We start from the raw sequence: 43838 nt of genomic DNA on the forward strand, positions 1-43838 counted from the left end.
GTCGGTCAGATAGCGGGCGAGGCGTTCGGCGTTGAGTCCCCGCATCGCGTCCTCCACGGCTTCCGGGTCGGAGAGATCGATACCACGGGCCGTCAGCTCCGCGGCGATCTGCTTGGCCGGACCCCACGCCGCCGTGTCGTCGAACGCCTCCTCGAACGCGGGAAGGAACGTGTCGACAGCCTCGACCACCGGACCGATCCACTCCGGGCCGACCGCACGGCTTCCCAGGGCGTACCGGATCCAGCGCCGCAATACCTCCGGCAGCGCGGCACGCTGCTCGGCGTCCAGCGCCGCCTTGCGCGGCAGCCAGTCGGCCAGGAACAAGCCGACCTGTCCCGGACTCCAGCACAATGGGCCGCTGGTCATGTAGCCGTCCCCGTAATCCAGGAACAGATCAGCCAGCGATCTGGCGACCGTATCGTCCGCCGGCGCGAACCCATCCAGCAGGCGCTCCCGTTCCTCATCGCCCATCGGCGACCAATCACGGAAGTTCGGCAGGTACGGCAGGCAACGTGACCAAGCCAGCGCCCGCAACTCCAGGAAGTCCTCGTCATCGTGACGGGGCCAGGTCATGTCCGTCGTCCGCAACGCATCCGCCAGCTCCGCCAGCGCAACCTCGACCGGGCACTCGACAGCCGGCATCGGCACCTCGCCCGGCTCACGCAGCTGATCCCAGGTCTCCGCAGCCCCGGGCTGGAGCACCGCCAGCTTGTCCACCAGCACACCCCCGGCGAGGGAGATCTGCGCCATCAACGTGTGCGGAGTCTGCCCGGCGAACTCGACGAACAGCACATGCTCGCTATCCCAGACATCCACCGCCCGCCACGCCCGAACCGGCTCAAAGACAGGCGCCGCGAACCACGGTGGCGCAGGCTGACTCTCCGACAAGATCTCCAGCGTGCCATCCAGCATCGACCACTCGCCAGGGGCGGCGACACGGCGCAACGCCGCCACCGCGGCCAGCCCGTGCGGTGACGGCCGGGTCGATGCCCGGCCCACCACCTCTAGGTGGAACATCTTTTCCGGCTCCTGCTCGCCGAGCCCGGCGTCCGACCACGCCGCGCCGAGCCACTCACTGGCCCACCGCTCCACCTCGAGCACACTGTCCTCTGAAACGATCGTCACCGCGTCACGCATCAACCGGTCCGACAACCGCAACTCACGCACCGGGCGCTGCGGACGCCTCGGCTTGCCTCGTCCCGCGGGACGACCACGACTCTTGGGCATGAACCCGTCTACCACATCCTGCTCGGGGCGACGCCCGAGCGACCCGCGGTTCGCGCAATGCCACATTTGACCTGCTCGAACACGCAGGTCAGGCGTGAAGTGGGCCGGACGATGCACTATGCGAACCGCCCGATCATCGCCACCGGCGACCCACTACCGGGACGTTTGGCCAGCTCACGCCGAATCCGAGCAGCGTCAGGAGGGACTCTGTGTCGGTAACAGCGCCACGGTCAGGCGCGCGCGGCGCCCCAGGGCTCAGCTCACGCTGAGATCGAATGGAGGAATAGCGGTCTCAGTGGCCAAGCCCTGGGGTTCGAACATTGACTTGAGCCGGATTCCTCAGGTCCAGTTCCCACGCCTTGCCGCCACCTCAACTCATAGATGCATGCTGGTGTTCAAGCGCTCACGCCGGGTAGTGTCTCGGCGAGTGGTCTGGAGGCGATGGGGGTCGGCTCTTGCCGGACTGGCGTGACTTTGTGTGTAGTGCGCTTGACTTCTGGATCAACGCGGAGGGTGGACCGAACCGCATAGGTAGACCGCTGCGGATCGGCCGGGCGCACCCCTTGGAGCCAGGTTGGTTCTCAGTCGATATACGGGGCTTGCGGTTCAGCGGTATCGATCAAGTCGAGTCGCTGCGGCTGGCCGGGCCGGGTGGCTTGGAGACCGGGCCGTCGTATGCGGTGCTGGAGGCCGCGCAGGAAGGAGAAACGGTACGGTTTCGGGTTCCTGAATTCATCGATCTCGCCGAGCCGCAGCTTTGGCAGAGTAAACAGCCGCCCACCCGGCTACTCGTGAAGCTGAAGGAGGGCATCGCCGGACTGAGTGAGGCTGGCCTGGCACATGATCTCGCAGCGGGACGACTCACCGCGGCGCCGAGCCATCCGCCCCATGTCAACGGGTTCACTCCGGCCCAAGACGCCGCACGCGCAGCATGCCTGGGGCGCGGGGTCCATCTCGTATGGGGTCCTCCCGGGACGGGAAAGACTCGCGTGCTCACCGAGGCGATAGACGCTCTGGTCCGGGGCGGCAAACGGGTCTTGTTGGTTTCCTCAACCAACATCGCCGTGGACAACGCTCTACTCGGCGCGGTACGGAGCAAACGACACCAGCATGGCCATCTCTTGCGTGTCGGCCCGCCTCACCATCCGGAAGTTCTGGAACATCCGGATGTCTGTTTGCCGGTCCTGGTCGAGCAGCGGCTGGCGACGGTCAGCCGTGAACGATCTAGAATCGAGCAACGTCTGGTGCAGATCCGCAAGGAACGCGGTGAACTAGCCCGACTGGAAAACGAGCTTACCGACTTTGACGCGGACACCTACCACCGTGCGAGAAGCGCTGTGGCGGCCGCTGCCTCGGTGCCTCAATTGGCAGCCAACCTGGCCGTGGAGCAGGAAGCTGCGCGCGTCGCGCGGGCCCGGTTAGCAGACGCGACGGAAGCGCGCGATGCCGCAGAGAGCCGATGGCGTGATCTTGAAGCGGCTCGTCAGGCCTATTCTGAAGTCGACCGGCTCGATCACGAGAGCACCGAGCTCATTGCGGCTGCCGACGGCCAGGCCGCACACGCCCTGCAGGCGAGCCATGCGGCGGACCTGATCGAAGCCGAGATCCGCGACCTCACTGGTGAGCGACGTTTTCCCCGCTTACGTGATCGCAGCCGGGTGAAGAAACTGGCTGCCGATCAGGAACAGGCCAGGGCACAGGCACACGAAGCCGGCCTGAGGGCACGCGAAGCGAAAGACCTTGTCGGCCGCCAACAACACCGGATTCGGGGTCGGATCGAACAGCTGACCACCACGGCCGGCTGCAGCCGTTCGGACATCCGAGAGGCGCAGGCTTCCTTACTGGGCGCACGTCAGGAACTGAAGAAGGCGGCCACGATCGCCGATGAGACCACGGCTCGTATCGACGCCGCCCAGCAACGTCTGCTCGCCGCAGAGGCCGCATCACCGACCGAAGCACAGCGCAGTTTGCTCGCCGAGGCGGAGCGTCGTGATTTGGTGACCCTCGATGCGCAGATGCGAGTCTTGCGTACCCGGCTCAACGCTTCCGAAGGTGATTGGGGCCGCCTGGAAGCCGAGTACACCAAGGTGCAGGAGCAATACACCCGGTTGAGCCGAGACGCCGAGGGCGAGATCATCCGCGGCGCCCGCCTCGTCGCGACCACCCTCGCCCGATTGCGCACCAGTAAGCCGCTGATGGAGGGGCCCTACGACGTCGTGCTGGTCGACGAGGTCGGCGCCGCGAATCTTCCCGAGGTGCTGCTCGCAGTATCCCGTGCCGCCCAGGCGGCCGTCATGTTCGGTGACTTTATGCAGCTCGGCGCCATCATCGACAACGCGGAGGTCGGCAAGGCCGACCGGGCGGACGTGAAGAAGTGGCTGATCCCAGATGTGTTCGCGCACTGCGGAATCGCCTCGGCGGAAGACGCCGAACGTCATCCCGGCTGCACCATGCTTGACGTCCAACACCGCTTCGGGCCGCAGATCATGGGTCTGGCCAATGCGATCGCCTACGACGGCCGTCTCAAGCCCGGCGACTCCATCCGTCCGCACGTCGAGAGCGATCCGGAAATCTTGGTCGTGGACGTCGACAACCTCGGTGAGATCGGCCGCGTACGAAGTGATGGGCGTTTCAAAGGATGGTGGCCAGCCGGTGCATTGCTCGCTCGCGTCCTGTCCGACTTTCATCAGACCCGTGGAGAGCGCACGGGCATCGTGACCCCCTACGGCCGGCAGGTCGAGGCGACATTGGAAGCGCTCCGTGACCACGAGACCGGAACGACCCTGGTGACCGAAGTCGGCACCGCCCACCGTTTCCAGGGACGCGAGTTCCCGATCGTCGTCTTCGACACGGTCGAGGACGAGTACGACAGCCGCTGGATGGCCGAGGCCAACCGCGCCAAGAGTGCCTTCCTGCGTGACGGTATCCGGCTGTTCAACGTCGCGATCACCCGTACTCAGCACCGTCTCTACCTGATCGCTAGCCTGAGACGGATCGAGGCCGCCGCAGCAGATACGCCCTTCGGCCACCTCGCCGAACTCGTCAGGCAGAAACAGGCCCGGGTCATCCGCGCCAACTGTCTGGTCACCCCAACGACTACCCCGGAGGACGATCTGGCGTACCTCACCGGAAGTTTCACGGGGGAGTTGGCCGAATTGCTGGCGCAGCATGTCCGCGTCGAGGACATCCACGACGAGCGGACGTTCTACGACGTCTTCGCCGATCACATCGCATCGGCGAAGACGTCGATCTGGCTGTGGGCACCATGGACCACTACCCGTGTGAAGTCTGTTCTGCCACTGCTGCGCGCGGCCGTCGATCGCGGCGTTCGTATCACCCTTTTCGTCCGCGACCCGGGCGACAAGGTGCAACGCGAACCTGAGCACCAAGGGTTCTTGACCGACCTGCGAGCAATACTTCACACAGTCGTGGAGGTCAACGTCATGCACCAGAAGATCGTTGTCATCGACGAACGGACAACGCTGCTCGGTAGCCTCAACGTCCTGTCACAGCGGTGGACCCGCGAGGTGATGGTGGCGATGCGTGGCTCACATTTCGCGCGAAAAATGCTCGAACATGAACATGCTGCCGCCTTCTCTCGCCAGCCACCCTGCGGTGTCTGCGGCAGCCATCAAGTCGATCTTCGCCGACGGCAAAACGGAATCTGGTACTGGCGCTGCTATGCGGACACCTGCCCGAAATGGACCCCTACGGGGCGAGGCCAATGGACACAGGACATCGACCTCGGCTCGAAGTCGGTGCCCAAGAAAATCCCTTCTCAGGGCGCTGGCAAGCGCAGCTGACCCCAACCTGATCGGGGCACCGGCTGCTCGAACTTCGCCCGTTACGTGTGCACAAACCGTACGGATTCGCGGAGAACGTCGTCGGCGCCGTCAAGGTCGGCAAGTCGAGCGGCCAGCGTGGCCAGTGCGAGCCGTTCCGGCAAGGCCTGGCTGAACTTGAGTCCGTCGAGAGCCTTCTTGTTGACCTCGGGGAGGCAGAGTCGCTGGCCGGCATCGGCGATGAGGGCCCGCCATTCGGCGGGGGTGACGTTCTCCCGGAGCCTGATATGCCGGTCGTCGAAGCGCTGGATCGGATCGACGACTTCGGTCAGGGTGGCGGCGAGTGTGGCGTTCGCGCGGAAACCTGCCCAGGTCCACCAGCGCAGGTCGCCGCCGCGGTGCTCACGCAAGATGACGGTGCCACCCGGGTGTACCAGCGATGACGTGTCCTCACGCACCTGAGCGAGGCGGTCGACAGCGCGCCGGGTCAGCTTCACTGGAGGGTCCGCGCCGAGGAGCACCTCGCGCATGGCACGGCTGAGCTCGAACCCGAGTCCGGACCAACCGCCTGCCCCTGTGGACCAGCGGGCCTTGCCGCCGCCGTCGGCAGGTTCGACGAAGCAGCGCCGACGCCGCCAGTCGATGTAGGTGACTCGCCAATTGCGCCCGTTGAGCAGCAGACGACGGTCGCCTTTGACCTCTTCGGTGAGCAGCGCCGGGTCGACGCGGCCCAACTCCTCGCGGCCTACCAGCACGGTGAATTCGGGTGCACCGGTGAAGACGGCGGTCATGCTCATGAAGTGCCGGTGACCGAAACGCCGTTCAGCTTCGGGCCCGATGAAGAGCATGCCGCCGTCGCTGTCGAGGTAACCCTGGTCGATCAGGTGGCGCAGGATCGGATCGGCGCTGCGGTCGAACGGTGCAAGCCCATTCCACCACCGTGACCAGTTCTGATCTCCCGCTCGGTGTTCCTGCAGGCAGAGCGCGAGTATCTGCTGGGCGGCGATGTGCCGGGGTTCGGGCGGCGCGATGACGGGCTCCACCCATCCACGCCCCCAGAGCAGCAGCAGTGCGGCGGCTTCGATCAGGGCGTCGCCGTCGCGGGTGAGGAAGAGGCAGTTCCGGGTGCTGCCGGGCCGCCGTCCGGTGCGGCCGAGGCGCTGGAGGAACGATGCCACGGTCGCGGGTGTGTCGATCTGAATGACGCGGTCGAGGTCGCCGACGTCGATGCCGAGTTCCAGGGTGCTGGTGGAGACGATCACGCAGTCGCGAGCTTCGGCGAAGGCCTCCTCCGAGCGGCGCCGTTCATCCGCGGAGAGCGAGGCATGTGACAGGAACGTGGTGATGCCTTTGCTTCGCAGGAGGCTGCCGAGTTCTTCGACGGCTTGCCTGGACTCGCAGAAGACCAAGCGCTTCTCCCCCGCGTGTAGCGCAGCAAGGACCTTGGCAGCGTTCTGGAGGGAGCCGACGTAGTCGAGTTCGATCTCTCCGGGTGGAGTCGAGGAACTAGCGACGACGGGCAGGTCCGGTGCGACGACACGCGCCGGGCGGCTGCCCGCGCCGGCGCCTTGCAGCCAGGTCAGGAGTCGGCTGGGATTGCCGACTGTCGCGGACAGCCCGACTCGCTGAACCGGCCGGCCGATCAGGTGGGTGAGCCGTTCGAGTACGGCCAGGAGGTGCCAGCCGCGGTCGTCGCCGGCGAAGGCGTGGACCTCGTCGACCACCACTGCTTGTAACCCGGAGAAGAATGCACGATGGTCGACGTTCTGGCTGACCAACATCGCCTCCAGGGACTCCGGCGTGGTCAGCAGCACGTCGGGCCGGGCGGCCAGAATTGCCTTACGGCGGGAGGCGGTTACGTCACCGTGCCACAGCGCGGCTTTCCGGCCGAGCCATCCGGCGTACCGGTCCAGTCGGGGTTGAAGGTTGTTGAGAAGGGCCTTCAGCGGACAGAGGTAGAGCACCGACGTACCGGACCAACTCTCTGCGGCCATCCGGGACAGCAGTGGGAAGGCCGCCGCTTCGGTCTTGCCGCCGGCAGTCGGTGCCAGCAGCAGAGCATCCTCACCGGTCAGCAGCGGCTCGACCGCGGCCTCCTGCAGAGGCCGCAGGCCAGGCCACTGCAGGGAGTTGACGATGTGGTGCAGCAGGACCGGGTGCAGCAGGTCGGCAGGGGTGCTCACAGGTCGAGGGCGATCTCGTCAGCGCTGGCGGCATTGCGTTCGACGTCGGTCATCTCAGCGGTGGACATGGTGGGTGCGTAGTGCTGCCGCGGGTCGAAGTCGGGGAACTGGTCGACCCGGTCGAGAACGTCGCCGACCAGCTTCTTCAGGTAGAGGCGGGGCACGATGCCGACCTTGCCACCCAGTCCGCCGGCGACCGCGCGGGCCAGTTGGTCGAGGTAGGTGTCGTCGACGAGGTCTCGGACCCGGCTGGCGGCAGATGATCCATCGGCGTACAGGTCACGGACTCGGCCGCCCAGTTCGACCAGAGAGTCGGTGGTGAAGCCGGCTAGCCGGATCTGCACGGCACGCGGATTGTCGAATCGTGGATCCGTGGCGAAGTCGACGGCGAGACGCTGTGCCAGTGGCGCCAGACGCTGTACGCCCTGCTGTCCGTCGTAGAAGGCGGGCGTCCCGGTGATGATCAGATACAGCCCCGGGAAGCGGCCGGAGTAGACCTCGTCGATCAGTTGCCGCAGCGCGTTCAGGGCCTTGTCCCGGGCGTCGGAGCGGACCCGCTGCAGCGTCTCCACCTCGTCGAGCACGAGCAGGAGGCCGGGATGGCCGCTGTCGCGCAGCACGGCGAGCATTCCCTGGAGGAAGCTGAGCGCGGCGAAATGGTCTAGGTTGCCTTTGACGCCCGCCACCCGTCGCGCCGAGGCTGCCACGTGCGGCTGGCCACCGAGCCAGGCCAGGACCGCGTCGGCGGTGGCGGCGTCGCCGGCCAGGCTGGCGGTTCGGTACCCACGAAGCGCGGCGGCGAAGGCGGGCGCCCTTCGGCTCACCTCGGCGAGGCGTTGATCCAGCAGGACGCTCACCGCACGGTCGAGGGCCGCCGCGTCACTGGGATCGACCTCACAGGCGGCCAGCACGTCCTCTTCCAGGGCGTAGAACCAGCCGTCAACGACCGGGCGCAGGGCACTGGGCGGGAAGGTCGTGGTGGTGAGCCGTTCGGTGAGCCTGCGGTAGACAGTCTCCAGCCGGTGCAGTGGTGTCTCGTTCTCCGAGATCTGCACTTCGGCTGTGGCCAGGTTGGCGCGTTTGGCCCGTTCAGCGATCCAGCGCACGAAGAACGTCTTGCCGGAGCCGTACTCACCGCGGACGGCTTTGAAGACCGAGCCATTGGCGGCGACCGCTTCGATGTCGTCGTCGATGGCACGGTGGAACCGGTCAAGACCAACCGCGAGCAGGTCAAGACCGGTCGAGGGTACGGCCCCGCGGCGCAGCGCGTCGATGACCTCCCGCCGCCGTAACGGGCTGACGCCACTCACGACGGTTCCCCGGAGAGCCGGAACTGCTCGCGCAACAGCCGAAGATCCAGCCGTACGGTGCGCCCGTCGTCGATCAGGGTGAGCACCGGGTAGTTGTCGACGTTGAAGATGCGCTGCAGGGTGCTGACGAAGCCGGTCGCCCGGGCGGGGATCTCCCCGGCACGTTCGGCGAGCACGGCAGCCGGCAACACGCCTTTGGCCTCCACCAGTGCACGCAGTGCCGCCTCCACCTTCTTGACGTCGAGGCGGCGGGGCGTCAGCGCATGCTGGGCAGCGAACAGTTCGCTGGCCTTCAGTTCGTCGACGAGATCGGTGCGTTCGGCCTGCACAGCGGTTGCAGCGGAGGGCTCCGGAATGTCGAACAGCGCATCGCCGGCAGCAGCCGCCGGCCGCCGCCGCGCCTTGGGAGCCGTAGGCGGCACCTCTGGCGCCGTTGTAGTCCCGGTGACCGTCGGCTGCCACCACTGCGGTTGGCGCACCTCGACAGCAGACCACCCGGCCGGTACGTCGGTCACGTGAGGCAGGAGGAAAGCCAGCAGCGGAATGGTGACCTCCGCTAGCGACGCCCCACCGTGGTAACCGGCTTTGCTGGCACGGTAGCGGAGTAGCGGATCCCACAGGGCGATGATCCGGTTGTCAGGGGCGACAACTCGGGGGCCGGTCAGCTCCACCTCCCCCGGCCCGGCCGGGCCGGAGCCGGTCCGATGCCGCGCGGAGGCGGCGTCGGCAGCACGGACGTGGTCGCCGCCGTGTTCCAGGACGTGCCCGTGGTCGCTGGTGATGATGACGGCCCGGCCCGACGAGCGGGCCAGGTCGAGCAGGCTGCGCAGGAAACCGACATCGCCCAGCTGCCACCCGGCCTCGCTGCCTTCGCGGCCGTGGGCGAGCGACTCGTCCACCGTATTGATCACGACAGCGACAAGGTGACCAGAGTCAGCCACCGCCGCGGCGAGCTCACCGGCGTACACCTCACCGGCCCCACCGCGTGCAGGCCCCTTGTGGAAGATCTTGGCGTCCTTACCCCATCGCCCCTGGGCGAAGAAACGCTTTTCATTGTTCTGGTCACCGCTGCGCAGAGCACCGGCGAACAGCGATGTCCGGGAGACGGCGGTCAGCGTGGGCAGGGCGGCCACCACGCCGCGCCGCTGCCCCGGTTTCACGCCGGCGAGCGGGTCGTACTCGATCCAGTGGTGTGACAATTCGTCGGCCAACTGGATGGCCACGGCCGCGCTCATGCCGTCGAGCACGACAAGCAGCACCCGCCGATCGGTACGCAGAAGCGGCTCGACGACCCGCGGCAGCAGGTTCTCAACGGTGAGCAAACCGCCATCACTCGCCGGGCCCGCGGTGGCCCAGGCCTGTAGTCGGCCCGCGAATGCCTCATCCAGCTTCCGCCGCCGCTGCTGTGCCCGCTCGTAAATCTCCCGGAAGGCCGCCTGCAGTTCAGGATGTGCGTCGTCACCGGCCCAGACGTGGTCGATCGCCACATCCACCCAGCCCCAGTCGGCGATGTGCCGCTCCACGCCGTCGGCAACGCTGGACGGCGGTTGGACCTCTTCGCTGAGCCAGCGGACCAGCCGCTGGGCCATCTGGATCCGGCGGACCCGCTCCGTTTCGGCGGCGGCCAGTTCATGGTCGGCCAGGCTGCTGACCGCCGCGTCGAGCGCCGCGTCACCCGGCTTGTGCAGGGCAGCCAGCAGCGCGCCGGCCGCGATGCCGATCCGGCGGGTGAAGCCGGTACGGAGGATCGGACTGTCGGCCGCGGCGGCTACCGCACCGAACTGAACCAGCAGCTCTTCGGCCCGGTCCAGCACCGCATGCCCTTGCCGTCTCGCCGCCGGTTCGGACAGCATTCCACGAACCACCTGTACGACGGCGTCGGCGAAACCGGTGACGGTCGCGTCGTCGTCCAGTTTGCCGAAGTACTGGTCGATACGTCCCCGAGCCCGGATGGCCTCGTTGTCACCGGCACGCCAGACCGCGTGGCAGACAAGCCCGAGTGGCAGGGCGTCGTCGCCGTGACCGGCGTTGACGAGCGCGAACAGCGCCCGCGCGGGGCTTCCGTACTGGCCGGTCAGCCAGTGCTTCAGGCCGTCCTGCTCGGCGGGCCTAAGCAGCCCGAATGCCTCGACGGTTCCGGGTTCGGCGCTCCAGCGCAGCAGAGCGTCGACGTCGAGGTCATCCGGCCCGGCGCCGCGACGGTCGAGCCCGAAACGTACGGCGGCGAGGTGCCGCAACGCGACGTCGCGAGTCAGCACCGGCGTGGTCAGCTTCGGCCAGCCCGCCGGCGGCATCGCGTCGACCAGCGCTTCCCCGGCCCATGCCTCCTGTTCCAGGGCACTGTCGGGCTGGCGGGCGCCGAATGCCTCGACCACGAGGTCCCACGGTTCCATGGTGATGACCCTGTGACGGAACACGCGGCTGCGGACACCGTCGCCCAGGGCGGATTCGGCCAGGTCGGTGAGGAGAACCAGGACCTCATCCGGTCGATCGGCAACCAGTTGATCCCAAATCGCCAGCGGGGAGGCACAGGGCACGACTCGGGCGTTCCGCCCGTCGGGCAGAAGGATCGTCGGATCGTGCGGCCAGGCCGGCTCAGCCCGAAGAAGGATCACCGGGTACGGGCTGCCGTTGCGGTGCCGTTCGAGCTGCTGCGCAACCTTATGCCGCAGAGCGACCGGGTTGACTCGCAGAGCCCGAGCCGGCGCGGATGCCTGAGTCACGGCACGATTCTCCAGGTCACCTCGATATTGCCACTGCTGTGCTCACTGGCGAATGCACGCACCTGCTCAACTGCCTGGTCTACGTCGGAGGCGGTCACAGTGACTTGCCCGGCAGGTGAAATCCCCTCGCTGCCGCCCTTCGGGGGGTGAACGATCGGCGGCTCGATGATCGGCGGAGGCGGTTTGCGAGTGGCGCGGCGTAGCAGTTCGGTGGCGGCACTGCGAGCGCGCTGGAGAACCGGTGCCAGCGGGGTGGTTAGCTCATCCGCCTGCGCTGCGGTCCGTACCTCCGAAATGATCACTGCCGCTTCGATGGAGTACGGGTCGGGCAGGCCGGCGATGATCTCAAAGGTTTCCCAAGGCGCACCGGACAGCGCGGCAGCCACCTGAGAAGCGCTCTTGACGCTGCGGCCGGTACGGTCGGCCGGCCCGCCGAGGTCGGCGCGGGCCAACCGCTCGATGACCTCCACAGCGGGCAACCGATCCTCCAGCGCCGCGAGCAGCTCGGAGGCGGCGCGGGCTGTCGCCAGTCGTCCGGGACCGGACTCCAGGTCGATCTCCAGCCACTTCGCGTGCTGTTCCAGACGCGCGACAAGGTCGTCGGCGGCGGCGCGATGCTGGATCGCCTGCCGGGCCAGGTCCCGCCCGAAGATCGTCATGAGACGGCCCCGCCGCAACGCCACCGACCGGAATCCGAAGATCGCGACCGCTCTGCTCTGGGCTTCTTCCCAATCCTGCGGGCTGGGCAACCGCTGTTCCCGCAGGGTGAAATCGGCGTTGATCCGTCCGGGCTCCGGTGGCGGGCTCACCTCGCCACCGTGCAGGAAAAACGCCCGGTCTGACTGCTCGGCGAACGTCGCCACCACGAGCTGGGCCACGACCGGGTCGAGACCGCGCGGTTTCGGGTCGTCGAGCCAGCGCAGCAGGTCGGCAACCCGGATCTCGCCATCGATGCCCTCGCTGGCGGCCTTCTGCTGGAAATGCTGTGCCCAGTTGTTCTCGACGACGAACGCCGCCTCGTGCATGGTGCCCAGGCCGAGGGGGTTGGCGATGCGGCGCATGATCTGCCGGTGCGGCCGGTCCACCTCGACGCGACTCTCGGTCGATTCGACCGCCCGGCGGACGTAGTCGAGGACGGTCTTGACGTCGGCCGCCTTGACCAAATCACCCTTGCGATCCGGGTCGAAGTCGGGGTGGGCCGGATACTGCTGGGTGAGTATCTGGTCGCCGAGGCTACGCAGCGCGTCGGCGAACGCCGCCCCGATCGGCAGCTTCGGCTCCAAAACACGGGTGAGCGGCTGCAGATGATCGTCGAAACCGACCTTGACGTCCGTCGGCAGCTTGGCGGCCAGACCGTACGCCTGGCGCAGCACGTTCTGCATCTTGGTGAGCAGGGCACTGCGCTGGTTGGTGAGGGCGGCGTGGGCGCGGCGCCGATCATCGGGGTTGAGGTGCTCGGCGTGGCTGTCGAAGCGCTGGCCTTCGAGCAGCTTGTCGATGATCACGAGCTTGCCCAGCTCGTTGAGGCGTTCCACCGAGAGGGCGGCAGGGATCCAGCACACGGTGCGTGCCGTCGTCCGGCTGAGCAGCTCCTGTACCCGCTGCCGGTCGTCGGCCGGGCCATGGCTGCCGTCGTCAAACGGGTAGTCGATGATGATCCGCCAGTTGGACGGGTTGTCGGGGTGGAACGACTCGTCCCGGATGTCGTTCGGGTCGCGCACGTTGCCGTAGACCAGTTCGATGGTCCGGCGGCTGCCGCGCCAGGTGAGGCCCGCTTCGGTGAAGAAGGAGTCGTTCCATGTCACGCCGAGCTGCTGCCACAGCATCCGCTGGACAATGTGCTTGCGAGCGCCCTCGTTGTCGTAGTGCTTGGCAGTGGACAGCACGCTGCCCACGTCGACGCCGACCAGCTCCAGCGAGACGACCGGGTCGTCGCCCTCGCTGATCCGGATCTCGGGGAACTCGCCGGCCCAGTCACCCAGCTTGCGGGAGACCTGAGCAACCTCACCGCCCGGAATTGGGCTGGTGATGCTGCCGTGGTTCAGCGCCGACAGTCGCCTGGCGGTCAGGTTCCGCAGCGCCGGCACACTCGGCGCCAGAGAGGCCAGCAGCAGCGTCTTGATGAGCCGGTCGTCACCGGTGAACGCGCGCACCCGCCCGGCCGTCTCGGGTGGCAGGGTGGCACCTCGGCGGGCCGCGTCCAGGTCGTCGTCGGTCAAGCCGTACTGGCCGAGCAGGTACGGGCGCATCTTGAGCGCGTACAGCTTCTGGGCCATCTCGAACTCGGCCTTGAGCTTCTCGGTGAACGGCTGGTCACCACCGCTGCTGATCACGTCATAGAGGTCACCGAGCGGCACGAGCTGACCGAGACGCAGCGTGTCCCGGCGGTCGACCAGCAGCTGCCGCATCAGCTTCAAGGCGGTGCGGGAGCGCTGCAACGCGCTGGAGACGTGCACGAGCGTGGAGAGAAAGGCCGGGCTGAAGGGGTACGTCGACCGAAAGGCGTCGATGTCGGCGCCGCTGGCCGCGTCGGTGCCCAGCAGGGTGTCGAAGACTTCCCGGCGAACCTTGGTGGTCGCGTCGAAAGCGCGCGAGATCGCGGCACCGGCCTCGTCGTTGCGGGGCTTGAGGATCCGGCGGCGGGCGATCTCCGGGAGGTTGCGGTCCTCCAACTGGATCACGTCGAACCGGCCGCTGGCCAGGTTGAGGGTGTCCTGGTAACTCAGCTCGTTCGCGCCGGTCACCTCCTCACCGACGAGTTCGCGCAGGTCACGCTGCCGGGCGATGAAGCTGATAATTGGGATCGGCCGGCGGGTGTTGCCACCCTCGACAAAGTTGGTGATCTTCTGGATCTCACGGGAGACGAACTGCTGGTCACCGATCGAGTTGGCCAGCCACAGGATCAGCTCGTCCAGGAAGAGGATCAACCCGTCGTACTCGAGCTCTTCCTTGGCATGCCGGCTGATCTCGGTCAGGCCGCGGTCCAGGGAAACGAACGCCTCGGCGTCCTCCCGGGCGTTGCTGAAGAAGCCCTTGTTCCACGTGGTCAGCAGGTCGTTGACCAGCTTGCGGCGCAGCTCGTCGGAGTATGAGCCGGCGAACGCTTGGTCCAGCAGCTCGCTGGACCAGAACTTCTCGGTCTCGCCCCACTCGTCCTCGGTGTCGCCACCCGGCAGACCGTCGATGAACTGTGCGTCGCCGATCCGCCGGCGCAGGTCGGCGGCCTGCTCCAGCAGCGCGTCGGTGCGGTGCACCGCCGGGATCGGCTTGTCCGGGTGCAGCGCCCGCACCGTGTCGACATAGCCACCGAGGACCCGCTGTTCCAGCGAACGAGCATCGAGCAGGTGGTACGGGATGAGCAGGAACTTGCGCCCGTCGAGCCAGACGCTGTGCTTGTTCAGCAGCGGCGCGAACTCATCGCGTCCCCGGGCGACCTGGTCGCCACGCAGCAGCGCGTGCAGCACTGCCATGAAGTGCGACTTACCGGAACCGAACGAACCGTGCAGGTAGGCGGCCTTGGAGGCGTGCCCCTCGATCGCCGACCGGATCAGCCCGAGCGCCTCGTCGAAGTTGCCCACCAGCCGGTCGGTGACCACATACTCCTTGAGCGTGGCATCGGCGTCAGCGACGCTGGCGGCGAGGTGGAGCACGAAGTCGCTGGTGCTCGTCCGCTCCGGGATATCGATGACTTCACGGAGCAGCGGCATGGCGCTGGGCTGTGACATGCCGCTTACCGTATAACTCCAGCGCTGAAGCCGACACGACGCTCCGCCGGGTGACCGACAGAACGATCAGCCCACCTCACCGAACGGCGGAGCCGGGCCGACTGTCGCCGACCCGGCTCATCACCATTCTGCCGATCTGCGGCTTACGCCTTCGCCCGGCGACCGCGGGTCACCTTCGGCGGACGCCAGGAAGTCATGGCCTCGTCGGTCACATGCAGCCGCCCAGCGGTCTCGGACAGGAACCCGGTGTAGGTGTCAGCCGGGGACTCGCCCCAGACCGGATCGAACTCGCCGTGCCACTGACGCACCCACGGCAGCACCTCGCGCAGACCCGCAAGCAACGGCAGCAGCCGGGCCGCATCCCAGCCGTCCTCCTGCTCGCGAGCCACGATCAGGGTGGACAGGGCCTGCGCCTGCTCCCGGTGATCCCAGCCGGCCCACCCGACGAGCAGCGACGGGTCACCGTCACGACTGGCCCCCGGATAAGAGATAAACCGCTCCTTGGGCACGTCAAGCTTGCCGCGGTGCCGCCAATAGCTGGTCTTGAGGAAGTCCGCCGAGGCGTACTTCGGCGGCACCGGAACCTTCTTACGGAACTCCCGCTTCGCAGCCTCGTCGGGTAGTGCGTCCTCCTGCCGCTGCAGATTCCATACGTGCTCCCATTCGGCTCGTTTGGCCAAACCCGAGTCCTTATAGCGCAGCCCTGCCAGGTACGGCACATGCTCCTCGGCGACGAGGTCAGCTATCACCTTGCCAAGATCTTTACCGGGCGCGTAGAGCTCTGCCACTTCGAGCACCTCAGCGTCGCGGCGCAGTTCGTCGGCGAGCTGGGCGGTTGTCAACGGCCGCGGCTGTTCCACCCCGTCGACGTAGTCAAACCACAGCCCACGCGCCTCGCACCGAGTGAGAAGCCAATCCTGTAGGGCCTTCGCCAACATCGTGTCCCAGCCTTCGGCGGCCCAGCGCCGCTTGCATTCGGGTCGCTCGATCAGCGCGATGTTGCGATTATCCTCAATAATCGAGATCCGCCGCTCGACCATCGCCCGATAATCCGCGGTCCAGTGCTCCGGCAGCTCAGTGATCGGCGTCGACCCATGCCGCGCGAACCACTGCGTCTCCAGAGCCTCGTCGCGCATCTTGCGGGCCAACACAATCTCGAACGCCCGCTCGCCCAGCCTCAAGCCCGGCACCTCATCCGCCGAGGCAGTCAGCTCTTCATCCAGCAGTCCGTAGAGCGAGTAGACCTGCCAGTCCAACTCCTCCTGGAGTGCAAGCATTTGGGCCCGAACCGAGTGCCACTCACGCTCAGCAGCAAAGAGGCGTTCGCGACTCGGCACGCCAGAGGCCGTAATCGCCGCCGGGGTCACCGTTGCAAGCTGCTGCGCCAGCCTATCAATCTTCCTGCCAAACTCCAGGGGATACACAGACGGCAGCGGAAATTCCTGCAGCTTAGTAGCGGTGAAGTCGTAGAATCGCTCCCACTCCTCACTAGCGATACCACCACCGATTCCACCGCTACCCTTATCGTGGCAAACCTGCTTCAACCAAAAGCACGAAGTGGAACTATTTAGCACCGCCAGTAGAGAGACATATTCATCTTCCGATAACCCTAAAGGCAGCTTTATAGCCGGGGCGGAATGGTGAAATACCTTTCCTCCACGATCCAAAACGAAGTGATTATGCGTCGCAACAAAGGCGAAGGCGATCGAGAGGGGAGATCTGTACCTCCTCGCAAAAAACATGGAATACTCAAACCATGCCAATCCGCGTGCGAGCTGGGTGCGACCGAAAGCGACCCTCTCACTTAAGATTCGCCTTGCAGGCCAAAGTATCTGAGATACTGCGGAATTTTGTTTCGCCTCGAGCGAGGTTGCATCGTATGGCCAGATTGATTCGGTTGGCTGGAGAATCCGCCAGTCGCGGGTTGAGTCACCTTCGACCATTGGCTTCCGGAACTCTTGCGGAATGTTCCGGCGATTCAGTGCACCCCTGCCCACCATAAACGCTCCGTCTTCGCGCGTAACAGCACCAGCGCCGATTTCCTCAACAAGACTACTGAGACGCGCGCCGGATGATTCGTTGAGGAATTTATGCAGATCTGCGGCGCCACCACCTCCCAGGCTCCACGGGTGACGCTCTAGCCGAGATCTGTCGAGGTCATCAACGCTAACCCAGTCACTCTCCGAACCCGGCTGACCAATTTGGTCGACAATCGCTCGCCATACCAAACCTAGCCTCGGATTCGCCGGTGTACTTGGTTCGCCCCGAATACCCATGACCGCACGAACCGTCTGCCCGCGATGCCGTTTGCGTTGGCGGCCGACTAGGATAACCGTTGGAGTCCCATGCCCAGGGATGTGTGACCCAGAAGTGTCAACAACGTGGGTTAGGTCCACCTCATGCGCGAAAAAGACTTCAATGAGCTTCTTTCCAAACTCTCGCTTCGCAAAGGAGTTCGCCGTTATCTGGCCGACAAATCCAGCCCCTCGACCGCTTCCGTCCACTGACTTTGCCAGTTGAAAAAAACGTTGAGCGAATGGGACCGAAAGGGCATATGTTCCAGCGCAAGAACTATAAATATCCCGGTAAAGATCGTTCAGAGCCCTATCCTTCACCGTAATGTAAGGAGGATTTCCGACCACTACGTGGTACCGCCCGTCCTGAAGGATATCGGGATGGTCCTGGATATCTTCGACGCTGTACTGCAAGCTGGCTAGTTCATCACCCTCATCAAAGAGTAGTAGTTGACGCGTCTTGATCAGCGAGTCGCCTACGGCAAGGTGAATTGGGAAGACATAACCAGCCGACTCAGCGAGGGTCTTAAGGTTGCAGGCGCGCAGCGCCGCCACCAGTAGGCGAAAGCGGGCGATAGCAATCGCGAACGGGTTGATGTCGACACCATGCACCGCGTCCAGGGCCAACTGGACCCGCTCCTGTGCGTCCCGGTTGGGAGCACGCCGCTCCCACTCCTTGAGTAACCGGTCGAACGCTCCCAGGACGAAGTGGCCAGATCCGCAGGTAGGATCGATCATCTTCACCTGGTCGTGGCCGAACTCGTCGATCGCCGGAGTGAGCGTCAGGTCGAGGATGAACTCCTCGACGAACTCGGGGGTCTGCAGCAGGGCATACGTCTTCTTGGCGTACTCGGAAAGGTCCTGATAAAGGTCGCCGAGGAAGCGGGTGTCCCACAGTTCGTCGCGGAAGCTATGCATCAGGCTGCCCTGCTCGCCGCGACGGCGCCAGAAGCCGATCAGCTCCTTGGCCGCATCGTGTGACATCGGGATCTGGTAGAGCGGGTTGTGTCGCTTGTCGAAGAGTGACTTGCCGGCCTGGGTGCCGCCGATCGCGTCAAAGCCTTGGTGCAGCCAGTCACGCAGCGTCTTGTCCGGGTGGTCGCGGAAGAACTGAGCCTCCGCTTCCTCGGCGAGCACCAGCCGGTCACCCGGCCCGGCCAGGAACGGCTCCGGCAGCAGGCCGTTGTCCTCACAGAACCGGACGAAGACGGTGCCGAGCACCCACGCCACCGCAGCCTGGGTGACCCGCTCGTCGCGCCAGACCGTCCAGGTGGCAGAGGTGCGCCCGACCTTGAACGCGCGGTCGTACTCGCCGCGTAGCCGGAGGCGTACCTCCTCGACCGACTCGGCCTGCTCTCGCAGGTCCTTTTCCAGGTTCTTGACCTGCTTCTGCAGGTCGCTCAAGAGCAGTTTCCGGTCGATCACCCGATGACTCTAGCCGCCGGAAAGGCCGTCGATGAGGACCATCTTGGCGGCTATATCCGCCGTTCGGGGGACGATCGCGCCTCTATCCTCGTCCGCGTGACAACCAACGTGACTACGAAGCAGCTGTCGACGGCTCGGGGCTGCGTTCTCGGGCTTGTGCTCGGCGATGCGATCGGTGCGGCCGGCGCCGAGGTGCCGCCCGACGGTTCGCTGCGTGCCACCACCGGCGCTCAGCTCGCCTGTTTCACGATGGAAGGGGTGATCCGCGCGCACGTCCGCGCCACCCACAGGGGCATCTGCCATCCGCCGAGCGTCGTCTGGCATGCCTACACGCGTTGGGCCGCCATGCAGGGGATCCTCGATGTCAAGCCACTGCAGGAGGAGAACTGGCCGGACGGCTGGCTCGCTCAGGTGCCGGTGCTGGCCGCTCGGCGTGGTTCGGCGCCGGCCACTGTCACAGCGTTGCAGAACGGGACGATGGGCGAGATCGGCAAGCCGGTCGGTGGCAGCGTCGGCGCGCACGGCCTGACCCGCGTCCTTCCTGTCGGGCTCACCGCCGAGTGGGTTCCTGAGCCGGCCCGTTTCGCCGCGGAGATCGCTGCGACCACGCACGCCGGGAAGGCGGTGCACGCGGCTGCCCTCGGCGCGACGATCATCGCTGGCATCGCCAAGGGGCAGGGCCTCGAAGAGGCCGTACAGCAGTCGCAGTGGGAGAGCCTTAACTTCCTGGAACAGCCGGTCGAGTCGCCTGTCGCCTCTGCTGTGGAGGCCGCCCGATCTCAGCCACGGCAGACCACGAAGCTGGCTCGACTCGTGCCCGATGCCCGAGCTGCGGCCGCGCTGGCCGGAGGTGTCTATGTGGCGCTCTGCTTTCCCGGACGCGACCAGATCCGCGACGCCCTGCTCTTCGCCGCGTCGTGCGGCAACGGAAGCCACGTCGCTGCGGTGGCCGGCGCTCTGCTGGGCGCCGCCCACGGAGCTGATGCGTTGTCGGTCGACTGGGTTTCCCGGCTGGAGCTGGCGTGGGTCGCCGACGTCCTGGCGCGGGATCTCATCGCGGAGTTCGCCGACGAACCGTCCGGCACCGAGTACGCCCAGGGCGGTGATCCGTACTGGTCGGATCGCTATCCGGGCTGGTGAGAAGCCGCGCTGAGGTCCGCGGACACCGGTTCGGATGGCGGCGCAACAGCTGCCGCGAGCCATCGGAGTCGCCCGTTGATTCCGTCGAGGTTAGAGTAGTCACGCCAGGTGATCGGGTAGCTGCCGGACAGAGTCCGCTCGCTGCCGGCGTGATAGCTGCCGTCCGTGCCCCAGCGCAGCAGACCCGACAGGTTCTTCCGCCCTTCGTGGATCCGGAACGCCTGGTCGCGGGTGAGTTTGGCGGTCGCGGGCGGCCGCCAAAGCCGCTGATCGTTGCTCAGCATGATCGCGAAGCCGTTCGACGCACGGCCAGCAGCGCAGAACTTCTCCAGCCGAGCGATGTCGAAGACGAAGCCCTGCCGGCCGAGATCGGTGGCCTCGTGGTTGCGCAGATGGAACGACTCCCCAGTGAGTGGGTCCGTGCCGGCCCAGGTCCTGGTGAAGTACTTGAACTCGACGGCTGTTCGTCCCTGCGGCCCGAAGCAGAGCAGGTCGACGTACTCACGGGTGTCCTGCCGTACCTCCAGCCGGATTTGAACCGAAGGCTCGATCTCGCGCAGCACCCAGGCGAAGGCGTGCTGGAAGTCGGCCTCGGAGTGGAACACCGGCCGCACGGCGCTCAGCTTTTCCATGACGGTGCTGACGTCGACGGCTCCTGCGATGAGCGGCATCGGGCCATCGTGCCGGATCATGCGGTAGCCGCGCTACGGTGCGTGTTCTCCACCCATGCGTCCGGGAGGGAGATCCATTCGTTGTCACCGACCCGGACCACGGTGCCGTCGATCTTTGGCAGCAGATCCGGGTCCTCGGCCGGGCAGAGCAACCACAGGTCGCCACTCCCGCTGCGGGCCGCGTCCGCCAGTTCGTACAGTCGCTCCATCGCCCGGTAGCGGGCCAGGACCGCCGCGTCGTGCAGCAGGAGCGGGCCGCCGGCCGCCCGCAGCTCGTCAAGCAGGTCCGGGGCGACCGATGCCCACGCCTGCTCCACGTACTCGCCCAGTTTGATCGCCGAGCGGGTGCCGGGTTCTGCGATATCGGCGCCGAGCACGGTTTCCCAGGTCGGTTTCGGACGAGCATCGACCAGGTCGTGCAGCTTCGCCAGGAACCGGAAGGCGACGTTGAGTGGCTGGGCGGAGAAGCGGCGGACGAGTTCTTCGCGGGCTAGCGCGTACCGGGAAAGCCGTACGGTCAAGGCCCGGAAGCCTCCGGCGGAGGCCGCACCGGTCAGGCGCTCTTCGGCGCGCAGCGCCGACGCGAGGATCGGAGAGTCCGCGGTCCACGCGGTGGGCGCCGTCGATGCCGATGACCGGCGTCGCACGATGGTCATGGACGAGGAAGCCGCGGGCCGCGTGGGTGCGGCGTAGTGGTCGCGGTTCCAGATCAGTTCGAATCCGGCCTCGGTCAGCAGGCGGTCGAGGCGGGGGTGCCCGGGTATCGGCGGCAGGTCCGGGAAACGCGCGGCGACCCGGTCGGCGATCTGCGCGGGCGTGAGACCGCGCGGTTGGCCGGGCAGCCCTGCCGGGGGCAGCACGCCGGCCTGGGCCAGGCGCAGCGCCCGTACCGGATCGAGGTCGCGCGGGTAGATCTCCAGGCGGGCGGTGGCGGCGGCATTCTCCGACGCCACGGCGGCCAGTAGGACCCGCCGACGTTCGTCGATGGCGTCCGCGGCGCCGCCCGGTGCGGTCACCGTGGCGAGGGTACGCAGCACGGTGGCCGGGCTGGGCAGCACCTCGTTACCGGCGAGGCGGTCAGCGGCCTTGCCGAGCGCATCGGCGTAGGCGAGCAGGGCTGGTGCGGCCGGGGTGTCCGGGGCGTCGTCCTCGCCCGCTTCGAGCGCCACCAGCAGACGGTCGCCGTGGCGCCGCGACAGCAGGCGGGGCTCCTCGGCGAGCGCGTCGATCTCGACGGCGGCGCGGACCGCGGCGAGCGCGACGGTGTGGCGCAGCTCATCGCCGGTACGCATGGATCCGCGGCTGGTGAGCAGGGCGGTGGCGAGTTCGTTGACGCTCATCACACGACCGCCGTCGCGCAGCAGCTCGATCAGCTCGGTGCGGACGCTGGACACCACGGAGATGTCGTTCCAGCGTTTGCGCTGTTTGCCGAGGATCTGCGCGACCCGGCCGGGGGTGACGTTCAGTGCGGCGGCGACCTGGGGCTGTTGGGGCCACGGTGTCAGGCCGGGCAGTGTGCCGGTCTCGTCCGGCAGGCGCAGCAGCAACCGGGTGCCGTCGACCTCGGTGGCGTTGCGGCCGTTCTTCGCCGGGATGAGCAGCGTGGCGATCGCGTCCAGACCGACCCGGAGAAGCTCGGCGTCGGCGGGTCCGCCGGAGGATTCGGTGGATGCCTCGGCAGCGGCGCTGCGGCGGGCGTTCGGCGAGGTGGGCAGGGTTTCCCGCTCGCCGAGCCGGGCACGCCAGTCCTTGACCCGGCGCTGCAGCTCCTGCCGGGTCTTCGCGCCGAGGCCGGGCAGGTGTGCCAGCTTGTTCGCCACGGTGAGCAGGTCGCCGACCGTGGTGGCGTCCAGGCGGTGGGCGGCGGAGACGGCCCGGGGTGTCAGGCCGGCTGCTTCGAGCGCGGTGGCCCGGGTCGCCTTGGCGGCGGCTTCGTCGCGGGCGGCTTCCGCGCCCTCGACATCCGGTTCCTCCTGCGGTTCGGGGTGGTTGGTGCCGACCGGGGCGCTGGCGTCGGAGCGTCGGAATACCTGCTGCCAGGCGTCGCGCATGTCTTTGAGCGAGGGGTACCGGGTGCGGCTGTCACGGTGCAGGGCTAGTTCGAAGAAGTCGACGAGGCCATCACGGATGGCGGGGTCGAACGCTTCGGCGGCAAGAACCGGCGGGCCTTCGGTGTGCTGTGCAGCGGCGGTGCCGTCGCCCCAGTCCGGCAGTTCGCCGGAGGCCATCTCGTGAAGGGTGACGGCGAGGGCGTACCACTCGGCATGTTTGTCGTAGACGGGACGGTTGACAGCGCCCAGGAACGGATCCAGATACCGCGGTGTGCCCGCGGTGATCTCCTTGACCGATACCCCGGCCAGCGAGAAGTCGAACAGCACCAGCTGGCGGGTGCGATTGGGGCGGATCCGGATCGCGATGTTGTCCGGCTTGATGTCGCGGTGGTAGACGCCCTCACCCTCCAGGTAGTCGAGGGCACCGAACAGGTAGTCGCTGTACGTCTCCAGCTCGTCGACGGTGAGCCGGCCGTCGTCACGCAGTTTGCGGGCCAGCGTCAGGTCGCCGGCGTGTTCCAGCACGACGATGGTGCGGTCAGCGATCCGCAACGTGTCCGGCCGGGCCAGCCGGATCACCCGCGAGTCGGTCAGCGGGCCCAGGACGCGCGCCTCATGTGTGAGGCGGCTGGCCTTCTCGTCGGAGAGACCGACCTTGAGCACTTCGGCGCGGCCGGTGCGATCGTTGTCGGCGAGGAAGGCCCGGCAGGTCGATCCGGTGCCGAGCCGCTTGCGTACGGTCCATTCGCCGACCTTGTCGCCGGGGCGGGCCTCGAGCGGATCTGTCGGTTCGGGTTCCGTTTGCGTGGGATGCACGGACGGCGGCGACGAAGGTGCGGTGAGCTCCTCCTCGACCAGCTCGAGCATCTCGAGGAACTCGGCGACGGTGGTCAGTCGCTGAGCCGGCACAGGTGCCGTTGCCGCCTGCACGAGTTCGTCGGCGAACTCGGAGATGGCGTCGGCGACGGAGGACGCCCGCAGGCCGTTGTCGCGGGCGAGGCGCGCCAGCAATTCGGGCCGCTTCGCGGCTGGTGGCTGTCCGGTGAGGATCAGATAGGCCAGGGAACCCATGCCGAAGACGTCCATCGCGACCGGGTCCGGCCGGGGAGCGGTCATCTCGGGTGCCAAGTACGCCTCCGCCGAACGCTCGAGGTGGGACGCCGCGTGCGACGACAGCACCACCGAGCCGCCGCTGCCATCGCTTCCGGCGGAGTCGGATCCTCGGGTTGCGGCCTGCCAGTCGCTGATCTGCAGCTGCGGGAACAGCCACGCCTCTTCCTCGGAGCCGCCCCGCCGCTTCGGGCCGGGAGTGACGATGATGCTGCGTGCTGACAGTGCCCGGTGGTGAAGATGACGGCGATGCGCGTACGCCACCGTCTCGGCCAACTGCCGGATCATGGTGAGCCGAGCGGGCGCGTCCAGGCGATCTTGATACTGGGCCATGTAGTGGTCCAGCCGCATGGAACGCGGGTCGTACCGGAAGATCAGCGCGGGGCCGGCTTCGTGTGACTCCATCGAGTCGACCTGGACGATGCCGGGGTGGTTGATGCCGTGCAGGACCAGCATCTCCCGTTTGGCCGCACGCTCGATACTCGCCCGCTCGGTCTGCACCGCGTTGCGCTCGACCAGGTAGATCCGCACACGGCGGCGTTCGCGTTCCAAGTCACGGTGCTTGGCAAGGTGGTCCTGCCAAGTGGGGCCGACATCGAACGGCCGGGTCTCCAACTCCCACGACCCGATTTGGTAGTGCCGCCGGCTCCGCGCGATACCGATCTCGGCAAGCAAGTCGGGAAGCGCCCGAGATGTCTCGACGGTGAGCCGCTGCCGTTCGTCCTGCGGTGGGCGCTGCAGCAGCGCACCGATGGTCGGGAGCCTATTCGCCGGATTGGGGCCTACTGGCTCGGGGCCATAGACACCGTGCAGGTGGTGGTCCGAGAGCTCAACCTGCAGGCCAGGCTTCGACAGGAATACTGCAGCCTGCACGAACGGGATCCGGACAGGTGCCCCCCGTCGGCGGGAGGCCGCGGTTTGCAGAAGCGACTTGAGCTTCTTCGCCTTGGCATCAGCCAGGTGGAGCGGGTTGTCGAAGGTGCGGGTGTGGCTGGGTCCGTGCTGGATCCAGTTCGAGCCGCTGGAGACGAGCCGTCCGTTCAGGCTCTTGATCTCGATGAGGTAGAGCCCGCTCGGCGCGGCGACCAGTAGATCGACCTCGTACGGGTGGCCAGTCTGTGCGGTGAACGTGAAGTTTGACCATGCGCGATACGGCTCGGTGTCCGGAAGTAGTTGCTGGACGTACGCCAGAGCCTCGCGCTCGTGCGCGAACTGCGACGGCGTGATCGTGGTCCACCGGCCTTCTTGCATGACCGGATCCTATGGGCTGCGAGCACGATCCCGTCCGACAGGACGGGATGCAGCGACCGAGTTCGAATTCGTCGATCTGTCGCAGAGGGTGGAAGGGCCTCGAGTCCGGAGGTTTGGCGATTCTGATCATCAAGTCGCCCAGACACTTGAACCACCGTTGAGCCGCATACACGAAGATCACGCATCGAGATCAAGGAATGACACCACGTGCATGCCTCCGATAGGGTGACGCCCGGTTGATGCCGCATCGCTACGGGGAGGGCTGCGGTGGGTTCGATTGCGCAGTTTCTTGGGCGAGCGGTGGACTTGCATCGGCAGGCTGCGTCACTGCTGCTGGATGCGGAGTCGGCGGTCGCTGGGCTGGAGGATGACCAGTTCGCGGGTGCTACGGCCGATGGTGCGCTGCGACGGCTGGTAGCTCAGTTGCAGGTCGTAGCCCAGGCCGGTCTGCCGGGCTGGCTCGGTATGCCGCTCGACGGGCGGATCGTCAGCCGGCCGCTCGGGCAGGACGCGCGGTCGGGTGGTCCGCTGTTTCTGCGGGTGGGCGACGCCGAACCGATTCGAGGCAGTGTGTTCTGGGCGGCAGCGCCGTTCGTCGGCGCCGGCCATCTGGCGATCGACACCGACGCCCGAGACAGGTCCGTGGCGGCATGGCTGCGCGGCGTCCTGGTACGCACGATCGCGGCGCTGCCGGAGGGCAGCGTGCGGGTGCTGCCGGTGGACGGGGCGATGCTCGGCTCAGCGTTCACCGCGTTCCGGCCGCTCATCGACGCCGAGGCGTGGGCCACCCCTGCCACTAATCTTGCCGGGCTACGCACCGCCCTGGATGAGGCGGAGCAGCAGATCACCGCGGTACAGGCCGGTGATTTGCAGGCACCGCCGGTGCTGCTGATCGCCGTCGCGGCGCTGCCGTCGGGGCATGGGCGTGCCGAGTGGGCGCGGCTGGCAGCCATCGCCCATGCCGGGCCGGCAGCGCGGGTGCATCTGCTGCTGGCGGGCTGGCCGCCCACGCTCCTGCACGGCGACGGGCCACCACGGCTGGACCACACGACGACGCTGAGTACGGCCGGGGACGGCTGGTGGACGATGTCGGAACCGCCAGGACCGTACCGGCTGTCGACCGACGGCAGCGGCCTCGCCGCACCGATCCGGCTGGATCCCGGTGCCAGCGAGGACGTGGCAGCCGAGGTCAGCCGACGGATGGCAGCGACCGCCGCGGTGGCCCGACGCACCGACTTCGCGTCGCTCATGCCGCACCAGATCTGGCAGCAGTCCTCCGCGACAGGGCTGCGGGCGGTGGTCGGCCGGGACGGGCGAATCCCGTACGACCTGGTTTTGGATGATGCGACACCGCACATGCTGCTCGCCGGCAGGTCCGGTGCGGGCAAGACGAACCTGCTGCTGATCCTGCTGTACGCCCTCGCGTCCCGGTATTCCCCGGACGAGCTGGGCCTGTACCTGCTCGATTTTAAGGAGGGCGTGTCGTTCGTCGAGTTCACGCCCACCGTGAAGGACCCGTCCTGGATTCCGCACGCCCGGACGGTCGGTATCGAGTCCGACCGTGAGTACGGGCTCGCCGTCCTACAAGCTCTTGCTCGGGAGATGAACCGCCGCGCCGCCGCGCTCAAGGCCGCCGGGGTGACCAAGCTGGCCGACTTGCGCGCCAACTCTGATGTCGCGCTGCCGCGGCTGGTGGTCGTGATCGATGAGTTCCAGGTGCTGTTCGGCGCCAACGACGCCCTCGCCCGCGACGCGGTCGCAGCCCTGGAGGACCTCGCCCGTAAAGGCCGCTCCTACGGCATCCACCTGATCCTCGCCTCGCAAACCCTGGCCGGTATCGAGGCGCTGTACACGAAGAAGGACTCGATCTTCGGGCAGTTCCCGCTGCGGATCGCGCTGCCCGGTGGTTCCGGCATCCTCGAACCCGGCAACACCGCCGCCGACGGCCTCCCGGTCGGTTCCGCCGTGGTCAACAACGCTGGCGGTGTCGAACAGGCCAACCGGATCGTCCGGTTCCCCGAAGCCGACCCCGCCTCACTCGCCGCACAACGCCACATCGTGTGGCAGGCCCGGTCGCCGGTCAACGAGCCGCCCGCGGTGTTCGCCGGCTACGCCGAGCACCACATCGACGACGACCCGCTCTACCGTGCGCTCACCCCGCAGGTCCGCCGCCGGCAAGCCCTTGTCGGCCGCGCCATCGACGTCGGCCTGCCCACCGTCGGCTTCGCCATGGACGCCGTCCCCGGCCGGCACCTGGCCGTCCTCGGCACCTCCGCCATCGGCGCGGACATCCTGCACGCCGCTGCGGCCAGTCTCGCCGCGCAGCACGAGCCAGGCACCGCCCGCTTCGTGATCGCCAGCTTCGCCGCCGTAGCCGACCAGGTCGTCGACGACCTCGTCGCCTCCCTCACCGCCGCCGGGCACGACTGCACCGAAGCCGACGGCGGCACCGTCCGCGCGATCCTCGCCGACCTCGCCACCTCCGCGCCCGAAAAGCCGACGTACCTGTTGGCGTTCGCCGCCGACGTCATCGTGCCGCTGCTCAACGAACGCGGCCCGGAACGCCGCACCGGCCTCGACGACCTGCGCACCGTGCTCCGGCAAGGTCCCGGTCACGGCGTCCATCTGCTGAGCTGGTGGCGCGTCGCTCGCCGCTTCTCCGACGCCATCGGCGGCTCCGCCGGCCGCGAAGACGTCGCCTGCCTGGTCGCGCTCAACGTCCCCGGCAGCGAACTGTCCTCACTGCTCGGCGACCACACCCTGTCGTGGCAGCCGCGATCCAACCGGGCGCTGCTGCTCGACCGGCACGACCAACGCCAACGGCTCATCGTGCCGTTCGTACGCCCCGGCCGCCACGACGACATCACCGAACCGGGATGAGCTCACGGCTGTAGACCTCTACGCCACTACTGCGTTTCGAGAAGGGGGACACTGCGATGTCCGCGATCGATGAGGTGATCGCCGCCTTGCAAGGGGTGATCGACGAACTCAACGACACCAGCAACGCCGCCAACGCCGCCGCCTCGAAGACTGACGAAGCCGTCAACCAGGCTGTCGCCCTCGGCGCCACCGCCACCGTCGCCGGCCTCACCACGGTCAAGGAGAGCATCGAGAAGCTCTCCCAACAGGTGCACGGCACGATCGACATCGCCAACGACACCATCAGCCAGGCCCGAGCCGTCGCCGAGAACACTTGAAGAGTCGGTGGCAGCTCCGGGAAGAGCCCACCCGCGACGGCTGAGGTGCCAACGGTCAGGAGTGCGGTGCCACCGGTTCCCGCGGTCCATAGTCCGCCGCGGAAGCCGCAGATCCAGCGGTCGAGTCGTGAAGATCAGGCGCGTGGTGCGCCCGCGCCACAACCAAGGGCGAAAATCCCATCGGAGAAGATCGGCTGGTGGGCGTCCGCGGCAACGGCTGGATATGCGACATTCCAGGAGTTCCTGCCCGCTATACCGAAGACGATTGCCGGCACGGTCCTCGCCACCGCTGCCGCAATCGGGGCGTACAAGGCATGGATCGGGAAGAAGAAGGAACAACGAGGGAGCAGCGATGATCGTTGACGATCGGGTCGAGCCACTAGTACGCGAAATCTTCGGTGCGGTGGTGAAGCGCGACGAGGACAAGCTCGACGTGGCTCTCAACTCCTTCCCGGACGATGACTCACGCTTGAAAGGGCTGCATCTGGCACTGGCGGTTTGTGGCTTCGTCGTCCACGACGCATACGACGGCAAGCCGACTGCCGATGAGATTCGCCTGCTCGCAGCTGAGATCTCCGCCATGGAGCAGTGGTCCGCTCTTTCCGGTGACCAGGTCACGGAGTTCCTCGATGCGGTACTGCACGGCAAGTCGCTGACACCTCTCTTCGATCCGATCAGCGCCACAGTGCTGACCTATGTGGTGACGGGAAGCCTCCTCGCCTCATCCACCAAGATCCGTAAGGGCGAATGGTGGTTCAACTACCTCGATCGAGTTGAAGCTGCGATCGAAGCGGCACCGGAGCGGTGATGCGGACCAGGACGACCTTGCGATGAGATGGGCCGAGTACGCCGAACTGGCCCGCCGCCTCGCCGATGCCCGTAACCAGGAAGCGGCCCGTTCCGCCCAAGTCCAGCAGCGCGCTGCCGCTGGCCGCGCTGCGGTAGAGAAGCTGAAGCGTCGACTGAGCATTCAGGGTGATCACCTTCTCGGCCTGTCTCAGCGGCTGCGGGAGCCGCATCCTTCCTTCGGCGGTGTCGCACGGACCGGGCTGTCCGACCCCGACGAGGCCCTCCGGCTAGCGTGGGAGGCGGTCGATCAAGCCGACGTCGAGGCTCGGCACGCCGAAGAGCGCGGCATGCGCCCGACCCTGTTCCCGACGATGTCCCCCACCGGCCGAAACGTGCTGGTCTATTCAGCGGCCGCGCTGTGCACGTGGCTGCTCTCCTGCGGCCTCTTCGTACTCAGTCCGGATAGCGGCGCATCGGTCGGAACGTTGCTGTGGTCGATGTGCGGCCTGCCGGCCATCGCGTACTTCGCGGCCTACATCCTCATCTCCGTGCTTGGCCGACCTCGCACGCAGACGATGGGAGAGGTCGACCGCTCCGCACAGCTGGGTGGGGTGATCTGCTTCGGCGGCAGCTTCCTGGCTTGGATCCTTCTACTCGCCGTGACATCGCTGGTGTAGCGCGCAGATCAGATCGCCGCCGACCCGACGGGTTCCGCCTCCCCCGCGACATTGAGTGGGATCCCCGCTGCCTGCAGGAAGGCTCGTAGCGTCGCGGCCAGCGGCTCGACCTTGTCGTCTTCGACGAAGGCGTAGCCCCGGTGCGACAGGCTGTCGGCGACCTGCTCGGCCACGTCGCGGATCGGGTCGTCGGTCTGGGCGATCATCACGTACTCCCCTCGGGGTTGCCCGCGCGAGCCCGCGTTCGTGCGGGCCCGGCAGATACGGAATCACCTGTATGCCTGTCGACGATGCCATAGGGTTGTCTAGTAGACAACCCCCCGATTGTCAGGTAGTCAACATCTGCAGTCAGAGGGTCGGCGTCCATGGAAGAGGTCATGGCAGCCGCAGAGATCGCCGATTATCTCGGCGTGACACGCCAGCGCGTCGCCGTGCTCGTCGAGCGCCCTGACTTCCCCGCACCGGTTGCCCACCTGTCTGTTGGACGGATCTGGCGGACCTCCGACGTGCGGCAGTGGGCCGCGAACCGACCTAACCGGGTTCACGAGGACGAGAAGGAATAGCTCCGGTCAGCGGTTCCGCCACCAGGCCGGACGCCCACGCATGCCGTGGTGCCAGGTGTCCTCTGCCAGGTATGACGTATCGGCTTTCCGCTCGTCGAGTTCATATCGGTACTCTCGCCGGGGTTGATGAGGACTCCAGTCACCGATGAACGGCCGCAGGCTGTCCGGGCGGGGCTTGATCTCGAACGCAGTTTCCGCGAGGCCGATCTCGCCATGAGTCGGATCGATGCGATCAGCTTCGGCCCTCCCCCAGGCCACCCATCGAGCCCGATTCCCAGCCGAGACAGAGTCTTCGTCCGTGTTGTCGCCGGTGCTCTCGAGGGCGTCGCAGAATGCACGAATCTCGGAGGCTGCTGCCCAGTCGTCGAAGGCACTCCGGAATAGTTTCCGTCTCAGCGCCTCCACGGCTTGCGGCCTGGCCTGATCAAGGGCTTCCTGCCACTGACAGTGCTGTTCTTCCTCGCGGCGACGCTGCTCGGCCAGGTACTCCTGGTGTGCGCGCTCGCGGGCTCTACGAGCCTCATCGTCAGCTTCGATCCCGGCTTCAATCTCGCGGATGATTCGCGGTAGGCGCTTCTCCAGCGTGGCCCGCTTGTCGGTCTGGCCGTGGCCTGCGCGGTTGATCTCCAGGCGCAGCTGGCCGGACGGCACCCGCTCGGTCTCGGGTATACGATGCCAGGGCGACCGACGGAGTTCTCGGAGTTCCTTCTGAGTGGGCACGTGCTTGACCTCGTCGCACTCCTCGCGAAGGGTGACTGAGCGGCGGGCTTGCCCGAGCTAGAGATAGAGCTTGTTCCGCGGTGGGCGGTACGCCTCTACTCGTCGGGCTCTTCGATCGTGAGGGTTCCGGCCCTCCCGCTGGAGTTGGGTGCGTTCATTTTGGGGTGAACTACGCCTCGGTGGTCATGGCGGCTATTTCGCAGTCTCCGCCGGCTACGCTCCGCGAGCCAAATGCGCGGGCTACTCAGGCTGCGGCGGCCGATGTCTGACCCTGTCGCTGCTGTTCAGGGCCTCATTAGCGCTCTCCTTCCAAACGAACCCACCCGGTCAGGTTGGCCGGGCTTCGCTGCTACAGCGGCTGGTATCAGCGCCGTCCAGTCAGCCAACGGAAGAATCGGACGATCGGTGCCGGCTCAAGGGGCACCACACCCATAAAAAAGATCGGAGACTCGACAACTTCAAAGCGAATAATATCAAAATATGACATACCTCCATCGACGAGGAAAATGGTGTCACCGGGCAGGAGTGAACAGGTCGATGGGACCTGCCAGGCAGAGACGGCATACCCCTGGTCGATTGGATGTAGGTGCAGAAGGGTTCGCCCGTCTAATGTCCATCGCCCTGCCACCGTCCAGGGCATGGTCAGCGAGCTGAAATGGGGAGCGCTTGCGGGGACGTGGGGGCGAGGCGGCGTCGCGATCCTCGGGGATTCCGTCCAACGGTTCGGCGTCGGGGACGCTTTCGTTCCTGGGACTGCCCGCGCCGGTCCTGGTGTACTGGCGCGCGCGATGTCAAGACATGGATGTTTAGGCCACGGTGGACCCAGCGCGTCGAAGTAGACCTTGCTGCCGTGTTCGTTGGCGTAGAAGTAGGTAAGAGCGCCGCAAACCGGGCACCGTGCGTTCGGCGCGATCACGCTACGGCCTGTCGACGAACGCGAGGCCTTTTGAGTGAATGACGGCAGAGTTCGCCGCGTGAAGGACGGCAGGGAGATCGAACCTCTCCGGCCGCTGCGCCTGACGTTGTGGGTCGAGACCCAATGCTTCGTGCCGTTGCGCCCGCGGCGGTAGTGGCCGCGCCGTCGGTAACTGCCCACTGATCTCCTCCGTGACTCCGGGCTTCAGGATAGATAGCACCGAGCGAGCCACCCGAGCCGCTGACCTCGTATGTCGAGGCGCTCCGCGCCGACGAAAGGCCGACTCCCGAGAAGCCGTCAGGTTCTGTTAAGCATTGTCCGATCGTGTTCAGCCGGGCGGCCCGGCGGCGGTGCGTTCGCTTGGAGAGAGATCACCGATAATGACCTGGCCGGCGACAGGGTCAGACGTCGGCCGCCGCAGTGAGTAGCCCCCGGCGCATTTGGCTTGCGGCGCGTAGCCAGAGGAGACTGCGAAATAGTCGCCATGATCGCCGAGGCGTAGCTCACTCCAAAACGAACGGATCCACTGGAGTTTCTGGATGAGCACCTTCGCCGTCTCGGCCATGGACGTGACGGCGGATCGACCGTCTCTGCGTACGGAAGGCGATCTCTTGGCCGTCGGCCGCGGTGACGGCTCGTCGCTTTGCCGGCTACCGCATCCATATCTCGGACCGACGCCACCTTGATCGGCCGCGGAGGGACGGTGTCCGTGCTCGAGATGGAAGGGGCCGGTCTCAGTGATCTGCGCACGCCATACCTTGTCGCGCCGGCTGATCTTCACCAGCTGCCGGCTCTGGAGACTTCGTGCGGATGTCCGTTGGCTGACCCCATCCGGTCCGCTGAGATCGTCGCCGCTGGCGATTCGCTGCAGCAGGAGCAACTGTCGTTCGCTGAGCTGGCCCCAACTCCATGTGCGGACTCTGGCGTCGATGTCGTTATCCGTGCAAGAGAACCATGGATTGGCTGATCGAGGCAGGCTTCCCGCCGAGGGAAGATGGTGGCAGGCTTGGTCACTGTGAGGGGGACAGCTGACCAGGCCGACAGCGGCACGCCTGACCTGGAGACGTTGGCCAATGCGCTGGCCGCGGAGCTGCGGGACATGCCCTCTTCGGTGTGGCCGAGTCGCTCGCATGGTGCGACTTCGTCGTACATCGCGTTCATCGAGGATGAGCCGGTGCTGGCCGACATCGTGGTCGCGTTGTGGGACATCGCGCGGTCGAGGTCATCGCCGCCCGAGGTGACGGTTCAGGCTGGTGTTGCGGGCGCCGTGGTGCTGGTTCAAGGACTCGGCTTCAGCGTGGTGGCGCGCTCGGGTGGTCCGGTTCTGGTGCTGTCGGATCAGATTCGAGGTGTGTTGCGTGTCGATCGTGATCCGAGCTGGCAGGCGGAATTGTCGATCCTGGTCTCCGAGCTGATCGCGGTGGGGCAGGGCTCGGAGCCGTTCGACGAGTCGGCGGTGCCGCCGCCTCCGCGGATGCCGTGGCACCGCGACCGGTAGCCGAGCCTCCGGCGGCGGGGACCTCCCCAGACGCTTGATGAGCAGCGGCGAGATGGTCGCGCAGGCGCGCTCCCGCGCGTTGCCGCCGCTTGTAGGCGACCTGAACGTCGAGTCCGAGGTTCTTCGCCGCGTCCTTCACGCTGAAGCCGTCGACGATGGTCAAGGTGAGCAGCTTGACGTCCTGATCTGCAAGGGGCTTCCCGGCCTTGGCGAGCTCGGTGATCGACTCGTTGAGCAGGGCACTGACGTCGTCCTCGGGATCACCTGCGGTAGCGGAGATGGGCTGTAGTTCGACGCTGACTGGCCGAGGCTGGCTCTGACGGGTCCGGGCGTAAGTGATTCCGCTGTCGATGAGCTTCATGCCGAGATTGCTGGTGCGGACATCGATGGTGCCCAGGCGGCGAAGAAACCCGAGGACCAAGTCGTGGTCGACGTCGGCGTACTCGTCGAGGGAGAGCCCGGTTCGGCTGATGCGGAACCCGCGGAGGCCGCGGGCTGCCAATCCGATCGCGAGGACGCGGTACGGCTCGGCAGTGGCAGGCTCGCGGGCGCCGGCGATGACGGCGGCCCAGATCCGGTCGCGTTGGGCGTAGTCGGCGTCTTCGAGGAGGAAGCGTTCGAGTTGGCGTGGCCGCATGTCTGTGGGCGGTAGGCCGGACAGACTTCCGGCCGGGATGGTCCAGTCGAGGTAGGCGAAGCGGTCGAGGAACCAGTCGAACAGGGGCCCGTGCCGAGTGATTGTTCCGTCTCGGCTGCCCGGCAGCGTGAGCGATCCCGTACGCCAAAAGACCAGGTCAGCGCTGCCTACCGCCAGTGTTGATCTGCTCGGCCGCACCACCAACCCCCGTCGCCGGTGTGATCGCTCGAAAAAATCTTGCCGGTGTCGTGTCCAGAACGGCGCGCGGCCGTCCCTTTCCTTCTGTAGCAAGCCGCGGTCTCTGCCACGGCTCGTCTTCGCCGCCGTAGTCCTCCCGGACTGCGGCGGCTGCTTCGTTCGCTCGCTTCGCGGCTGCGGTGCGGGCTCGTCGTCTTTGGAGGGTGCCGCCATGATTATCGATCACTGTCACGCTGTTTGGGGAGGGCAAGATACCCGCCGGGTCTGTCACCACGGCCGATTCGGACTCGTTCGCTGTCTGTCACGGTCTGTCAGCCCGAACGGTTCCCTCCTCACCGCCCGGCGCGGCCGGGCCTCACCACCGTTGCGGTGGCGCCGGTGAATCAAGCCCGTCCACCGGTTTCGACGCGAGCGGACCGTGCCGCCCGCGTCGAAGGTGTCGTCCAGGTCGTCATCATGCTGGCGATCGGGGCCGCTGCGGCGGCGGCCTCATTCACGCACGTGCACGACGTCGCTGAAGCGCATGGCCAGCCGGGATGGCTGGCGTGGGCCGACGCGGTGGTGCTGGAGCTGATGTCCGTAGCCGGCGGTCTGGAACTGCGGCGCCGGAAACGCCTCGGCGCCCGGCTGTGGTTCCCGGCCGTCGTGCTCGTGGTCGCCGTCGTGCTGTCGCTCGGCGCGCAGGTCGTGGAGGCGGAGCCGTCGGTCATCGGCTGGATCGCGGCGGCGCTCCCAGCGGTCGGGTTCCTCGCCATGGTGAAAATCGCGCTCGGCCGGGCCGGTCCCGAGCCAACCGATCACCACCATCCGGCGGCGGCCGTCCCGGACGGTCCCGGACGTCCGCAACACCCCGCCACGCCAGCGGACGACGCTTCATCACCCGATGAGGACGTCCGCGAGCTACTTCCGGTTGCCCGTAAGGCTGCGGCTGACCTGACCCGCGAAAGGCGTCCGCTGTCGCGGGAGTCGATGGCAGAGGTGCTGCGCCGACAGGGGCACGCCATGTCGAACGCTCGGGCCTCCGCGCTCGTCAAGTTGATCCGCGACCAGCCCGCCGACACCGAAGCCAGCGGCGACCAGAAGTCCGCATCGGCAGGACCACCCGTCCTGCCCGTCGCGGCCGTCACCCGCTCGCCACCCTGACCGCACACCGCGGCCGGCTCGTCCGTCGTTCCTACAAATCTGCCGCTCCACCGATCAAAGGAGAAACCGTGCCTCACTTGGCATTCCACCGATTACCGAAAGGACAGCGGAAGTTACCTCCGCTCGCCTGCCGGAGTCCAGGCCCGTACCACGCAGTCGATCTGTCAGAACCTGTCACACCCGGGTTCACCGTTCGACCGCCACACCCCATCGCGCCGCGCAGCCGAGCGACTGGCGGCATCAACGCAGAGCCCGAGCATCGGACCCGGCCGGCAACCCAAGGCCGACCCGGTCAAGCGGAAAGGCTTCAAGAGAGAGGCATCGAACTTCGCCGACCTTCCAATCCGGCTGGCTCCGGTCCGCATGTCGGTGCCGGGGTGCGTTCGGGCGTCGGTGTAGGGGTCGGTCTTGGCACCAACCCCTACACCGACCTCACTGTCCGCCTGTCAGCACAGGTCAGCTGGTATCCGGCGGCGACCGTCATGTGCTGCGACAGACCCTCGTCTGGGGTCTCCCCGGGGGGTGATGCCTATCCGTACCAACTATGACCAGCGCCTGCTGCGGGCGCAATCGTCTCTCACCGGCCGTGATCTGCGGCTGCTCAGCTGGCTCTACGACCACGGCGTCCTGACCACCGACCAGATCAACACCGCCCTGTACGGGTCGCTGACGTTCTGTCAGCGGCGGCTGCTCAAGCTCCTCGCGCTGGGTGTGCTGGCCCGGTTCCGGCCGCAACGCTGGGAGGGCGGCTCGTATCCGTACCACTACCTGCTCGACCAACTCGGCACCGAGATCGTCGCCGCCCAACGCCGCGACCCGTTCCCGCGCCGGGACCAGGCCCGGCAGCGCCGCCAGCACCTGACCTCCCGGGCGAACCTGCCGCACCTGCTGGCCACCAACCAGTTCTTCGTCGACCTGGCCGCCCACGAACGCACCCAACCCGGCAGCCGCCTCATCCAATGGCGGCCTGCCTCCGCCCTACAAGAGAGAGGAGCATTCTTCCGCACCGGCGACGACCCGAGCCTGATGCTGCTCACCAGCCTGCCTCGCCCGGACGCCCACGGCGTCTGGGCCGAACACGACCGGCAGGTGCCGTTCCTGCTCGAGATGGATCTCGGCACCGAAGCCCTACCCGTCCTGATCGACAAGATCTCCAACTACGCGCGGCTCGCGGACATGACCCGCTGGCGGTGGCCGGTGCTGTTCTGGCTGCCCTCCGCCCGCCGCGAACTCAACCTGCACCAACAACTGGCCGGCACCGACGTCACCGACCTGGTGGCCACCGCCGCCGGCGAGCACGCCACCGCCACCGGACAGTCGCCCGCCGAGAACGTGTGGTGGCTACACGGCCACCACGGCCCCCGGCTACGCCTGGCCGACCTTCCGCACCACGACCACGAGATCACGGAGCACACCTGATGAACGCCCACGAAGGCGAATCGATCGAACTCGTCGAGAACACCGACCACAGTGACGGCCGTGCAGACGAGCCCGGCTTGGCCGCACCCCACGAAGACAGCCCTGGGGAAAGCCGGTCCCTCGCCGAACTCCTCGGCGAACCTGAACCGATCCCTCTACCGCAAGACGTGCAGTGGTTCGCCACGGCACTGCTGCGCGAGCCCAGCAGGGCCGCTCAGACCGCCCCGGTGATCGCCATGGTCGCCGAACTCCTCGACATCCTGCGCGATGAGCACACCCCCGACCAGCAAGCCCACCGCGCCCTACGCCGCGCCGTCCGGTGGCTGCGCGTCTTCGCCACAGAATCATCCCGCCCCACGACCCGGAACTCCTCAACAACCGACCACCACGTCCTCGCGATCTCCGCGAAGGATCTCGCCGACGCGGCCGCGTCCCGGCAACTCGCCACGACCTGGCTACGCGGCACCCCACAGGCGGCAATCCGCACCGAACCGGTCATCGGTGTCGTCGCCCAACTGCACTACGACCTGCAGTGCTCCTCCAAAGGACAGGAGGCCCAATCCCGGCTCCGGCACGCCGTCCGGCTGCTCGAAGTCTTCGTCGCCGACGAGGAAGCGGCACCGCAGCCGCGTTGATCCCGCGTATTCCGCTGCTCGGCGGGGCCGGATGGCCCCGCCGAGCAACACCGCTGCGACTCAATTTCATAACTAAGGAAAGGAATACAGCCCATGATTCGTCGCCGACAAAGCTCCGAGTTGCGAATTCCTCATGGAGGAGAATGTCGCACCACCCCGATCATTCAGAAACAAAAATCGGGTATCGTCGAACTGATCCGCCGAACGAATCCGGCACGTCGAATATCCGACGGCGAAAATCACGGACAGCATCCACCCGGAAACAGGCCGCCATAACCGACATCCGAATCCACCACATCGAAACGGTCCCCATGACCGCCGCCCAATACGCCAGAGCGGTGGAAGCACTCGCCGTCCTCATCGCCCGCTACGAACGCGAACACCCCGACGACCTGACCGCATGACGCACGACGAGGCGGGGTGGTGCGACAAGTGCCACCCCGCCCACCACCCCTCGGAAGGAAACGCCCGTGGCAGCCACCACCGCCCGCTCCCGACGCCGCCGCCCCCGTACCGGCTTCGGCGACACCCCCACCGGCACCCGCCGCGTCGCCCTCTACGTGCGCCGCTCCACCGACGACGAGCACCAGCCGTTCTCCATCGACGCCCAGCTCGCCGCTCTCACCTCGTACGTCAACTCCCAGCCCGGATGGATCATCGCCGGAGAACCCTTCACCGACGACGCCTCCGGAGCCACCACCGAACGCCCCGGCCTGCAACGCGCCCTGCGCGCCGCCGCAGCCAGCCGATACGACGTGCTGCTCGTGTACCGCGTCGACCGGTTCTCCCGCCGCCTGTCCGACCTGCTGGACCTACTCGGACAACTCGAAGACGCGGGCGTCGCGTTCACCTCGGCCACCGAACCGTTCGACACCTCCACCTCCATCGGGCGCATGCTCGTCCAACTCCTCGGCGTCTTTGCCGAATTCGAACGCGAAACCATCATCGACCGCGTCATCAACGGAATGAACGCCAAAGCCGCCAAAGGAAAATGGCCCGGCGGCAACCGCCCCTACGGCTACCTCATCGACCGAACAACCCAGAAACTCGTACCACACGAGCACGAGGCCGCGATCCTCCGCGAAATCGTCCGCATGTACGTGAAGAAACGCCTCGGCACCCGCGCCATAGCCGACGAACTCAACCGGCGCGGCATCACCAACCGCACCGGCAAGAAATGGTCCGGCATGACCATCGGCCGCCTCCTGGAGAACCCCGCCTACACCGGCGACATCGTCTACGGCGACACCCACGTCCCCGACGCCCACCCCGCGCTCATCGACCGCCCCACCTGGGACCACATCCGCGAGATCGCCGACACCCGCTCCGACGCCCACAACCAGCGCGCCATGAACGGATCCGACTACCACCTCACCGGCCTGATCACCTGCCCACGCTGCAAGAACAAGTACATCGGCACGTCAGCGAAAGGCCGCACCCGCAGCTACCACTACTACACCTGCTACTCCCGCAGCCGATACGGCGCCCACGGCTGCACCAGTCCCCGCCTGGACGCCCCCGCCATGGACGAAGCCGTCCTCCAAGCCCTGCACGACTTCTACCGCGACGCCGACACCCTCATCGCCACCGCGATCAACAAGGCGCGAGCCCACCACCACGACACCAACGCCGACCGGCACGCCGAACTCGACGCCATCGAAGCCGCCATCACCGCCAAAACCACGGCACGCGACAAATACCGGACAGCGTTCGAGAACGGCACCATGGACGAGGAAGACACCGGCCCACGCCTGCGCGAACTCCGCACCCAGATCGAAGCCCTCAAGATCCGCCGCGACGAGATCACCGACCTGATCAGCGACGAACCCGTCGCACCGTCACCCAGTACCCTCGCGAAGACCCGAGCCCGCCTCGAACACGTGATCACCAACGGCGACTCAGCCGAGCGCAAAGCCATCATCGAGGAACTGATCGCCGAGATCCGCATCATCGGCGACGAGATCATCCCGGTGTTCCGGCTGCCGCACGAAGAGGCCGTCGCGGTGGACGCGGCGACACCCGCTACGTCCCCCGGCGACGGCAACGAACCGGATCCGGTTCGCGCAATGCCAAACCTGGTGGGGCGGGCGGGACTCGAACCCGCGACCGAGGGATTATGAGTCCCCTGCTCTAACCCACTGAGCTACCGCCCCGTACCGGCGGCGATACTATCCCGTGCCCCGCTCCCAAGCCTAGCGATCTATCACCGCACCAGGGATTTCGGCAGAAGAACGATCTGTCGCCGCGGATCTTCCACCATGTCCGGTGGCTGGAGATCCTCCACCCGGGGCAGTCCCTCGTCGCAACAACTGGGACATTCCGGGCCGTCCTGGGTGGTGAACTCAGCGTAGTTCTCCGGGCTGATGTCGCTCATTGAAACCCCCTAAAACGGGCGTTAAACCCCGACCCGGGCGCCGAGTGACGCCAGGACTGCTCCTGCGGTACGCCAGCCGCCGGCCATCGCACCCTGGATGGACGGGCTGTCGCGGTGGTCGCCGGCGACGAACAGGCCGTCGCCCAGGTCGACGGGGCTGCGCAGCCGGGACTGGGGTGGCCGGGCCGCGGGCAGCGCCTGCGGGACGGTGACCACGTTGAGCAGTTCCCAGTCCTCGGTCGGCACCCCGTACATGCGGGACAATTCGACCCGGATCACGGCTTCGGAGGCGCTGGACGGCGCGGAGATCCCGACGACGGTGGCCGCGATGAGGCTCTTGCCGCCGGGGGCGTACTCGGGTGCGGCGTTGCTCATCACCACCGTGTTGGCGATGATCTCGCGCCGGTCCCCGTCGAGCAGCAGGGTCGGCTCGTCGATGGGTGCCCGGTCGGCCCCGAAGTAGAAGGTGGTCAGGCTGTGCACGTCGGGCCGGGGCAGGCGGCCGGGCAGCAGGGCGGCGGCGCCGTGCGGATCGGTGGCGACGATCACAGCGCGGCAGCGGAGCTCGCCACCCTCGGTGACGACCATGCGCGGGCCGATCGACAGGGTGCGGGCGCCGATCAGCAACTGCGGGAAGGGCAGCGGCCCGGCGATGGCGGCGGGCAGCGCGGCCATCCCGGCGGCCGGCACACCGATCCGGCCGCGGGTGAACGAGCGCAGCACCATCGCGGCCACGTGGCTGGACGTCTCCAGGGAACGGTCGGCGAACACCCCGGAGAAGAACGGCCGCAGCGCCTCCTCGATGATCCGGTGCGACAGGCCGGCGGCGCGCAGCATCTCCTGCGTGGTGGTCTCCGGCGCGTCGAGCAGCCGGGACACCGGCAGGGTGGCACAGCGGGTCGCGAGCGCGGCGAACTTGAGCCGGTCACCGAGAGTGCCGATCCCGGAGAGCAGGGTCTGCGGGGTGGCGAGCGGCTCGCGCAGCGGGTTCTCCAGGCGGTGCAGGCCACCGCAGCGCCGTACCAGCACACCGGATGTGAAGTAGCGCATGTCGAGCGCGTCCACGTCGACGAGCGCGGGCAACCGCGGGTAGGCGGTGTTGATCGTCTGGAATCCACGGTCCATGTGCCAGCCGTCGATCACGTCGGTGGCGACCCGTCCGCCGATCCGGTCGGACCCCTCCACCAGGAGCCATTCGACTCCGGCACGGTCGAGACGGCGGGCGGCGGTCAGCCCGGCGAGCCCGCCGCCGATGATGACGACGTCCACCTCTACCGGCTGCGACATGTCCACCTCACTGGCTGCAATCAACGCGGAGCCCAGCGTAACCAGACATGCGTGTCCGGGGAGGCGAAAGAGCCAGGCATGAAAAACCCCAAGATCAAGATCTTTCGCGGGTACGCTCCTCGCCCGGCCCGCTCGATCAGGACAACGGCACACCGCACCGAAACCTCCGCCAGAGCCCACATCCCGACCCGCCGAAACCCCGGCCACCCGCTCAGTGGGGCCGCCCCTCCCGACCGGCCGCACCTCCGGCCCCCGCCGGAACCGCCTCGCGGGCCGCACGACAGTCCCGCGAGCCACCGCCACAGCCCGCAGCCCGCGTATCGGCCGCAACCCGCCGCCCACATCGCGCGGTAGCCCGGGACGGCCCACGCTGGGACGGGACGGCTCCGGGCGTACAACAAAAGTTCTTGAAGTCCGGGAGGTTCTGATCTCGGGGCGTCTCTTGCTATACAGAGGAGCGCACACAACAGAAAACCCCAGGCCGTGAAGCCTGGGGTTGAAGTCTGCTCCCCGAATTGGACTCGAACCAATAACCTGCCGGTTAACAGCCGGCTGCTCTGCCAATTGAGCTATCGGGGATTGCTCTGTTGCTCACCGCCCGGTTTCCCTGGCGACGGAGAACAGACTACATGACCACCCGGACCGTCCGCGAACGGGATACCCCCCTGTTCGCGCGGCGGCCCGACACCGGGCAGGAAACCCGCATGCGGGGAGTATCGCCCGGGCAGGATGGGTATGCACCCCGACAGACGCACGCGCGTCGAACAACGGAAGGAGCCGCCATCATGCGCGGAAAGCTGATGTTCCTGACCGGTCTCGCGGCGGGCTTCGTCATGGGCAGTCGTGCCGGCCGGGAGAAGTACGAGGAGATCCGGGCCAACGCTCAGAAGGTGTGGCAGCACCCGACGGTCCAGGAGGCCGCCGGTGTCGCCCAGGCGCAGGCCAACAAGCTCTACACCGAGGGCAAGGACAAGATCCAGTCGTCCAAGCTCGGCGAGAAGCTGAACACCGGTACCAGCAGCACGACCACCACGGACGAGCTGACGGCGCCGAGTGACTCCTTCTCCGGTTCCAAGAGCACCACCTCCAGCAGCACCAGCAGCACCGGCACCACTTACTGACACCGGTTCCGCCGTTCGGCGCCGCTCCCGGCACGGGGGCGGCGCCGAGGCATGTCCAGGGGTCGCGATCCGCGCCACGGCGGCCAGCTCTGCGCCACAGCGGCCAGCTCTGCGCCACGGCGGCCCGCTCTGCGGCGCGGTGAGTCAGGGGGCGGTGAGTCAGGGGCGGCGAGTCAGAGGGCGGCGAGTCAGGGGGCGGTGCAGGGCTGCTGTTCGGCGACGAGACCCAGGGCGGTCAGTTCCTCCAGCACGTACGCCAGGGCTGCACCCCGCTCCTCGTCGGTGCCGGGGATGTCGATGTCCACGTACTCCGTGCGGGCCGTGTCCGCGGCCAGCAGATGCCGCAGGACCGGCTGCCAGGCGATCGACGGGTCGGTGATCCGGGCGGTGATGACCGAGAGCCCGGCGTCGGTGAGCCGGTCGATGCCGGCCAGGGGCGCGGCCCAGTCCCGGACCACGGCGCTCAGGTCGAGGCAGAGGCCCAGCCGGTCCTTGTCGATCCGGCTGAGCGCGGCCACGGTCTGCTCCGGACTGTCCAGAACCCCGCCGGGACCCGGCTCGAACCCGACCCGCACCGCACGGCCGACCCGCCACGCCAGATCGGCCAGACCGCCGGAGAGGCGCGACAGGTGCCGGGCGCCGGCCCGCTGGTGAGCCTCGTCCCATTCCTCCGCCCGGCCCAGCCCGCAGGTCATGAGAGCGCCGCGGACCTCCTCGAACGGCAGCAGGTCGACGAGCACCCGGGCCAGCGCGAGGGTGTGCCGCAGCCGGGCGGGCTCGCTCCAGTCGAGGTCCGGCTCGTCGGTGTCCTGGCCGGGCGCGCCGCCCAGGGTGAGCACCTCCAGCCCGCGGGCGTCGATTTCGGCGCGCAGCCAGCTCCGGGCCCGGCCGTCGTCGGCGAGGCGGGCGGCCAGCCGTGCCGGCAGCCGGAGCGAGACGGTTCGGACACCGGTCCCGCAGTGCGCGCGCAGCGCGGCGTTGGCGATGTCGAGACGGGCGACGGCGGCGGTCACGTCGTCGGCGTGGTCACCGTCGCCGTGATCTAGACTGAGCCCGCAGCTGAGGTGCACAAGCCGGCCGGAGGGATGTCGCAACCGCATCAATGTCCTCCCCGGACGAGGTCACCCGTGCAGGTGCACGTGCATTCGCACGAGCTGGCGACTCCAGTATGGACCATGCCGCAGCGGCCCCCTGAACGGCCGATCTCGCGCATCCGGGTCACCATCGTCGCCTCCATCCGTGGAACGCATGCCCTCGGGTACGAGCCTGCGCCGCGCCCCGGATCAGCGACACACCTTCCGTGCGACGCGGTCACCTGCACGAACATGATCAAAAACGGCCGCCGCCATCGAGACATACAGATGCTCCCGCCCGGGGTGACCAGCGAGTAGCCCTCGCGGCTCGGTCACGGAGAGCCATTGTCGGTCAGTCCGGTTTTTCAAATGGCGCATCAACGGACGTGCAATCCACGACTGCCCGTGCGTACGCACACCGCCTTCGACCGCCGACCGCCTCCCACCCGTGGCGGCGCCCAGGTCGCCACACACCGTCTCACCCCCGGCAACCAGGTCTTACCGTCCAAACCGTCCCATCCACGGCCGGCACACTGATCGACGACCGCCTCAGCGTCACCGCCCCCGCCCACACCGACCCGCCTCACCGCACGGTGACTCACGGTTCACCCCTCCCGATCACTACGCCCCTACCCCGCAGCAGCACGCGCAGAACCGTCCACACAGCGGCGGATCTTGCCCGGCTGGTCGCCAGTGCTG

29 protein-coding genes, 2 tRNA genes and 1 pseudogene are annotated in these 43838 nt (G+C 67.2%); 16 read left to right on the forward strand and 16 right to left on the reverse strand.

Annotated elements, in window-relative coordinates; translation table 11 throughout:
* Positions 1 to 1137: hypothetical protein (locus Aut01nite_RS42100; RefSeq protein ID WP_204037943.1), on the reverse strand; the 1137-nt coding region annotated here is incomplete at its 3' end.
* A 689-nt stretch (positions 1138 to 1826) separates the two neighbouring features.
* On the opposite strand from Aut01nite_RS42100, the gene Aut01nite_RS42105 reads away from it, so the two are divergent.
* Positions 1827 to 5030, forward strand: coding sequence for an AAA domain-containing protein (locus Aut01nite_RS42105; RefSeq protein ID WP_161790653.1), 3204 nt, complete (start codon positions 1827 to 1829; stop codon positions 5028 to 5030).
* A 41-nt stretch (positions 5031 to 5071) separates the two neighbouring features.
* Here the strand turns inward: Aut01nite_RS42105 and Aut01nite_RS42110 are convergent, their stop codons facing one another.
* The 5 genes from Aut01nite_RS42110 to pglX all read right to left on the reverse strand — a co-directional run bounded on the left by Aut01nite_RS42110 (position 5072) and on the right by pglX (position 18669).
* Complete coding sequence (locus tag Aut01nite_RS42110) at positions 5072 to 7192, reverse strand: DEAD/DEAH box helicase (protein ID WP_043526147.1); 2121 nt, start codon at positions 7190 to 7192, stop codon at positions 5072 to 5074.
* Positions 7189 to 8502, reverse strand: a complete 1314-nt coding sequence (brxD, locus tag Aut01nite_RS42115) for a BREX system ATP-binding protein BrxD (RefSeq protein WP_043526149.1) — start codon at positions 8500 to 8502, stop codon at positions 7189 to 7191. The genes Aut01nite_RS42110 and brxD overlap by 4 nt, the downstream gene beginning before the upstream one ends.
* On the reverse strand, positions 8499 to 11225 hold the full coding sequence (gene pglZ / locus Aut01nite_RS42120; RefSeq protein ID WP_161790654.1) for a BREX-2 system phosphatase PglZ: 2727 nt from the start codon (positions 11223 to 11225) through the stop codon (positions 8499 to 8501). The genes brxD and pglZ overlap by 4 nt, the downstream gene beginning before the upstream one ends.
* Positions 11222 to 14950, reverse strand: a complete 3729-nt coding sequence (pglY, locus tag Aut01nite_RS42125; RefSeq protein WP_043526153.1) for a BREX-2 system ATPase PglY — start codon at positions 14948 to 14950, stop codon at positions 11222 to 11224. Before pglY ends, pglZ begins: the two co-directional genes overlap by 4 nt.
* Positions 14951 to 15093: 143 nt before the next feature.
* The gene (pglX, locus tag Aut01nite_RS42130) at positions 15094 to 18669 is read right to left on the reverse strand and encodes a BREX-2 system adenine-specific DNA-methyltransferase PglX (RefSeq protein WP_043526154.1); all 3576 of its coding nucleotides are present in this window, start codon (positions 18667 to 18669) and stop codon (positions 15094 to 15096) included.
* A 3-nt stretch (positions 18670 to 18672) separates the two neighbouring features.
* Here pglX and Aut01nite_RS42135 point away from each other — a divergent pair, with 3 nt between their 5' ends.
* Positions 18673 to 19809, forward strand: a complete 1137-nt coding sequence (locus Aut01nite_RS42135; RefSeq protein ID WP_083999137.1) for an ADP-ribosylglycohydrolase family protein — start codon at positions 18673 to 18675, stop codon at positions 19807 to 19809.
* Here the strand turns inward: Aut01nite_RS42135 and Aut01nite_RS42140 are convergent.
* Complete coding sequence (locus tag Aut01nite_RS42140) at positions 19794 to 20480, reverse strand: hypothetical protein (RefSeq protein WP_052163860.1); 687 nt, start codon at positions 20478 to 20480, stop codon at positions 19794 to 19796. The genes Aut01nite_RS42135 and Aut01nite_RS42140 overlap by 16 nt on opposite strands.
* 17 nt (positions 20481 to 20497) lie before the next feature.
* Complete coding sequence (gene pglW, locus Aut01nite_RS42145; RefSeq protein WP_043526156.1) at positions 20498 to 24892, reverse strand: BREX system serine/threonine kinase PglW; 4395 nt, start codon at positions 24890 to 24892, stop codon at positions 20498 to 20500.
* Positions 24893 to 25315: 423 nt separating this feature from the next.
* On the opposite strand from pglW, the gene Aut01nite_RS42150 reads away from it, so the two are divergent.
* The 4 genes from Aut01nite_RS42150 (at position 25316) to Aut01nite_RS42165 (ending at position 29555) form a co-directional block, all read left to right on the forward strand.
* Positions 25316 to 27772 carry an FtsK/SpoIIIE domain-containing protein gene (locus Aut01nite_RS42150; protein ID WP_043526327.1) on the forward strand — a complete coding sequence of 819 codons (2457 nt, stop codon included), beginning with the start codon at positions 25316 to 25318 and terminating at the stop codon, positions 27770 to 27772.
* 56 nt (positions 27773 to 27828) lie between these two features.
* Entirely contained in the window at positions 27829 to 28089 is a 261-nt protein-coding gene (locus Aut01nite_RS42155) for a hypothetical protein (protein ID WP_043526158.1), read from the forward strand.
* A 352-nt stretch (positions 28090 to 28441) separates the two neighbouring features.
* Positions 28442 to 28897 (forward strand): hypothetical protein, encoded by a 456-nt coding sequence (locus Aut01nite_RS42160; RefSeq protein ID WP_043526160.1) that lies wholly within the window; start codon positions 28442 to 28444, stop codon positions 28895 to 28897.
* A gap of 22 nt (positions 28898 to 28919) precedes the next feature.
* Positions 28920 to 29555 (forward strand): hypothetical protein, encoded by a 636-nt coding sequence (locus Aut01nite_RS42165; protein WP_052163862.1) that lies wholly within the window; start codon positions 28920 to 28922, stop codon positions 29553 to 29555.
* A gap of 8 nt (positions 29556 to 29563) precedes the next feature.
* Here Aut01nite_RS42165 and Aut01nite_RS42170 read toward each other — a convergent pair whose 3' ends face one another.
* A complete protein-coding gene (locus Aut01nite_RS42170; protein WP_152628762.1) occupies positions 29564 to 29761 on the reverse strand; it encodes a hypothetical protein in 198 nt (65 codons plus the stop codon).
* A gap of 159 nt (positions 29762 to 29920) precedes the next feature.
* Between Aut01nite_RS42170 and Aut01nite_RS42175 the strand changes: the two genes are divergently transcribed.
* Positions 29921 to 30118 (forward strand): helix-turn-helix transcriptional regulator, encoded by a 198-nt coding sequence (locus Aut01nite_RS42175; protein ID WP_083999141.1) that lies wholly within the window; start codon positions 29921 to 29923, stop codon positions 30116 to 30118.
* Positions 30119 to 30124: 6 nt separating this feature from the next.
* Here the strand turns inward: Aut01nite_RS42175 and Aut01nite_RS42180 are convergent, their stop codons facing one another.
* Together Aut01nite_RS42180 and Aut01nite_RS42185 are read right to left on the reverse strand one after the other, a co-directional pair.
* Positions 30125 to 30838: a hypothetical protein gene (locus Aut01nite_RS42180; protein ID WP_152628763.1), complete on the reverse strand. Its 714-nt coding sequence runs from the start codon at positions 30836 to 30838 to the stop codon at positions 30125 to 30127.
* A 1244-nt stretch (positions 30839 to 32082) separates the two neighbouring features.
* The gene (locus Aut01nite_RS42185; protein WP_152628764.1) at positions 32083 to 32319 is read right to left on the reverse strand and encodes a hypothetical protein; all 237 of its coding nucleotides are present in this window, start codon (positions 32317 to 32319) and stop codon (positions 32083 to 32085) included.
* 501 nt (positions 32320 to 32820) lie between these two features.
* Between Aut01nite_RS42185 and Aut01nite_RS42190 the strand changes: the two genes are divergently transcribed.
* The 8 genes and pseudogenes from Aut01nite_RS42190 to Aut01nite_RS44140 all read left to right on the forward strand — a co-directional run.
* Positions 32821 to 33252 carry a hypothetical protein gene (locus Aut01nite_RS42190; RefSeq protein WP_152628765.1) on the forward strand — a complete coding sequence of 144 codons (432 nt, stop codon included), beginning with the start codon at positions 32821 to 32823 and terminating at the stop codon, positions 33250 to 33252.
* A gap of 37 nt (positions 33253 to 33289) precedes the next feature.
* A complete protein-coding gene (locus Aut01nite_RS42195) occupies positions 33290 to 33541 on the forward strand; it encodes a hypothetical protein (protein ID WP_043526163.1) in 252 nt (83 codons plus the stop codon).
* 135 nt (positions 33542 to 33676) lie between these two features.
* Positions 33677 to 33904 (forward strand): hypothetical protein, encoded by a 228-nt coding sequence (locus Aut01nite_RS42200; protein WP_043526165.1) that lies wholly within the window; start codon positions 33677 to 33679, stop codon positions 33902 to 33904.
* Between the two features lie 552 nt (positions 33905 to 34456).
* Positions 34457 to 35230 carry a DUF2637 domain-containing protein gene (locus tag Aut01nite_RS42205; RefSeq protein WP_239124643.1) on the forward strand — a complete coding sequence of 258 codons (774 nt, stop codon included), beginning with the start codon at positions 34457 to 34459 and terminating at the stop codon, positions 35228 to 35230.
* A 525-nt stretch (positions 35231 to 35755) separates the two neighbouring features.
* A complete protein-coding gene (locus Aut01nite_RS42210) occupies positions 35756 to 36649 on the forward strand; it encodes a replication-relaxation family protein (RefSeq protein ID WP_043526167.1) in 894 nt (297 codons plus the stop codon).
* Positions 36649 to 37284 carry a hypothetical protein gene (locus Aut01nite_RS42215; RefSeq protein ID WP_043526169.1) on the forward strand — a complete coding sequence of 212 codons (636 nt, stop codon included), beginning with the start codon at positions 36649 to 36651 and terminating at the stop codon, positions 37282 to 37284. The genes Aut01nite_RS42210 and Aut01nite_RS42215 overlap by 1 nt, the downstream gene beginning before the upstream one ends.
* A 143-nt stretch (positions 37285 to 37427) precedes the next feature.
* Positions 37428 to 37688, forward strand: coding sequence for a hypothetical protein (locus Aut01nite_RS42220; protein ID WP_152628766.1), 261 nt, complete (start codon positions 37428 to 37430; stop codon positions 37686 to 37688).
* Positions 37689 to 37844: 156 nt separating this feature from the next.
* Positions 37845 to 38822 (forward strand): annotated as a pseudogene (locus Aut01nite_RS44140) (recombinase family protein); the annotation flags it as partial.
* A gap of 538 nt (positions 38823 to 39360) precedes the next feature.
* On the opposite strand, the gene Aut01nite_RS42230 reads toward Aut01nite_RS44140, so the two are convergent.
* The 4 genes from Aut01nite_RS42230 to Aut01nite_RS42245 form a co-directional block, all read right to left on the reverse strand.
* Positions 39361 to 39437 (reverse strand) — tRNA-Ile (locus Aut01nite_RS42230).
* A 50-nt stretch (positions 39438 to 39487) separates the two neighbouring features.
* Positions 39488 to 39658: a hypothetical protein gene (locus tag Aut01nite_RS42235; RefSeq protein WP_173476693.1), complete on the reverse strand. Its 171-nt coding sequence runs from the start codon at positions 39656 to 39658 to the stop codon at positions 39488 to 39490.
* 21 nt (positions 39659 to 39679) lie between these two features.
* On the reverse strand, positions 39680 to 40945 hold the full coding sequence (locus Aut01nite_RS42240) for an NAD(P)/FAD-dependent oxidoreductase (protein WP_043526334.1): 1266 nt from the start codon (positions 40943 to 40945) through the stop codon (positions 39680 to 39682).
* A gap of 506 nt (positions 40946 to 41451) precedes the next feature.
* A tRNA-Asn gene (locus Aut01nite_RS42245) sits at positions 41452 to 41524 on the reverse strand.
* Between the two features lie 206 nt (positions 41525 to 41730).
* Here Aut01nite_RS42245 and Aut01nite_RS42250 point away from each other — a divergent pair.
* Positions 41731 to 42066 carry a hypothetical protein gene (locus Aut01nite_RS42250; protein WP_043526174.1) on the forward strand — a complete coding sequence of 112 codons (336 nt, stop codon included), beginning with the start codon at positions 41731 to 41733 and terminating at the stop codon, positions 42064 to 42066.
* Between the two features lie 188 nt (positions 42067 to 42254).
* On the opposite strand, the gene Aut01nite_RS42255 is transcribed toward Aut01nite_RS42250, so the two are convergent.
* Positions 42255 to 43166, reverse strand: a complete 912-nt coding sequence (locus Aut01nite_RS42255) for a sugar phosphate isomerase/epimerase family protein (RefSeq protein ID WP_043526176.1) — start codon at positions 43164 to 43166, stop codon at positions 42255 to 42257.
* Positions 43167 to 43838: the final 672 nt, after the last annotated feature.

It is taken from the genome of Actinoplanes utahensis, assembly GCF_016862455.1.
Taxonomy (GTDB): domain Bacteria; phylum Actinomycetota; class Actinomycetes; order Mycobacteriales; family Micromonosporaceae; genus Actinoplanes; species Actinoplanes utahensis.

Excerpts from the sequence above, each read along its gene's own strand:
- pglY (WP_043526153.1), bottom strand. The coding sequence starts at position 14,950 with ATGTCACAGCCCAGCGCCATGCCGCTGCTCCGTGAAGTCATCGATATC.
- Aut01nite_RS42135 (WP_083999137.1), top strand. The coding sequence starts at position 18,673 with ATGACTCTAGCCGCCGGAAAGGCCGTCGATGAGGACCATCTTGGCGGC.
- Aut01nite_RS42140 (WP_052163860.1), bottom strand. The coding sequence starts at position 20,480 with ATGCCGCTCATCGCAGGAGCCGTCGACGTCAGCACCGTCATGGAAAAG.
- pglW (WP_043526156.1), bottom strand. The coding sequence starts at position 24,892 with ATGCAAGAAGGCCGGTGGACCACGATCACGCCGTCGCAGTTCGCGCAC.
- Aut01nite_RS42155 (WP_043526158.1), top strand. The coding sequence starts at position 27,829 with ATGTCCGCGATCGATGAGGTGATCGCCGCCTTGCAAGGGGTGATCGAC.
- Aut01nite_RS42160 (WP_043526160.1), top strand. The coding sequence starts at position 28,442 with ATGATCGTTGACGATCGGGTCGAGCCACTAGTACGCGAAATCTTCGGT.
- Aut01nite_RS42165 (WP_052163862.1), top strand. The coding sequence starts at position 28,920 with ATGAGATGGGCCGAGTACGCCGAACTGGCCCGCCGCCTCGCCGATGCC.
- Aut01nite_RS42170 (WP_152628762.1), bottom strand. The coding sequence starts at position 29,761 with ATGATCGCCCAGACCGACGACCCGATCCGCGACGTGGCCGAGCAGGTC.
- Aut01nite_RS42175 (WP_083999141.1), top strand. The coding sequence starts at position 29,921 with ATGGAAGAGGTCATGGCAGCCGCAGAGATCGCCGATTATCTCGGCGTG.
- Aut01nite_RS42185 (WP_152628764.1), bottom strand. The coding sequence starts at position 32,319 with ATGGCCGAGACGGCGAAGGTGCTCATCCAGAAACTCCAGTGGATCCGT.
- Aut01nite_RS42195 (WP_043526163.1), top strand. The coding sequence starts at position 33,290 with ATGAGCAGCGGCGAGATGGTCGCGCAGGCGCGCTCCCGCGCGTTGCCG.
- Aut01nite_RS42210 (WP_043526167.1), top strand. The coding sequence starts at position 35,756 with ATGCCTATCCGTACCAACTATGACCAGCGCCTGCTGCGGGCGCAATCG.
- Aut01nite_RS42215 (WP_043526169.1), top strand. The coding sequence starts at position 36,649 with ATGAACGCCCACGAAGGCGAATCGATCGAACTCGTCGAGAACACCGAC.
- Aut01nite_RS42220 (WP_152628766.1), top strand. The coding sequence starts at position 37,428 with ATGTCGCACCACCCCGATCATTCAGAAACAAAAATCGGGTATCGTCGA.
- Aut01nite_RS42235 (WP_173476693.1), bottom strand. The coding sequence starts at position 39,658 with ATGAGCGACATCAGCCCGGAGAACTACGCTGAGTTCACCACCCAGGAC.
- Aut01nite_RS42240 (WP_043526334.1), bottom strand. The coding sequence starts at position 40,945 with ATGTCGCAGCCGGTAGAGGTGGACGTCGTCATCATCGGCGGCGGGCTC.
- Aut01nite_RS42250 (WP_043526174.1), top strand. The coding sequence starts at position 41,731 with ATGCGCGGAAAGCTGATGTTCCTGACCGGTCTCGCGGCGGGCTTCGTC.
- Aut01nite_RS42255 (WP_043526176.1), bottom strand. The coding sequence starts at position 43,166 with ATGCGGTTGCGACATCCCTCCGGCCGGCTTGTGCACCTCAGCTGCGGG.